Origin of the sequence: Actinomadura sp. 7K507, from assembly GCF_004348425.1 — a bacterium.
Lineage (GTDB): Bacteria > Actinomycetota > Actinomycetes > Streptosporangiales > Streptosporangiaceae > Spirillospora.
The window spans coordinates 1-49,838 of sequence record NZ_SMKK01000030.1; the positions used below are offsets into that span (position 1 = coordinate 1).

The 49,838-nt window shown below is 71.7% G+C and carries 41 protein-coding genes, 3 tRNA genes and 1 pseudogene; 20 read left to right on the forward strand and 25 right to left on the reverse strand.

Annotated features, from left to right (window positions below):
- The first annotated feature begins 263 nt into the window (after positions 1-263).
- Positions 264-917 carry a nicotinamide riboside transporter PnuC gene (gene pnuC / locus E1285_RS09590; protein WP_132150265.1) on the forward strand — a complete coding sequence of 218 codons (654 nt, stop codon included), beginning with the start codon at positions 264-266 and terminating at the stop codon, positions 915-917.
- The gene (locus E1285_RS09595) at positions 914-2,023 is read left to right on the forward strand and encodes an AAA family ATPase (RefSeq protein WP_132150267.1); all 1,110 of its coding nucleotides are present in this window, start codon (positions 914-916) and stop codon (positions 2,021-2,023) included. Before pnuC ends, E1285_RS09595 begins: the two co-directional genes overlap by 4 nt.
- Before the next feature lie 13 nt (positions 2,024-2,036).
- On the opposite strand, the gene E1285_RS09600 is transcribed toward E1285_RS09595, so the two are convergent.
- The 4 genes from E1285_RS09600 to E1285_RS09615 form a co-directional block, all read right to left on the reverse strand.
- Positions 2,037-2,321: a hypothetical protein gene (locus tag E1285_RS09600; protein ID WP_132150269.1), complete on the reverse strand. Its 285-nt coding sequence runs from the start codon at positions 2,319-2,321 to the stop codon at positions 2,037-2,039.
- Positions 2,318-2,626, reverse strand: coding sequence for a hypothetical protein (locus E1285_RS09605; RefSeq protein ID WP_132150271.1), 309 nt, complete (start codon positions 2,624-2,626; stop codon positions 2,318-2,320). Before E1285_RS09605 ends, E1285_RS09600 begins: the two co-directional genes overlap by 4 nt.
- Positions 2,627-2,705: 79 nt before the next feature.
- Positions 2,706-6,482: a glycoside hydrolase family 2 TIM barrel-domain containing protein gene (locus E1285_RS09610; protein ID WP_132150273.1), complete on the reverse strand. Its 3,777-nt coding sequence runs from the start codon at positions 6,480-6,482 to the stop codon at positions 2,706-2,708.
- A 146-nt stretch (positions 6,483-6,628) separates the two neighbouring features.
- Complete coding sequence (locus E1285_RS09615; RefSeq protein WP_243722677.1) at positions 6,629-7,822, reverse strand: ROK family transcriptional regulator; 1,194 nt, start codon at positions 7,820-7,822, stop codon at positions 6,629-6,631.
- A 125-nt stretch (positions 7,823-7,947) separates the two neighbouring features.
- On the opposite strand from E1285_RS09615, the gene E1285_RS09620 reads away from it, so the two are divergent.
- Together E1285_RS09620 and E1285_RS09625 are read left to right on the forward strand one after the other, a co-directional pair.
- Positions 7,948-9,246 carry a Gfo/Idh/MocA family oxidoreductase gene (locus tag E1285_RS09620; protein WP_132150277.1) on the forward strand — a complete coding sequence of 433 codons (1,299 nt, stop codon included), beginning with the start codon at positions 7,948-7,950 and terminating at the stop codon, positions 9,244-9,246.
- Complete coding sequence (locus tag E1285_RS09625; RefSeq protein ID WP_132150279.1) at positions 9,243-10,529, forward strand: ABC transporter substrate-binding protein; 1,287 nt, start codon at positions 9,243-9,245, stop codon at positions 10,527-10,529. Before E1285_RS09620 ends, E1285_RS09625 begins: the two co-directional genes overlap by 4 nt.
- On the opposite strand, the gene E1285_RS09630 is transcribed toward E1285_RS09625, so the two are convergent.
- The 7 genes from E1285_RS09630 to E1285_RS09655 form a co-directional block, all read right to left on the reverse strand.
- Complete coding sequence (locus E1285_RS09630; protein WP_243722678.1) at positions 10,520-12,352, reverse strand: glycoside hydrolase family 3 N-terminal domain-containing protein; 1,833 nt, start codon at positions 12,350-12,352, stop codon at positions 10,520-10,522. The two genes, E1285_RS09625 and E1285_RS09630, sit on opposite strands and share 10 nt — an antisense overlap.
- A 94-nt stretch (positions 12,353-12,446) precedes the next feature.
- Positions 12,447-12,518: transfer RNA gene (locus E1285_RS09635), tRNA-His, on the reverse strand.
- Positions 12,519-12,540: 22 nt separating this feature from the next.
- A tRNA-Met gene (locus tag E1285_RS45445) sits at positions 12,541-12,613 on the reverse strand.
- A 1-nt stretch (position 12,614) separates the two neighbouring features.
- Positions 12,615-12,699 (reverse strand) — tRNA-Ser (locus tag E1285_RS09640).
- Between the two features lie 266 nt (positions 12,700-12,965).
- Entirely contained in the window at positions 12,966-13,217 is a 252-nt protein-coding gene (locus E1285_RS09645) for a sigma factor-like helix-turn-helix DNA-binding protein (protein WP_132150281.1), read from the reverse strand.
- Between the two features lie 209 nt (positions 13,218-13,426).
- Positions 13,427-14,581: a mannose-6-phosphate isomerase, class I gene (gene manA, locus E1285_RS09650; protein WP_243722679.1), complete on the reverse strand. Its 1,155-nt coding sequence runs from the start codon at positions 14,579-14,581 to the stop codon at positions 13,427-13,429.
- 275 nt (positions 14,582-14,856) lie between these two features.
- Positions 14,857-16,077 (reverse strand): MFS transporter, encoded by a 1,221-nt coding sequence (locus E1285_RS09655; RefSeq protein ID WP_132150283.1) that lies wholly within the window; start codon positions 16,075-16,077, stop codon positions 14,857-14,859.
- A gap of 105 nt (positions 16,078-16,182) precedes the next feature.
- Here E1285_RS09655 and E1285_RS09660 point away from each other — a divergent pair, with 105 nt between their 5' ends.
- From E1285_RS09660 to E1285_RS09675, 4 genes are all read left to right on the forward strand, one after another.
- Positions 16,183-16,674 (forward strand): Lrp/AsnC family transcriptional regulator, encoded by a 492-nt coding sequence (locus tag E1285_RS09660; protein WP_132150285.1) that lies wholly within the window; start codon positions 16,183-16,185, stop codon positions 16,672-16,674.
- A 171-nt stretch (positions 16,675-16,845) separates the two neighbouring features.
- Entirely contained in the window at positions 16,846-18,552 is a 1,707-nt protein-coding gene (locus tag E1285_RS09665; protein WP_132150288.1) for an AMP-binding protein, read from the forward strand.
- A 43-nt stretch (positions 18,553-18,595) separates the two neighbouring features.
- Complete coding sequence (locus tag E1285_RS09670; protein ID WP_132150290.1) at positions 18,596-19,513, forward strand: phosphotransferase; 918 nt, start codon at positions 18,596-18,598, stop codon at positions 19,511-19,513.
- 67 nt (positions 19,514-19,580) lie between these two features.
- Positions 19,581-19,868 (forward strand): zf-TFIIB domain-containing protein, encoded by a 288-nt coding sequence (locus tag E1285_RS09675; protein WP_132150292.1) that lies wholly within the window; start codon positions 19,581-19,583, stop codon positions 19,866-19,868.
- Between the two features lie 80 nt (positions 19,869-19,948).
- On the opposite strand, the gene E1285_RS09680 is transcribed toward E1285_RS09675, so the two are convergent.
- Positions 19,949-22,504 carry a polynucleotide kinase-phosphatase gene (locus E1285_RS09680; protein ID WP_132150294.1) on the reverse strand — a complete coding sequence of 852 codons (2,556 nt, stop codon included), beginning with the start codon at positions 22,502-22,504 and terminating at the stop codon, positions 19,949-19,951.
- Complete coding sequence (locus E1285_RS09685) at positions 22,501-23,913, reverse strand: 3' terminal RNA ribose 2'-O-methyltransferase Hen1 (protein ID WP_132150296.1); 1,413 nt, start codon at positions 23,911-23,913, stop codon at positions 22,501-22,503. The genes E1285_RS09680 and E1285_RS09685 overlap by 4 nt, the downstream gene beginning before the upstream one ends.
- A 106-nt stretch (positions 23,914-24,019) precedes the next feature.
- Here E1285_RS09685 and E1285_RS09690 point away from each other — a divergent pair, with 106 nt between their 5' ends.
- A complete protein-coding gene (locus E1285_RS09690; protein ID WP_132150298.1) occupies positions 24,020-24,850 on the forward strand; it encodes a TIGR02452 family protein in 831 nt (276 codons plus the stop codon).
- A 70-nt stretch (positions 24,851-24,920) separates the two neighbouring features.
- On the opposite strand, the gene E1285_RS09695 is transcribed toward E1285_RS09690, so the two are convergent.
- Together E1285_RS09695 and E1285_RS09700 are read right to left on the reverse strand one after the other, a co-directional pair.
- The gene (locus E1285_RS09695; RefSeq protein WP_132150300.1) at positions 24,921-25,847 is read right to left on the reverse strand and encodes an LLM class F420-dependent oxidoreductase; all 927 of its coding nucleotides are present in this window, start codon (positions 25,845-25,847) and stop codon (positions 24,921-24,923) included.
- A 42-nt stretch (positions 25,848-25,889) separates the two neighbouring features.
- Positions 25,890-26,414, reverse strand: a complete 525-nt coding sequence (locus E1285_RS09700; RefSeq protein ID WP_165966533.1) for a DUF11 domain-containing protein — start codon at positions 26,412-26,414, stop codon at positions 25,890-25,892.
- A gap of 215 nt (positions 26,415-26,629) precedes the next feature.
- On the opposite strand from E1285_RS09700, the gene E1285_RS09705 reads away from it, so the two are divergent.
- Positions 26,630-27,652, forward strand: coding sequence for a DUF1906 domain-containing protein (locus E1285_RS09705; protein WP_132150304.1), 1,023 nt, complete (start codon positions 26,630-26,632; stop codon positions 27,650-27,652).
- Between the two features lie 19 nt (positions 27,653-27,671).
- On the opposite strand, the gene E1285_RS09710 is transcribed toward E1285_RS09705, so the two are convergent.
- Complete coding sequence (locus E1285_RS09710; RefSeq protein ID WP_207946506.1) at positions 27,672-29,009, reverse strand: class I SAM-dependent RNA methyltransferase; 1,338 nt, start codon at positions 29,007-29,009, stop codon at positions 27,672-27,674.
- A complete protein-coding gene (locus E1285_RS09715) occupies positions 29,002-31,035 on the reverse strand; it encodes an APC family permease (RefSeq protein ID WP_132150306.1) in 2,034 nt (677 codons plus the stop codon). The genes E1285_RS09710 and E1285_RS09715 overlap by 8 nt, the downstream gene beginning before the upstream one ends.
- Before the next feature lie 224 nt (positions 31,036-31,259).
- Here E1285_RS09715 and E1285_RS09720 point away from each other — a divergent pair, with 224 nt between their 5' ends.
- Positions 31,260-31,925, forward strand: coding sequence for a TrkA family potassium uptake protein (locus tag E1285_RS09720; RefSeq protein WP_132150308.1), 666 nt, complete (start codon positions 31,260-31,262; stop codon positions 31,923-31,925).
- Positions 31,925-32,581: a TrkA family potassium uptake protein gene (locus E1285_RS09725; protein ID WP_132150309.1), complete on the forward strand. Its 657-nt coding sequence runs from the start codon at positions 31,925-31,927 to the stop codon at positions 32,579-32,581. The genes E1285_RS09720 and E1285_RS09725 overlap by 1 nt, the downstream gene beginning before the upstream one ends.
- On the opposite strand, the gene E1285_RS09730 is transcribed toward E1285_RS09725, so the two are convergent.
- From E1285_RS09730 to E1285_RS09750, 5 genes are all read right to left on the reverse strand, one after another.
- A complete protein-coding gene (locus E1285_RS09730; protein WP_243722683.1) occupies positions 32,582-33,184 on the reverse strand; it encodes a DUF3159 domain-containing protein in 603 nt (200 codons plus the stop codon).
- Between the two features lie 199 nt (positions 33,185-33,383).
- Positions 33,384-33,716 carry an OB-fold nucleic acid binding domain-containing protein gene (locus tag E1285_RS09735; RefSeq protein WP_243722684.1) on the reverse strand — a complete coding sequence of 111 codons (333 nt, stop codon included), beginning with the start codon at positions 33,714-33,716 and terminating at the stop codon, positions 33,384-33,386.
- A gap of 234 nt (positions 33,717-33,950) precedes the next feature.
- The gene (locus E1285_RS09740) at positions 33,951-35,309 is read right to left on the reverse strand and encodes an FtsX-like permease family protein (protein ID WP_132150310.1); all 1,359 of its coding nucleotides are present in this window, start codon (positions 35,307-35,309) and stop codon (positions 33,951-33,953) included.
- 2 nt (positions 35,310-35,311) lie between these two features.
- Positions 35,312-36,109: an ABC transporter ATP-binding protein gene (locus tag E1285_RS09745; RefSeq protein WP_132150312.1), complete on the reverse strand. Its 798-nt coding sequence runs from the start codon at positions 36,107-36,109 to the stop codon at positions 35,312-35,314.
- 134 nt (positions 36,110-36,243) lie between these two features.
- Positions 36,244-40,209: a HEAT repeat domain-containing protein gene (locus tag E1285_RS09750; RefSeq protein WP_132150314.1), complete on the reverse strand. Its 3,966-nt coding sequence runs from the start codon at positions 40,207-40,209 to the stop codon at positions 36,244-36,246.
- 48 nt (positions 40,210-40,257) lie between these two features.
- Between E1285_RS09750 and E1285_RS09755 the strand changes: the two genes are divergently transcribed.
- The gene (locus E1285_RS09755) at positions 40,258-40,959 is read left to right on the forward strand and encodes a PIG-L deacetylase family protein (protein ID WP_132150316.1); all 702 of its coding nucleotides are present in this window, start codon (positions 40,258-40,260) and stop codon (positions 40,957-40,959) included.
- Positions 40,960-41,255: 296 nt separating this feature from the next.
- Here the strand turns inward: E1285_RS09755 and E1285_RS09760 are convergent, their stop codons facing one another.
- The gene (locus tag E1285_RS09760; RefSeq protein WP_132150318.1) at positions 41,256-42,074 is read right to left on the reverse strand and encodes a DUF3710 domain-containing protein; all 819 of its coding nucleotides are present in this window, start codon (positions 42,072-42,074) and stop codon (positions 41,256-41,258) included.
- A 123-nt stretch (positions 42,075-42,197) separates the two neighbouring features.
- Positions 42,198-42,638: pseudogene (gene dut / locus E1285_RS09765) on the reverse strand (dUTP diphosphatase); the annotation flags it as partial.
- 234 nt (positions 42,639-42,872) lie between these two features.
- On the opposite strand from dut, the gene E1285_RS45450 reads away from it, so the two are divergent.
- From E1285_RS45450 to E1285_RS09790, 7 genes are all read left to right on the forward strand, one after another.
- Positions 42,873-43,568, forward strand: a complete 696-nt coding sequence (locus E1285_RS45450; RefSeq protein ID WP_165966534.1) for a hypothetical protein — start codon at positions 42,873-42,875, stop codon at positions 43,566-43,568.
- Entirely contained in the window at positions 43,565-44,095 is a 531-nt protein-coding gene (locus E1285_RS45455) for a MauE/DoxX family redox-associated membrane protein (protein ID WP_243722682.1), read from the forward strand. The genes E1285_RS45450 and E1285_RS45455 overlap by 4 nt, the downstream gene beginning before the upstream one ends.
- On the forward strand, positions 44,092-44,586 hold the full coding sequence (locus E1285_RS09775) for a hypothetical protein (protein ID WP_132150322.1): 495 nt from the start codon (positions 44,092-44,094) through the stop codon (positions 44,584-44,586). Before E1285_RS45455 ends, E1285_RS09775 begins: the two co-directional genes overlap by 4 nt.
- Complete coding sequence (locus E1285_RS09780; RefSeq protein WP_132150324.1) at positions 44,583-45,137, forward strand: hypothetical protein; 555 nt, start codon at positions 44,583-44,585, stop codon at positions 45,135-45,137. Before E1285_RS09775 ends, E1285_RS09780 begins: the two co-directional genes overlap by 4 nt.
- Positions 45,125-45,292, forward strand: coding sequence for a hypothetical protein (locus E1285_RS45460; RefSeq protein ID WP_165966535.1), 168 nt, complete (start codon positions 45,125-45,127; stop codon positions 45,290-45,292). Before E1285_RS09780 ends, E1285_RS45460 begins: the two co-directional genes overlap by 13 nt.
- An 18-nt stretch (positions 45,293-45,310) precedes the next feature.
- Positions 45,311-45,865: a hypothetical protein gene (locus E1285_RS09785; RefSeq protein WP_132150326.1), complete on the forward strand. Its 555-nt coding sequence runs from the start codon at positions 45,311-45,313 to the stop codon at positions 45,863-45,865.
- Between the two features lie 124 nt (positions 45,866-45,989).
- Positions 45,990-47,276: a cytochrome P450 gene (locus E1285_RS09790; RefSeq protein ID WP_132150328.1), complete on the forward strand. Its 1,287-nt coding sequence runs from the start codon at positions 45,990-45,992 to the stop codon at positions 47,274-47,276.
- Between the two features lie 30 nt (positions 47,277-47,306).
- Here E1285_RS09790 and valS read toward each other — a convergent pair whose 3' ends face one another.
- Positions 47,307-49,814 carry a valine--tRNA ligase gene (valS, locus tag E1285_RS09795; RefSeq protein ID WP_132150330.1) on the reverse strand — a complete coding sequence of 836 codons (2,508 nt, stop codon included), beginning with the start codon at positions 49,812-49,814 and terminating at the stop codon, positions 47,307-47,309.
- Between the last annotated feature and the right edge of the window lie 24 nt (positions 49,815-49,838).

A 49,838-nucleotide genomic window follows, 5' to 3' on the forward strand; every position in this document is an offset into this window, starting at 1 on the left:
GGTGTGGGACGCGGGGGTGTGCGCCGGGCGGGCGCAGGCGTAACGGGCGGCGGCCGAGCAGGTGGAGGAGGTGCTGATCGAGTCGCTTGACCTGTGGGACGAGTACGAGCGGCGGACCGGCGAAGGTTGTCGGTGATCCTTCTAGGTTCGGCGTCGGGTGTGGCGATCACGTATCGCTTGTCATGCGGAACCAGCTGTCCCGCGCGGACGTCGCCCTCCATAAGTCTTTGTCGTCTCATTGACGATATGTGATCATTGCGGGCATGTCGGTGAACGTTCCGCTGGGCCCGCTGCTCGACCCCGCCTTCCATGTCGGATCGGTGCCCACCACGTGGGCGGAGCTGCTCGGCTTCGCGACCGGCGCGGTCAACGTGTGGCTCGTCGTCCGGCAGAACATCCTGAACTGGCCGATCGGGATCGCGAACGTCATCCTGCTCGGCCTGGTGTTCCTGGACGGCGGCCTCTACGCCGACTCCGGCCTCCAGGTCTTCTACGTCGCGCTCCAGCTGTACGGATGGTGGGTGTGGCTGCACGGCGGCGAAGGCCGCGACAACCTCCCGGTCAGGCGCACGCGGCGCAACGAGTGGGCGGCCCTGATCGTGGCGGGCGCGGCGGCCACGACTTTCCTGACCTGGGCGTTGTCCGTCTGGACGGACTCGACCGTGGCCTTCTGGGACGCCCTCACCACCTCGATCTCCCTCATGGCCGTCTACGGGCAGTCGCGCAAGCTGCTGGAGTCGTGGTGGCTGTGGATCACCGCCGACCTCGTCTACATCCCGCTCTACTTCCATAAGGATCTGAAGCTGACGAGCGTCCTGTACATCGTCTTCCTGACGCTTTGCGTGTTCGGACTGCTGGCCTGGCGACGCGACCTGCGCTCCCAGCCGGCAGGCGACCCCGCTCCGGTGGCCGCATGACGTACGCGCACGGGCTGGTGATCGGCAAGTTCTACCCGCCGCACGCCGGCCACCACCATCTGATCGACGTCGCGGCCGCGTCCTGCGCCCGGGTGAGCGTGGTCGTCGCCGCGTCCAGCGTCGAGAGCATCCCGCTCGCGCTGCGGACGGCGTGGCTCCGCGAGACGCACGAGCAGCCGCACGTGGAGATCGTCCCGGTGGTGGACGACGTGGAGATCGACTACGAGTCGGACGAGATCTGGTCGGCGCACGTCGCCGCGTTCCGGGCGGGCCTGGCGATGCGGTCGGGCCTCGGCGTGCCCGTCCCGCCGGTGGACGCGGTGTTCAGCTCCGAGGCGTACGGGCCCGAGTTGGCGGAGCGCTTCTCCGCCGTCCACGTGCCCGTGGATCCGCCGCGTGACCGCTTCCCCGTCAGCGGCACGGCCATCCGGGACGATCCCGTGCAGAACTGGGAGTTCCTGGCGCCCGCCGTCCGGGCGTATCTGGCGCGGCGGGTCGTGCTGGTCGGCGCCGAGTCGACCGGGACGACGACGCTGGCGCGGGCACTCGCCGCGCACTATGCCGAGCGGGGCGGTGTGTGGGCGGCGACCCGGTGGGTGCCGGAGTACGGGCGCACGTTCACCGAGGAGAAGCTCGCCGCCGCCCGCCGCGCCTCCGGCGACCCGTCGCTGTGGTTGGACGACCTGGTGTGGGAGTCCGCCGACTTCACCCGGATCGCCGAGCATCATGCCGCCTTGGAGGACGCCGCCGCGCGGTCGGGTTCACCGCTGCTGGTCTGCGACACCGACGCGTTCGCCACCGCCGTCTGGCACGAGCGTTATCTCGGTGCACCGGGGCCCGAGGTGGAGGCCGTTCACGAACGCACCCCGCACCATCTGTGGATCCTCACGTCGCCGGAGGGCATCCCGTTCGAGCAGGACGGCTGGCGCGACGGAGAGTCGATCAGATCATGGATGTCGGGGCGGTTCGAGGAAGAACTTCAGAAACGGGGCCTGCCGCACATCACCGTGACGGGCCCCCACGAGCACCGTCTGGCCGCCGCCGTCGCGGCGACCGACGACCTGCTGACCAAGGGCTGGACCTTCAACACCCCGTTGACGCCCTAACCTTTGGCGTTCCTCACGAGCGAAGGAGCATTCTCGTGACGTAGAACTCCTTGATCTCCATCATCACCACGTACTCGATGAATATCCCGGAGCTCTCGACGAGGAGGCTGTACGCAACATCCTGTCGCTTTGCGCGTACTCCTGGTGGGGCATGGCCCATGTCGACCGCCGTGCCCGCCTTCAAAGCGAAGTCACAGAAGAACTCGACGAAGAACTTCTCCATCGATGGCATCGAGTCCATGACATCGCATACCGGTTCCGAGCAGAAGACGGTCCATCCGCCCTTCGCGGGGATCACGTCGCGTCGTCGACGCGGACCTGCCAGCGGGCACGGAGCTCCTCGATGGAGACCTTCTTGCCCTCGTTCATCTCCTTGATCGTTCGAGCTCGACGCTCCTCGCGGTAGGGGTCCTGGTCCAGGTGCGCCTCGGCCCACCAGCCGTCCATGACCTGCTTGTAGTCGTCCTCTTCTTTGGCGGCCATGACCTCTTCGAGGAACCTGGTCCGCTTCTCCTCGGTCAGCCAGTCGCTGATGCCCTTGATCGTCCGCGGGACCCGGTGAACCTGGCCCGGGAGGAGGGGCTCTACCGGTTGTGCGCTCATGTCACTCCTGACTGTCTCGTTCGGTCCCCGCTCACCCGTACACCGGGACCCTACAGCCTCCCTCCGACAGGACGGAGGGTCATTTCGAGGGACGGAGCGTATTGGCCTCCTTGCCCGTAAGAGGGCGCAAAAGCGTTTTGTAGGAATAGGTGCGATCTGGTCGGGTTTGATATTCCGGGCGGACTGGATTCGGCGTGTCGCCGACGCCGGTCACGGAGTGGTCGATATGGAGGGTGTTCCAGCCCGGATTGCGGACGCGGGCGAACGGATAAAGCGCGCGGTCCAGGTCGTCGTACGGAGTGACGCTCGCCTCGATGGTCCCGTCGACGCCCGCGGCCAGGAGGCCCGAGCGGCCGTCGGTCAGCAGCGTCCAGCGGACGTCGTCGTGGTTGCCGTGAGCCTGCGGCCGGTAGTAGGAGACGTACTGCTCGTCGACCGTGGACGAATAGACGCCCATGGGCGTGCCGTCCTTGCGGTCGTTGTAGTTGCCGACCGGGCCGCGCCCGTACCAGGCGAACTCCTCGTAGCGGCCGGGCACCTTGAGCGTGTATCCGACGCGGGCCAGATAGGGCAGGCTTCTGACCTGGCCCTGCGGGACGACCTGGTGGGTCAGCTCGATCTGCCCGGCGCCGTCGACGACGTACGTGGCGGTCTGGTCGAACCACGCTTCGGGACGGTCGGGAGCGGCGGTCCTCGCGGTGATGCCGACGGTGACCCTCCCGCCGTCCGCCACCGTCACGCTGGTCGGGGTGGTGGCGAGGCGGTCGAGGCCGAGACGGCGCCAGTCCTCGCCTTCGGCGCGTCCCCAGGTGTAGGTCTCGTTGCTGATCGGCGGCCGCCACACGTCGAGTTCCGGTCCGGTGCGGAGCAGTTCCCGTCCGCGGGCGCGCATGGACGTCATGGTGCCCTTGGACTTGTCGAAGACGTACCGGAACCCCTTGCCGGTGACGACGATTTCCTTGCCGTTCTCCTTCGCATCGACGTCTCCGGTCGCAGGTTCACGAATTCCGGGTACCTCGGTTCCCCCGGCGGAGAATTGGCCGAAGCCCACCACGCGGCCGTCCTCGACGACCTCCACCGTCAACCAGCGTTCCGCATTGGACGGATTGGCGGGCGGGGGCGGAATGCGCACATCAGCGGTCCCTCCCGGCGGCAGTTTCGCTCGCGACTTCCCGGACGAAAGGGTTCGGGAACCTTCCGTGTATCTCCAGCGCAGTTGCGGAGAGCCGGTGGCGAAGGACCGCTCGCTGGAGACCGACACCTTCCCGTCCGCGCGCGTGACGCGGAACGGCGACTGCACCCACGACAGCTGGGCCGTCTCCGGCTGGACGTACCGGTCGGAGCCGACCAGCCCGTCGTCCCCGGACAGGCTCGGCCCGTTCGACAGGAACGTGCCCTTGGCGTCGAAGTCGTCGAAGTCCAGGGCGAGGATGGCGTCCTTCTTCGGGTCCTTGCCTCCGTCCAGCTCAGAGGACGTGAGGGCGCGGCCGTAGATGCGGACGTCGTCGATGGTGCCGTGCGCCATCCGGCCCTCGTAGGCGTCCTGCATGGTCTCGGAGTTGCGGGCGACGTTGACGTCCCACGACGACCGGTCGATGGCCCCGGTGAAGGGGACGGACGCGGCCTCACGCCCGTCGACGTACAGCCGCAGGGCCGTCCCGTCGTAGGTGCCCGTGACCCGGTGCCACGTGTCGTACCAGTTCGCCGGGACGGGCGCGCGGACCGTCCGCCACGTGCCGCTGTGGACGAAGAACTCCAGAGTGGTCTCGTTCGACATCTTCAGCGCGTACGAGTGGTCGCCCTTCCCCACGATGGTGAAGTCGCCCGTCCACGGGCGGACGGGTTTCACCCACGCGTCCAGCGTGACGGACGTCCCGGTGAGGTCGAAGCGCCGGTCCCGGTAGACCTCGACGTAGTCGTCCAGGCCGGAGAAGTACAACGCCTTCCCCCGATGGCCGTCCACCACCTTCGGTAAGCCCTGCTGCCAGGCGGGGATGTCGTTGCCGGAGCTGTCGGGCGTGGTGATGCGCGGATGCCGCAGGTTCGCCTCGGCCCAGTCCCAGATGAACCCGCCCTGCGTCTGCGGATGCCGCCGGATCACCTCCCAGAACTCGCGGAAGTTGCCGAGGCTGTTGCCCATCGCGTGGGCGTACTCCCCCATGATGATCGGTTTCGTGGTGGCGGCGGCCTGCGCCTCCAGCCGGGCCGGCGTCGGGTAGCGCGGCCCCCAGATGTCGGCGAAGGGGGCGTCGCCGTCCGGGTGGTTCGACTGGTGGTACAGCGGACGTGTGGGGTCGGTGGCGCCGGCGTAGTCGGCCATCTTGTAGTGGGCCGCGCCGAGCCCGGCCTCGTTCCCGGTGTCCCACATCAGGACGCTCGGATGGTTCTTGTCGCGCGCCATCATGGCCTTGAACCGGTCGAGGAACGCCTTCTGCCATTCGGGGCGGTCGGCGAGGCAGTCCTGGTCGCCTGTCTTGCCGCAGTCCTCCCAGTTGTGGGTCTCGATGTCGACCTCGTCGTCGATCCACAGGCCGCGCCGGTCGGCGAGGTCGTACAGGTACGGGTCGGACGGGTAGTGCGCGGTCCGGACGGCGTTGATGTTCAGCCGTTTCATCAGCGCCACGTCCGACTCCATACGGCCGCGGGTCTGGTGGCGTCCCGTGTCGGGGTCGGTCTCGGCACGGTTGACGCCCTTGATGAGGATGCGTCTCCCGTTGACGAGGAGCTGCCTGTCCTTCACCTCGATCTCGCGGAACCCGAGGGTCTCGGCCGTGGTGTGGACGACGCGTCCCCGCGAGTCGGCCAGTTCGAGGACGAGCGTGTACAGGTTCGGTGTCTCGTCCGTCCACTTCTCCGGGTTCCGCACCGGTGCCGTGAGCCGCAGCGACGCGCCGCCGTCCTCGACGTTCGTCTTGCCTGAGATGCGCTGCACGTTCCGTCCATCGGGGTCGACCAGGGTGGCGCGGACGGTGTGCTCGCCCTGCGGCCCGTCCTTGCTGCCGACGACGAGGCCGACGTTCAACGTGGCGTCGCGGTAGGCGTCGTCAAGGTCTGTGGTGATGGTGGCGTCACGCAGGTACGTCTTCGGTGTGGAGTACGCCCAGACGGAACGGAAGATGCCGCTGTACCGCCACTGGTCGACGTCTTCCATGTAGGAGGCGGAGCTCCACCTGTGCACCTGAACGGCGACTTTGTTCTCACCTGCGTGCACGAAGTCGGTGATGTCGAATTCGGCGGGGGTGTAGCCGCCCTGGTCGTAGCCGGCGTACTTTCCGTTCACCCACACGAAGTAGGAGCTGACGACCCCTTCGAAGCGCAGGAAGGTCCGGCGGCCGTCCCAGTCGTCCGGCACGTCGAGCCTCTTCACGTACGCGCCGGTGGGGTTGATGTCGCGGGGCGTCTTGGGCGGGTCGTCCGGCCACACCTCGGTCGGGATGTTGCGGAACATCGGGTGGTCCAGCCGGTCGCTCTGCCAGGTGTGCGGCACCTTGACCTCGCGCCAGCGCGACGTGTCGTATCCCGGCTCGTGAAAGCCCCCGGGCACCTCGTCCGGACGGTCGGCGATCGCGAAACGCCAGTCGCCGTCCAGCGATCTCGACCAGCGGGAGCCCTTCCCCTGCCGCGCCTGACCGGCGTCCTCATAGGGGCGGAGCACCGCGTGCGGGGTTTCCTGGCCCTCCCCCACCATTTCGGGGTCGTCCAGGTACGTGTAGACGTCGGGCGGCGGCGCGGAGGCCGCGGCCGGGGCGGGCAGCGCCGGCGCGATCAGCGCCGTCGCCGCGAGCAGGACCACCAGCAGGCGATGCACAGGACGATCATCGTGGCGGCGGGCGCGGGAGCGGGGGAACGAGGTCATCGGCGTGGCGCCTCCTCGCGGGCAGGCCCCCTGACGACACCCGGTACTCGATCTCTACATCCTGTACTTGATCACTACACCGGACGCTAGGCGCGGCTCGCGCCGCGGTCAACGCGTCACGGCGGGTTCGCCGCACGACTGGCGCTTCATGACAGCCGGGACGGCCGCGCTTGGCGCACTTCGCCGCTTTCGGGCAGACCGGACGCAGCCGGACCGGCCGGGCGGTCGACGCGGAAGAGGTCCTCGTCGATCCGGTCCAGCGCCAGCCGGACCGCGCCGAGCGCCACCGACTCGTCCCCCAGCTCGGACGCCTCGATGCGGACCGGGCTCAGGCACAGCGGCTCGACCTGCCGCCGCAGCGCCGAGACCAGCGGGTCCCCGGCCCTGACCAGCGGCCCGCCGACCACGATCACCTCCGGATCGAGGGCGAGCGCCATCGCCGCGACCCCCCGCGCCATCCGCGCCGCGAGCCGCTCCACGACCGCCGCCCTGGAGGCCGAGGTCAGCTCCGCCAGTGCCGCGCTCGCCTCCTGCGGGCTGATGTTCGTGCCGGTGATGAGGGCGGCGGTGGTGTCGCGCAGGCCCATCTCGGGGAGCATTCCTATCTCGCCCGCGGCTCCCCGGCGGCCCCGGTGCAGGCGTCCGCCGATGAGCGCCCCGGTGCCGGTGTGCAGGCCCGCGTGGACGCACACGACGTCGTCGACGTCGCGTGCGGCGCCGCGCCAGCGTTCCGCCATCGCGGCCAGGTTGGCGTCGTTCTCCACGAGGACGGGGCAGGGGAACGAGCGGCCGAGTTCGCGGGCCAGGTGGACGCCCTCCCAGCCGGGGACGACCGTGCAGGACGTGACCGTCCCGTCCGGCGCGACGACGCCCGGCGTCCCGGCCGCCACGGCCCACAGGGAGCGCCGTTCGACGCCCGTGACCGTGAGGCACGCCTTGACCGCGGCGCGCACGGCCGCGATCCGCTCGGCGGGCGGCGCCTGGACGTCCAGGCCGGCGTGGTGCCCGCCGGTGACCTGGCCGGTGAGGTCGGTGACGACGATGCGCACCCGGTGCGCGTCAATGTCGATGCCGAGCGCGTAGCCGGCCTCCGCACGGAACCGGTAGCGGCGGGCGGGACGGCCCAGCCCGGCGCCGGGACGCGGCGCGTCCTCCGCGGCGAGGCCCCGGTCGGTCAGCTCTCCGAGTACGCCCTCGGTGGTGGGCCGGGACAGCCCGACCCGCCCGGCCAGCTCGGACAGCGTGCACTCGCCGCCGTCGCGCAGCGCCCGCAGGACCGCGGCCGCGTTGAGGCGGCGGAGCACCGAGGGGTCGCCCCCGTGCAGGGAGTGTTGTGTCACGGCACCTCTTGACAGCGATCGGCGGACGGACGACATTATTGCCAAACTACTTATAAAAGGTAGTTACGTAATGCGCCCCAGGGGCTGGTGGCGCCAAGGATACAGAGGTCAGGAGGCCCTACCCGATGGAGCGCAGGCCCGCGATCGCCGTGGCCGGAGCCGGTCTTCGCGGCGCCGCCTATGCCGCGCGGATCGCGGGGACCGGGGCCGGCCGGATCGTCGCGGTCGCCGAGCCCGATCCGGGGCGCCGCGCCAGGTTCGCCGCCGACCACGGGATCCCGCCCGAGCGGGCGTTCCCCGGCTGGCGCGAGATGGCCGCCGCCGGACGCCTCGCCGACGGCGTCGTCATCGCCACGCAGGACGCCGAGCACGCCGGGCCCGCGATCCGGTTCGCGGGGCTGGGCTGCCACATCCTGCTGGAGAAGCCGATGGCGACGTCCGAGGCCGACGCGCTGCGGATCGCGGACGCGGTCGAGAGCGCCGGCGTGATGCTCGCCGTCTGCCACGTCCTGCGCTACACCGGGTACACGCGCACCGTCCGGGACCTGATCGCGGGCGGGCGGATCGGCACGCCCGTCAGCGTCCAGCATCTGGAGCCGGTCGGCTGGTGGCATCACGCCCACTCCTACGTGCGCGGCAACTGGCGGCGCGAGGACGAGTCCGGGCCGATGCTGATGACCAAGTCGTGCCACGACGTCGACTGGCTCATCCACGTGCTGGGCGAGGTTCCGAGCCGGGTGTCGTCGTTCGGGCGGCTGTCGCACTTCCGTCCGGAGAACCGCCCGGCCGGTGCCGCCGGCCGCTGCGTCGACTGCGGGGTCGAGGAGCGCTGCCCGTACTCCGCCGCCCGGCTGTACCTGTCGTGCCTCGGCGACCCGGGCCGTGAGGCGTGGCCGCTCGGGGCCGTCACCGGCGACCGCACCGAGGCGGGGGTGCTGCGGGCACTGCGCGAGGGCCCGTACGGACGCTGCGTCTACGACTGCGACAACGACGTGGTCGACCACCAGGTCGTCAACATGGAGTTCCCGTCCGGCGCGACCGGCGTGTTCACGATGACGGCCTTCACCCCCGCCGCGCAGCGGCAGACCCGGGTCTTCGGCACGTCCGGCTGCGTCGAGGGCGACGGCGTCCGCGTCTCGGTCCACGACTTCGTCACCGGGGAGCGGGAGACCATCGAGCCCGGCGCGCCGTCCGACGCCGCGGAGAACGGCCGCCACGACCACGCCGACGACGCCCTCGCCGACGCCTTCGCCGCCGCCCTGGCCACCGGCGATCCCGGACCGCTCAGCTCCGGCGTCCGGGAGAGCCTCGCCTCGCATCGCGTCGTCTGGGCCGCCGAACGCGCCCGGCTGGACGGCACGGTCATCACCCTCGCCCCGGACACACCCGCCACTCCCCCCGCGAAAGGCCCGGTGCCCCCATGACGATCAGATCTCTGCGGGGCGGCGCCGCGGCGCTGTCCCTGGCTCTGGCGATGAGCGGCTGCGGCGACTCCTCCGGCTCCGGGGCGCCCGAGAGCAACGACGGCCGGGGCCCCATCACCGTCGCCACCGGCAAGGACCTCACCCAGACCGTCCCGAAGCTCGTCGCCGACTGGAACGCCGGGCACCCCGAGGAGAAGGTCCGGCTCGTCGAGCTGCCCGAGGACGGCGACCAGGCGCGGCAGCAGCTCGTCCAGAACATGCAGATCGAGTCGGACGCCTACGACGTGGTCCGGCTCGACGCGGTGTGGACGGCGGAGTTCGCCGCACGCCGCTGGATCATGCCGCTGCCGGACGGCCTGGTGGACACCGGCTCGTTCGTCCCCCCGGCCCTGGAGACCGGCAAGTACCGGGGCAGGCTGTACGCGGCGCCGTGGCTGACCGGCACCGGCGTCCTCTACTACCGCGAGGACCTCCTCTCCAAGGCCGGCGTGAACGGCCCGCCGAAGACGTGGGACGAGATGCGCGACGCGTGCGCCAAGGTCCAGCGGATTCCCGAGGGTGAGGGGATCGGCTGCTACGCCGGCCAGTACGGCAAGTACGAAGGCCTCATGGTCAACTACTCGGAGGCCGTCCAGTCCGCGGGCGGCGAGGTCTTCGACTCCTCGGGCAGGCCGCAGGTGACCACCCCGCAGGCCAAGGCCGGGCTCCGGTTCCTCGTGGACGCCTTCAAGGACGGCACCATCCCGGAGAAGGCCATCACGTTCAAGGAAGAAGAGGGCCGCCGCGCCTTCCAGGAGGGCGACCTCGTCTTCCACCGCAACTGGGCCTACGTCTACGCGCTCGCGTCCGCCGAGGACGGCTCGGAGGTCGCCGGCAGGTTCGGTGTCGCGCCGATCCCCGGCGAGGACGGCCTCGGCTCCGGCACCCTCGGCGGCAACAACCTGGCCGTGTCGGCGTTCTCCGAGCACCAGGCCACCGCCCGCGACTTCATCGCCCACATCGTCAGCCCGGAGATCCAGCGCGAGTACGGCCGCGCGCAGTCGTTCCCGCTGTCCCTCGCCGCCCTCTACGACGACCCTGCGATGATCAAGCGGTATCCGTACCTGCCGGCGCTCAAGAAGGGCATGGACAACGCGAGGCCCCGCCCGGTCGTCGTCCGGTACAGCGAGGTCAGCGTCGCCGTCCAGGAGCACGTCACCGCCGCCATCACCGGCGGCAGGCCCGTCGACCGGGCCGCCGGAGACCTCCAGAAGGCGCTCGCCGCCCTCACCGATCAGCCGTAGGTGAGGCCGTAGCCGAACGGGAACAGCGGCCTCTTGCCGTCGCCCCTGTTGACGGGCTGCTGGGAAACGTCGCGCATCCAGGTGACCGGGAGCCGCCCGGTGGGTTCGGTGGCGCCGAACAGGACGTCGGCCACGCCCGCGCCCTCGGTGCCCGGGAGCCAGGACGCGACCAGCGCGTCCCATCCGGGCAGCTGCGAGGCGATGTCCAGCGGGCGCCCCGAGACCAGCACCACGATCACCGGGACGCCGGCGGCGCGCAGGCGGTCGACGGTCTTCAGGTCGTCGGCGTCGAGTCCCAGGTCACCGGTCCGGTCGCCGTGGTACTCGGCGTACGGCTTCTCTCCCACGACGGCGATCGCGGCATCGTAGGACCCGTCCGCGCCGGTGCCGTCCGCGCTGTAGGAGACGTTCGTGTCCGCCGCGCCGCGGATGCCCTCCAGGATCGTCGTGCCCGGCGTGATCGGGCCCGGCTTTCCCTGCCAGGTGATCGTCCAGCCGCCGGACTGGATGCCGATGTCGTCCGCGCTGCCGCCGGCCACGAAGATCTTGTCGTCGTCGTCCAGCGGGAGGACGCCGTCGTTCTTCAGCAGCACCTGCGACTCGGCGACCGCGCGCCTCGCCAGCTCGCGGTGCGCGGCGCCGCCGACCGTCTTCAGGTACGACCGGTCCGCCATGGGGTCCTCGAACAGGCCCAGCTCGAACTTCTTGGCCAGGATCCGGCGGTTCGCGTCGTTGACGCGGGACATCGGGACGTCGCCGTCGTTCACCGCGTCCCGCAGGTACTCGATGAACCTGCGCCACTCGGTCGGCACCATCACCATGTCGATGCCGGCGTTGATCGCGGCGGTGACCTCGTCCCTGGTGAACCCGGACTCCCCGTCGATCTCGTCGATGCCGTTGTAGTCCGACACGACGAATCCGGTGAAGCCCAGCTCGCGCTTCAGCACGTCCGTGATCAGATACCGGTTCTGGTGCATCTTCAGCCCGTTCCACGAGCTGTAGGAGACCATCACCGAGCCGACGCCGCGTTTCACGGCCGCACGGAACGGCGGCAGGTGAATCTGGCGCAGTTCCTTCTCCGAGACCTTCGCGTCGCCCCGGTCGTCGCCGCCCTCGGTGGCGCCGTCCCCGATGTAGTGCTTCGCCGTCGCCAGGACGGACGCGGGACCGCCCAGCTCGTCGCCCTGCAGCCCGTCGATGGCGGTCGTCATCATCGAGGGCAGTTCGGGCACCTCGCCGAACGACTCGTAGGTCCGGCCCCACCGGTCGTCGCGAGCGACGCACAGGCAGGGCGCGAAGTTCCAGTCCACGCCCGTCCCGGCCATCTCGCGGGCGGTCGCGGCGCCGATCTCGCGCACCAGGGCCGGGTCGCGGGACGCGCCGAGCCCGATGTTGTGCGGGAAGATCGTCGCGCCGACGACGGTGTTGTGGCCGTGGACCGCGTCCACCCCGTACATCAGCGGGACGCGCAGCGGCCCGGCGAGCGCGGCCCGCTGGAACCCGTCGTACATGTCCGCCCAGCTCTCCGGGGTGTTCGGGGCGGGCGCCGACCCGCCGCTGGACAGCACCGACCCGATCCCGTACCGGGTGACCTCCTCCGGAGTGACGTACTTGCGCTCGGGTTGGGTCATCTGGCCGAGCTTCTCGTCCAGGCTCATCCGGTGGAGCAGGTCGTCCACCCGGTCCTCGACGGACAGCCGCTGGTCGAGGTAGGGGGCGGGCAGCGGATCCGCCCGGACGGGGACGCCTTGGGCTGCGAGCACGAGCGCGGCCAGCACGCCGAACGCCAGGAGGCCGGACCGCATCGCGGAGGAACTGTGCATACCGAGACCTTTTCCAGTGCCGATCAAATGCAACGCAAGCCGGAATCAGCACCTCGGCAATATCTGACGGCCATCACCGTCCATTTTCCGCAAGGGCCCCCGACCGGGATCGAACCGGTACCTCCAGGATCACAACCTGGCATGCAGACCACCACACCACGAAGGCCATGTATCCGATTTCTCGGACGTGCCGAGTGCAGGAATCGAACCTGCCTGCCGCGGCTTATGAGACCGCTGGACGCACCAGCGTCCCTACTCGGCGCGGAGGGTGCGAGATTCGAACTCGCGCAGGGATGACCCTGACCACGGCTTAGCACGCCGCTGCCTTTCCACTCGGCCAACCCTCCGGGAAAAACAAAAGACCGCCCACGGCCTGCGGGGCGGTCTGCTTCAGAACGTGCGGGTCACGTCCTTCGGCGGCTCCCGAGACCGGAGAGGCTGCTGCTATGCATTCGATGACTGCGCATCTTCCCTCTCCTCCCGGTCTCGTTCTTACGGTGTCCATAGTGCCGGGGCGGTCCCCGCCCCGGCAACCCATTTAACGGCTCCGATCCATCGGCTCCGATTCACCGGCTCCGATTCACCGGCTCCGATTCACCGGCTCCGGTGAACGTCACACGGTCGGACGTGGAGCGTCCAATGCCGTGCTCAACGCGCGGAGGGCGTGGTAAACGCGGACTTTCACCACGTCCACCGGCACCCCCAGCGTGGCGGCGGCCTCGTTCACCGAGCGTTCTCTGAAGACCGTCTCGGTGAGGATCTCGCGGTGCACGGACGGCAGGGTCTGGAAGGCCCGGGCGACCACCGCGGGGCGCATCCGCTCCCCCGGCAGGCCGGGGGCGAACGAACCGGTGTTCTTGCCCATTCGCAATCCTTTACGTCCAGCGTGTGGCCCTCCACCCCGCTCGGGGGGCGGCGGGCTCCGTTGCCACGCAACGAACTTCGCACCGGATGGCCCCCGGGGCGCCCCACTTATGGCCGTTTTAAGGAAGCGTTGAGTCTCAGATCCGGGGGGCGGTCACGTGGTCCGGCGGAGCGGCTCGCCGGACGTGACGAGGGCCAGGGCGAGGACGGTCATGGGAGCGCGGGGACCACGCGGTAGAGGGTGCCCTTTCCGGTGAGCCGGGTGGCCGGGGCGCCGGCGGGGACGAAGGCGGCTTCGCCTCGAGCGAGCGTCAAGGTGCGGTCCGCCGTGAGCCGGGCTTCGCCTTCCAGGCACAGAAGTGTCTGAGGAAGGCCGCTGGGCAGGTCATCGGGGTCCCCGGTCAGATCATGCCGGATGAGGATGAATTCATCCGCATTCGGACGGTAGCGGACCTCCGCCACGGGTTCGACCCAGGCGGGATCGGATGGGGCGAACTTCACCACGCGCATCAGTGCCGGGACATCGACGTGCTTCCCGGTGAGACCGCAGCGCAGGACGTTGTCGGAATTGGCCATGACCTCGATCGCGAGGCCGCTCAGATAGGAATGCGGGACACCGGCGTCCAGGAAGAGGGCCTCGCCGGGCTTGAGTTCGACATGGTTGAGCAGCAGCGCCGCGAGGACGCCCGGGTCGCCCGGGTGCGCGCGGGCGATATCGGCGTAGACGCGGGGCAGCGCCGGTTCGACGGCGGCCCGGATGTGCCGGGAGCCCTCGTCCAGCATTTGCGTGAGGACGGTGCGCAGTGCCTGCTCAGGCGGTTCGTTTCGCAGCACCGCGATCCAGGGGGCCAGTTCGGGAACGGCCAGGCCGTCGAGGAGGCCGGCGGTTTCGGCGGGGTCGCGGAAACCGCAGAGCCCGTGGAAATCGGTGAGGGCGCAGACCATCTCCGGCTTGTGGTACGGGTCCTTGTAGGTGCGGGTGAAATGGCCGGGCGGGACGCCCCGGGCCTCCTCGTCGGCGAATCCCGCTCCGGCCTGCGCCATCGTGGGATGCACCTGGAGGGACAGCGGCTTGTCGACGGCGAGGATCTTGAGCAGGTAGGGGAGCGCCGGCCCGAAGCGTTCCACGCAGGCCCGGCCCAGCATCCCGGCCGGGTCGGCGTCGATGAGGGCGTCGAGCGGCGTGCCGTCCACCGACGACGGCGCGGCCGGATGCGCGCCCGCCCACAGCTCGGCCTGCGGCCGCCCGGTCGGCTCGGTGCCGAGCAGCTCGGGCAGCGCGGTCGCCGACCCCCAGTCGTACGGGCGTATCGGGGTGGTGAGCGGCATCGCGCGCAACGACGGGGTCCGTCCCTTCTCGATCAAATGAGATCAGGGTACGGGCCGCGACGGCCCCGGACTCAACGCCTCCGGGCCGTTCGACCGGGATCGCGGCGTCCGGTCCTCGGCCGGGGCGCCCGGCGGGCGGAACCCCTAGGATGAGTCGCCGGGGGTGGTGGTCCGTGGGCAAGCACAACAAGCCGGCGACACGCTCCTGCCCCGGCTGCAACGGGACCGGCACGAGCACCGCCACCGGCGAGACGTGCAACGTCTGCCGCGGCACGGGCCGCATCTGAGCTCCCCGCCCCCGGCGCCGCCCGTCAGCGCCGCCCGGTCTCCGCGGATCGCGCCACCGGGTCTTCGACCCTGGCGGCGGGCCGCTCGCCGCGGCGGGCCAGGCCCAGCGTGACCAGCAGGGTCACGGCGCAGGACGCCCACGCTAGCAAGGCGTAGCCGCCGGCCGACAGGACGACGGTCGACACCAGGCTCGCCGCCGCCGCGAGCGTCCAGACCGCGGCGTCGACGGCCCCCTCGACATGCGGGCGCTCGGCCTCCGGAAGGTCCCGGGCGAGGCGGGCGCTGCCGCCGACGAAGCACAGGTTCCACCCGTATCCGAGCAGGAACAGCGCCACGGGACGTCCGAGGGAACCGGTCGCGACCGCCGCGAGCGCCGTGGAGAAGGCCAGCGTGACCAGCCCGCCGAAGATCACCGGACCCGTGCCGAACCGGTCGGCCAGCCGCCCGGTCACGGGTGACAGGGCGAACATCCCCAGGGTGTGCGCCGAGAGCGCCATGCCGACGGCCCCGAGGCCGTCGCCGTGCAGGTGCATGTCCAGCGGCGCGGCGGTCATCACGGCGACCATCACGACCTGCGCCGTCACCATCACCGCCAGCGCGGAACGCGCGACCGGGGTCGTGACGACCCTGCGCAGCGGCACCGGCGAACCGCGCGTCCCCGTCCTGGATCGCGGGGTGGCGGTCGCGACCACGGCGGCGGCCGCGCAGGTCAGCACGGCCAGGAGGAACGGGCCGGTGAGCGCCGGGAGGCCGAGGCCGCCGGCCATCGCGCCGGACGGGTCGAGCAGCAGCGGGCCGCCGACCGCGCCGGCGGCCGCGGCCCACACCACGAGGCCGATGGCGGAGCCGCGCCGTCCCGCCGGACGCAGGTCGGCCGCCGCGTAGCGGGACAGCTGGGCGCCCGCGTTGCCGAGGCCCAGCAGCAGCATCCCGAGGCACAGGCCCGCGACGTCGCCGTGCGCGACCGCGACGGCGGCCAGGCAGGCGCCCGCGGCCGCCGAGAGGTACCCGAGAACGAAGGCGCCGCGGCGGCTCGTCCTGGCCATCAGCCGGGTCAGGGCCAGGGCGCCCAGGCCCGTCCCGACGATGCCGGCCGTGTTCGGGACGCCGCCCCACCCGGCGCCGAGCCGGTCCGCGGCCACGAGGGTGCCGGTGGCGCTCGTGACCGCCATGGACGCGTTCATCAGGGCGGTACCCGAGCACAGGGCCGCCATCGGACGTGACCGCTTCGCGTGGAGGAGCATGCTTCAACGCTAGAAAAGTTGATCGGCGGAAGACATGGACGCTTCCTGGCGTCAGGCGCCGTCGGCCTCTAGTTTGGAAGGCATTTCGGACGAGGAGCCTTACAGATGGATCGAGAGCTGGACAGGACCGACTGGCGCATCATCGCCGAGCTTCAGCGGGACGGGCGCCTGTCGTTCAACGGGCTGGCGCGCCGGGTCAACCTGTCGTCCCCGGCCGTCGCCGAACGGGTGCGCCGCCTGGAGGAGTCCGGTGTGATCACCGGCTACCAGGCGCGGGTGGACCCGGCGCGGGTCGGGCAGCCGCTCGCCGCGTTCGTGCAGATGCGCTGCGCCCTGGGCCGCTGCCTGCTGAAGACGACCGCGGCCGAGGACCTGCCCGAGGTCACCGAGGTCCACAAGCTGAGCGGCAACTGGTGCTCGATGCTCAAGGTGCGGGTCGCGTCGATGCCGCACCTGGAAGGACTGCTGGAACGGCTCGGCGAGCACGGCGAGATGAACTCGCACATCGTCCTGTCGACCGCGTACGAGGGCCGTCCCGTCGAGCCGCCCGCGCCCCGCTCCCGGACCGTCACCGCCTCGGAGGGCTGGACCCGCTAGCCCGCCGCCGTGCGCGCGGACGCCCGATTGGTCCGGCATCCGCCGGGGTGTTGAAGTATGTTGAGCAGACCGGTTTCACTCCGGACGCCCGCGCGCCCGCGCCGGGCGCGCGGCAGCGGAAGATCTTGAACGGGCGGCACGGACGTCCGATTGATGATTGAATCGGGTTCTATGTGGCACTCGTCACAACGATCTTCTCCGTGGCGGCGGTCGTATCCGCAAGGCGTACCCGGCGATCTCAGCATCCCGGACATCCCCGTCACACAGCTGCTGGACGACGCGGCGCGGCGGTACCCGCGCAGGCCCGCGCTGATCTTCTTCGGGCGGGAGATCTCCTACCGCGATCTGCGCGATGCCGTGGACCGGTTCGCCGACGGCCTCCACCGCCTCGGGGTGCAGCCCGGCGACCGGGTGGCGCTGGTCCTGCCGAACTGCCCGCAGCTGGTCATCGCGTTCTTCGGGGTCCTGCGCAGAGGGGCCATCGCGGTGCAGCACAACCCGCTGTACACCGAGGAGGAGATGCTCCACCAGCTCGCGGACTGCGGCGCCCGCGTCGCCGTGGTCATGGATCGTTCCTTCGCGACGGTGCAGGCCGTCCGGTCCAAGCTGCGGCTGGAGCACATCGTGGTGACGTCGCTCGTCGACTTCCTGCCCGCGTCACGGAAGCTCGCCCTGCGCCTCCCGCTGGTGCAGATGCAGCGGCGGCGCGCGGCCATCACCGCGGACGTGCCGGACGACCCGGGCGTCGTCCCGTTCAAGGAACTGCAGCGGGTACCGCGGCAGCGCGTGAGCCAGCTCCCGATAGAGCCGTCGCGGCACCTGGCGGCCATCCAGTACACCGGCGGGACGGAGGGGCGCCCCAAGGGCGCAATGCTGACCCACCGGAACCTCATCGCGAACGCCTGCCAGCAGCACGCGTGGGACCTCGCCGGGCGGCCGGGCGGGGACGTGACGCTCGCGGTCCTGCCGCTGTTCCACTCGTTCGGGCTGATGAGCTGTCTCGTCGCGCCGGTGATGACGGCCGGGGCCGTGGTGCTGCTCCCCCGCTACGACGGCGCGCGGGTGCTCAGGGCGATCCGCAAGTACCGGCCGACCATCTTCCCGGGGGTGCCGACGCTGTACGAGAAGGTGCTGGACAGCCCCGGGTTCCAGCCGTCCGACCTCGGCTCGCTGCGCATCTACATCTCGGGGGCGATGGGGCTCGGGCCGGGCACCATCGACCGGCTCGGGCGGATGGGAGCCCGCGGCCTGATCAACTGCTACGGGCTCACCGAGGCGGCCCCGGCGGTCGCCGCCAACCCGCTGGACGGCCGGGCCCGGAACCTGACCGTCGGCCTGCCGCTGCCGATGACCGACGTCGTCATCGTCGACCAGGACGAGCCGACGAAGGTCCTGCCGCCGGGCGAGCCCGGCGAGCTGGTCGTGCGCGGCCCGCAGGTGTTCGTCGGCTACTGGAACGCGCCGCTCGCCACCGCGCAGGCCCTCTCGAAGGGCTGGCTCCGCACGGGTGACATCGCGGTGATGGACGAGGACGGTTTCGTCACCATCCTGGAGCGCCTCCGGGACATGATCAAGACCAGCGGGTTCACCGTCTCCCCGACCGCGGTGGAGAAGGTGCTGCGCCGCCATCCCGCCGTCCACGACTGCGCCGTGGTCGGCGTCCCGGACGCGCGGCGCGGGGAGCGCATCATCGCGCACGTGGTCGAACACCCCGCCTACCCCTTCTCGGCGGACGAGCTGCGGCGGCACTGCGAACGCTACCTGTCGCACTACAAGGTCCCGGACGAGTTCCGCCCCCGCACCGACCTGCCCCGCAACATCATCGGCAAGGTCGTCCGGCAGCGGCTTCGCGACGAGGCCGTCAACTCGCCCGCCTAGGCGTCCGGTGCCGGTGTTCCACCACCGGTGTTTTACTAGGCGGGTGCAGATCGAGACCGTCCAGCCGGGTCTTCTCGCCCGGCTCGTGGAGATCGGGCGTGACTCGGCCCGCATCGCTCCGTCGTCCCCGGCGTCCGCGGAGCCGGAGACGTTGTACGACAGGCACGGTGTGCTGGTGGTGCGTGTCGGCGACGTGGTGGTGAAAGCGCACCAGGCCGACCGTGACCACGGCCCACGGTTCCTTGAACGGATACGCCTGGCCGGCGCCCTCCCGGACGTCGTGATCGGGCCGCTGGGGCAGCCGCTCACCGTGGAAGGGCGAACGGTCACGGTCTCCGTGTTCGGTGAGCCGGTGGATCCGCATCAGGACCTGCCCTGGGAAGAAGGCGCACGGCTTCTGGCGGAGCTTCACTCGACGACGGTTCCCGCCGACGCGCCGTCCTGGGGACGTCCTACCCGTGTGGCACGGCTGGTCTCGCGCCTGGCGGACGGCCCCGCAGAGGACGAAGTACGGCGCGCATTCACCACACTCCCCTCCTGGATACGCGGAGAGGGCGAGGAACCACCCGCACCGGCGGCAAACCTCATCCACGGGGACTGGCACCTCGGCCAGATGGTTCGCTCCCAGAGCGGACAATGGCGGCTCATCGACATCGAGGACCTCGGCAGAGGCGACCCCGCGTGGGACCTCGCCCGCCCCGCCGCGATCTACTCGGCGGGAGTCCTGCACCCCGACGAGTGGGGCCGGTTCCTGGGCGCGTACCAGGCGGCGGGCGGCCCGGCCGTCCCCGACGGAGGCGACCCCTGGACGACCCTGGACATTCCCGCACGAAGTCTTGCGATCCAGATCGCCGCCACGTGCGTCATATCCGCCAGAAGGGATGATCGACCGCTCGACGAGCCGGAGCAGGCGATGGTCGACGCCTGCGCGAGAATATCCGCGGCGGGGGACGCGGCATGACGTGGCGCGAAACCTGCCCTACATTTAGCCTCTACCTGGGGATCCATACCGGAAGGATGACAAGGCGATGCACTGCCCTAAGTGTCGTGGCGTGATGCGGACCTACACCCGCAGCGGCGTCCACATCGAGCAATGTGACAGCTGCCGGGGCATCTTCCTCGACTACGGCGAGCTTGAGGCCCTGAGCAACATGGAGTCGCAGTACCGGGCGACGGCGGCCCCGGCCCCTCCGCCCGCGGCGGCGCCGGGTTGGGGAGCCGCCCCCACACCGGCGGTGCACCACCATCACCACGGGGGGCACCACCGTGGCTACCACCGCCCTCCGGGCGTGTTCCACATGCTCTTCACGACCTGAGCGGCTCTTCTGGAGCCGGCCGGATGACGGCATTCGGCGCGGCCCGCCCCTAGGGAGGTCCCCGGAGGCGGGCCGCGCGGTCACAGACGCGGGTCCACGGGCTCGGATTCGAGCGCCAGCACGGCGAACACGGCCTGGTGGACCCGCCACACCGGTTCCCCGCCGGTCAGCCGGTCGAGCGCCTCGACGCCGAGCGCGTGCTCCCGCATCGCCAGCGAGCGCTTGCGGCCGAGCGACCTGCCGCGCAGCCGGTCGAGGTTCTCCGGCTCGGCGTAGTCCGGACCGTAGATGATGCGCAGATACTCCGGCCCCCTGCACTTGACCCCGGGCTGGATCCGGTTGTCCTCAGGGAACGGCCCCAGCGGCTTGACCACCATGCCTTCGCCACCGGCGGCGGTGAGCTTCTCCCACCACTCGGTGGCGGCGGCCTCCGACTCCGCCGAGTTCAGGTCGACGGCCACCGAACCGGTCCGCTGGACGAGCCCGCTGGGGTCGCTCTCCGCCAGCCTTTCGGCCACGGCCATGTGCCAGTCGTGGTCGCGAGCGGTCGCCCAGGCGCGGCCCTCTCCCGCGAGGATCTGGAACGGCGCGAGCCGTAGCCCGCTCAGGCCGTCCACCGTCCAGCAGTACCGCGCATAGGCGTCGCGGAAGCGCGACGCGTTCGCGGCGCGCCGGTCGATGCGTTCGCGGAGCCCCCCGAGGTCGAGGCCGCGTTCGTCTGCGCGCGCGAGAACGCCGGACGCCATCGGCAGGGCCGCGCCGGCGGCCGCGCCGGTCGCGGCGTACTGCGTGCGGATGAGGTCCATGGCCTTGGCCGACCACGGCATCAGCTCGGTGTCGATGACGAGCCATCCGGTGTCCAGCTCGTCCCAGAGCCCAGCGGCGCCGATCGCGGCACGGAGCCGTTCCAGCACCTCTGTGGTGTGGGCCTGGTCCCGGAAGAAGGAACGTCCCGTGCGGGTGTAGACGGCACCGGCCGTCCCGTCGGCCACGCCGAAGCGCTCGGCGGCGACGGACGCGTCGCGGCACACGACCGCCACGGCCCGCGACCCCATGTGCTTCTCCTCGCACACGGCGCGGACGACGCCCTTGTCCCGGTACGCGGCGAGGGCCTCGGCCGGGTGCTCCAGGTATCCGGGCAGCCGTGACGTCTCCGCCGGGGCCATGGTGGGCGGCAGGTAGACGAGCCAGCGCGGGTCCACGGCGAAGCGGCTCATCACCTCCAGCGCGGCCAGCGCGTTCTCCTCACGGACGGTGACGCGGCCCATCAGGCGGGTATCGACGCCCTGGTTGCCGAGCACGTCCTCGATTTTGAGGACCTCGCTCTCCCGGTGCCCACCCACGACGGAATCCGCCGACGCCTCCAGCGGACGCGTCGGCTCATACCAGACCTTCCGCGCCGGGACGGACGCCAGTTCCCGCTCCGGGTAGCGCAGCGCGGTCAGCTTCCCGCCGAACACGACCCCGGTGTCCAGGCAGATCGTGTTGTTGATCCATTCCGCCTGGGGCACGGGCGTGTGCCCGTACACGACCATGGCCTTGCCCCGGTAGTCGCGCGCCCACGGGTACCGGACGGGCAGCCCGTACTCGTCGGTCTCCCCTGTGGTGTCGCCGTAGAGCGCGAACGACCGGACCCGTCCGGACGCGCGGCCGTGGTAGGCCTCCTTCAGGCCGGCGTGGGCCACCACGAGACGGCCGCCGTCCAGGACGTAGTGGCTGATGAGGCCGTCCATGAAGCGCAGCGCCTCGTCGCGGAAGTCATCGGTCACGGCGGCGAGCTGCTCCATCGACTCGGCGAGCCCGTGCGTGAGGCGCACCTTGCGTCCGCGGAGAGCGCGCACGAGCTTGGCCTCGTGGTTGCCCGAGACGCACAGCGCGTTGCCGGCGGCCACCATGCCCATGACCAGACGCAGCACGCCCGGCGAGTCGGGTCCGCGGTCGACGAGGTCTCCGACGAACACGGCGGTGCGGCCGCCGGGGTGGTTCGCCCCCGCGGCGAGGCCCTGCGCGTCACGGTCGATCTCGTAGCCGAGCTCGGCGAGGAGGTCCTCCAGCTCCGCGCGGCAGCCGTGCACGTCGCCGATGACGTCGAACGGCCCGGCCAGCTCGCGCCTGTCGTTCCACGACTTCTCGTAGGTGATCGTCGCGGCGTCGATCTCCTCGACGCCGTTCAGCACGTGGACGCGGCGGAACTCGCGCGCCAGGGTCCGCATGCCGCGCCGCAGTTCGCGCCGCTGGCGCGGGATCACATGGCCCGGCAGATCCCGGTCCGGGCGGCCGGCGTTGCGTCCGGCGGCGACGCTCTCAGGGACGTCCAGGACGATCGCGGCCGACCGCACGTCATGGTCCTTGGCGATCTGGAGCAGCGACTGCCGTGCCTTGCTCTGCACGTTGGTCGCGTCCACCACGGTGAGGAGGCCGCGCCGCAGCCGCGTGGCCACGATGTAGTGGAGCAGGTCGAACGCGTCGCCGGTCGCGGACTGGTCGTTCTCGTCGTCCGACACGACCCCGCGGCAGTAGTCCGAGGACACCACCTGCGTCGGCTTGAAGTGCTTGCGCGCGAAGTGCGACTTGCCCGAGCCGGTCACGCCGACCAGCACGACGAGCCCCATGTCCGGCAGCCGGATCTCGGTCATCGTGTGAACACCCCCATCTGCGTCGGCGCGCCGACCTCCGGGTCGTCGCCGCCGACGGGAACGTGCCGGACGCGGTAGCCGTGCGCGGACGCGACCCGGCCGGCCCATGCGCGGAACTCGGCGCGCGTCCATTCGAAACGGTGGTCGGGGTGGCGCATCGCACCCGGCGCCAGCCCCTCGTAGCGGACGTTGTGCTCCGCGTTCGGGGTCGTCACGACCACCACGCGGGGTGCGGCGTCCCCGAACACGACCCGCTCCACGGCCGCGAGGCGCGGCGGGTCGACGTGCTCGACGACCTCCATCAGCACCGCCGCCTCATAGCCGCGGAACCGCTCGTCGGCGTAGGTGAGCGCTCCCTGGAAGACGTCTTTGACGCGGTCGTTCTCCCGGCGCGGCTCCTTGTCCCAGCGGAGCCGCCGCCACGCGTGGCTCAGCGCACGGTGCGAGACGTCCGTACCGGAGATCTCGCTGAAGAAGGCGTCCTTGGCGAGCCGCGAGAGCAGTTTTCCCGAACCGCAGCCAAGGTCGATGACGCGCCGGGCGTTCTCGTCACGCAGCGCCTGCACGACCGACTGAAGACGATGCTCGGCGAGCGATACGGACTTCTCTTCCGTCTCCTCCGCCGCCGGCTCCTCCTCGACTTCCGCGGGGTCCAGTGCCTCGTCGGGCGCGTCCTCGGCATCAGCGAGACGGCCCAGCGCGGTACGTACGAGACCACGCCGGTTGGCGAGGTACCGGCGGGTGATGGCTCCGCGGTCGGGGTGCGCGCCCAGCCAGCCCTCCCCCGCCCGGATGAGCTTGTCCACCTCGTCCGGGGCCAGCCAGTAGTGCTTGGAGTCGTCCAGGACGGGCAGCAGCACGTACAGCTGGTTGAGCGCCTCGGCGAGCCGCAGCCTCCCGGTCAGCGTGAGCGTCACGTACCGGGAGTCGCCCCACTCGCCGAACTCCGGGTCGAGCGGGACGGGCACCGCCGACACGTCCCAGCCGAGCGGCTCGAAGAACCGCTCGGCCTGGCGTGCCCCGCCACGGCACGGAAGGGCGGGCAGGACGATCTCCAGCGGGATCGGCGTCTCCGCCAGCTCGGGGCGCGGGTCGCACCGTCCGCGCATGGCGGTACGGAACACGTTGGCCATCGCGGACGCGAGCAGCGAGGAAGCGGCGTAGGGGCGGTCGTTCACGTACTGGCCCAGGGAGAAATCGGGGGTGTTCCTGCCGCGCGTGCGCACGAGCTTGACCGGATCGACGTCCAGCAGCAGCGCCGCGGTGCAATGCCCCTCGCCGGCGTCGGGATAGAAGACGTGCGCCGTGCCGAAGGACTGCTCGAACCGCTGTACCCGGTCGGGGTGCTTGTGCAGCAGGAAGCCCAGGTCGGTCGCCTGGTCCATGTGGGTGGTGATCGTCAGAAGCACGTCCCAAGTCTGGCGGACCACACCAAACGCCCCCATTCATTTTCCGCATGGTGATCACGAAAAGCGTTTGCAGCACGTTCCGGGGCTCGACAGAATCCCAGACGTTATGAGCAGACATCCCCGCCGGAACACCGCCCAGCAGACCGTGGAGATCCTCGGACGCGGCGACTACCCGGCGCCCTCCGGACGCACCGTCTCGATCGCCGGGAGCCTGGCCCGAGCCGTCGAGGGCACCGTCTTGTACCGTCCAGACGAACTGGACGAGCTTCTCCAGCGCCTCCCTGCGGCCGGGCCCGGCACGGAGACACGCATAGAAGTCACCGACGAGACGACCCTCGCCGCCGCGCACCGGCTGTGCAGCCCCGGTCAGGTCCCGTTCGCGCTCAACTTCGCCTCCGCGAAGAACCCGGGCGGCGGGTTCCTCAACGGGGCGCATGCCCAGGAGGAAGGGCTGGCCCGATCATCCGGCCTGTACGAGTCGCTGCGCTCGGCCAGGGAGTACTACGACTTCCACCGCGAACAGCGCGACCTCCTCTACAGCGACCACATGATCTACTCGCCGGACGTGCCGGTGTTCCGGGACGACGCGGGACGGCTGCTGGAAGAGCCCTACGAGATCGCCTTCCTGACCTCCCCGGCCCCCAACCGCGGCGCCATCCGCGACGCCGAGAAGGCCGCGCGGATACGAGACGTGCTCCGTCAGCGCACCCGCAAACTTCTCGCCGTGGCGGTGGCCAACGGGCACCGGCGGCTGGTCCTCGGCGCCTGGGGCTGCGGTGTCTTCCGCAACGACCCGGCAGAGGTGGCCGAGGTGTTCGCCGAGCAGTTCCGCCCGGACGGCCCGTTCGCCGGGCACTTCGAGCACGTCGTCTTCGCGGTCTGGGACACCGCCAAGGGCTCCCCCAGGCACACCGCCTTCCAGGACACCTTCGCCTGAGCAGGCGAAAGACCCACGGCGGGACACGTCCACCGCAGGTCTTCGCCGTCGTCAGACCCTGAAGAGCACCTCAGACCTTGGACAGGACCTCGGAGGCCAGCAGCTCCAGGTGGTCCAGGTCGTGCATATCGAGGAGCTGCAGGTAGACGCGCTCGGCGCCCAGCTCGCCGAACCGGCCGATCTTGTCGACCAGTTCGCCGGGCGTCCCGGTCAGGCCGTTCTCGCGCAGTTCCGGCACCTGCCGCCCGATGGCGTCGGCGCGGCGCTTCACCTCGGCCTCGTCGCGGCCGCAGCAGACCACCTGCGCGGCGGAGAGGACCGGCGGCTCGTCCCGGCCCGCCTCGGCGCACGCCGCACGGACCCGGTCGAACGCCCCGCCGGTGTCCTCCACCTGGTGGAACGGGACGTTGTACTCGTCGGCGTACTGCGCGGCCAGCCGCGGGGTCCGCTTCGGCCCGAACCCGCCGATGATGATCGGCGGACCGCCCAGCTGGGCGGGCTTGGGCAGCGCGGGCGACTCGGCGAGGGTGTAGTGCTCGCCGCTGAACGCGAACGTCTCACCGGCGGGCGTCCCCCACAGTCCCGTGAGGATCTTGAGCTGCTCCTCCATCCGCGCGAACCGCTCCCCCAGGCTCGGGAACGGGATGCCGTAGGCGGTGTGCTCCTGCTCGAACCAGCCCGTACCGAGGCCGAGGTCGACCCGTCCGCCGCTCATCTGGTCGACCTGCGCGACCGAGATCGCCAGCGGCCCCGGGTGCCGGAACGTGGCGGCCGTGACCAGCGTGCCGAGCCTGATCCGGCTGGTCTCCCGGGCGATCGCGCCCAGGGTGATCCAGGAGTCGGTCGGGCCCGGCTCGCCCGTCACGTCGCCCATCTTGACGAAGTGGTCGGAGCGGAAGAACGCGTCGAACCCGAGGTCCTCCGTCGCCTTGGCGACCGCCAGCTGTGTCTCGTAGCTCGCCCCCTGCTGGGGCTCAGTGAAAATCCGAAGTCGCATGATCCCATCTTGCTACCCGCACCGGCCCGTCCAAGCCACCTGTCAGTTCGCGCCGGCCCGGGACGTCGCCGGTTCCCGCTCGGAGACGGCGAGGCCGGCGGTCTTGGCGACGCGCACGGACGGGAACCCGCGGGTGGCGCTCACCTCGCCCCACGTCGCCTTCCCGCGCACGGTGATCTTCTGCCCGGCCTCCGCCCGCCTGGACACCTTGGCCCTGATCGACCCCTTGGCCTTCTGGCCCTTCTTCAGGGTGCCGAGGCGGCAGACGACCTTCCGGTCCTTGGACTTGCAGTGCTTCTCGCCGGACACGAACGCCAGCGACTTCGGCAGCGTCGTCCGGAACACCGCCTTGCCGGACTTCGCCCCGCCCTTGGCGGTCACCGTGAACTTCCATTCGTAGACGCGTCCCGGCAGCACGTCCTTTTTGGGAGCGGCCGTGCGAAGCACGACGCCCTCGGCGGCGGGCGCCTCGGACGCCATCGCCTCGGACGCCATCGGCACGACCCCCAGCAGCGGCGCGGCCGCCAGCAGGACGAGACCGCGCTCCTTCCATGTCCGGATCACCATGAGACCCCCCGTGGCCTGCGCTTCTCTTACGGACATGTCCGTTGTAGCGACACTCGGGCCGTCCACCTAACGCCAGGCCGGTGTGTCGTCACAGACAGTGACTTCGGACCAGGCGGCTACATCGGGCCGCCTTCCTCCCGAATCTTCTGCACCGTCACGGGCACAGGCGGTTGAATCGGCGAAGAGCCCCGTCCCCCCGACCATGGAGTTCACCTATGGCAGTCTTCGGCGTTGACTACTCGTGGGGCCGCCCTGGCGTGGCCGCGCTGAAACGCGCCGGGGCGAAGTTCGCGTGCCGCTACGTGTCGCACGACACGTCCGGCAAGAACCTGACCCGCGCGGAGGCCGAGGAGCTCTCCGACGCTGGCATCTGGGTCGTGGTCGTCTGGCAGAACACCAAGGACGGGCCGCTCGGCGGTCGGTCCGCCGGGGAGGCCGACGCCAGGGACGCCGACCGCCAAGCCAGGGCCTGCGGCATGCCGGCCGGCCGCCCCATCTACTTCGCCGCCGACTGGGACGCCTCCCCGGGCCAGCAGGACGAGATCAACGCCTACCTCGACGGCGCGGCGAGCGTCCTCGGCCGCGGAAGGGTCGGCCTCTACGCCGGCCACGGGCCGATGAAACGCGCGTTCGACGCCGGGAAGACGAACTACGGCTGGCAGACCTACGCCTGGTCCGGCGGCCGGTGGGACTCCCGCGCCCAGCTCCAGCAGTACCTCAACGAACAGACGATCAACGGCGCGGCCGTCGACTACAACCGCGCCGTCGCGGACGACTACGGGCAGTGGCGCGTCGGCGTCTCGCCCGTGGACGACACACCCGGCTACGTGTCGGTCGGCACCGCCACCGAGCAGCGGCTCGCCCCCGGCCAGTGGACGGACATCAGCTGGGAGACCGAGTACTCCGACCAGGAGCACCAGCACTGGGACGAGGGCGGCCCGAGCGTGCTGACCGGCGCCGCCCGCTACAGCCTCTCGGTGGGCGTGACGGTGACCGGCGTCCCCGCCGGAACGCGCATCCAGGCCCGCGTGGTCGAGGTCCAGATCGAGGACACCGGCAGATACGAGGCTGGTCCCATCCAGGACTCCTTCTCCACCGGCGACGGCACCGACCTGGTCTACGGACTCGCCGCCGACACCGTCCGCGAAGGCCACCGCGTGCGCTTCCAGCTGCTCCAGCACGGCACGGCCGACGCCACCCTCACCGGCGGCAGCGCCAAGGTCTTCTTCTGGCGTTGACCCCGGCTCCGGCGACCGGTCAGCCGCGGACCAGGGTGGCCAGGCACTCCACGTGGCGCGTCATCGGGAAGGCGTCGAAGGCGCGGAGGGTTTCCAGGGTCCAGCCGCGCTCGCTGAAGTAGGCCAGGTCGCGGGCGAGGGTCGCGGGGTCGCAGGACACGTAGGCGATCTTGCGGCCGGCGAGGCGGGTGATCTGCTCGACGGTGTCGCGTCCGGCGCCGGTGCGGGGCGGGTCGAGGACGACCACGTCGGCGCGGCGTACCCGCTCGCCGCCCTGATGGCCGCCGCCGCGCTTGTTCTGCGCGCCGGACCCGCCGGACGCGCGGCCGAACTCCAGCTCGGCGAGGACCTCCTCGACGGGGCCGCGCTCGATGGAGACGTTCGGCAGGTCGCGCAGGTTGAAGCGCGCGTCCCGGGCGGCCTGCCCGTCGGACTCGACGCCGACGACGAGCCCGTCCGGCCCGATGCGGTCGGCGAGGACGCCGGCGAACATGCCGACGCCGCAGTACAGGTCGAGGGCGATCTCGCCGGGCTTCGGTTCGAGGGCGTCGAGGACGGCGTCGGCGAGGAGCTGCGCGGCGCCGGGGTGGACCTGCCAGAAGCCGCTTCCGCTGACCTGGTACAGCCGCCCCGAGACCTCCTCGCGGACGTAGGGCAGGGAGGCGCCGGGCTCGGGCTTGCCCCGGACGAGCCGGACCGGCACGTCCAGCCGCGGCACCCGGATCTTGCGTCGGTCACGGCCGCGCAGGACGACCAGCCGGTCGCCGGTGGCCGCCGACACGATGCCCTCGACGCCGGTCGCGCCCGGCCAGCGCTTGCGCTCGATGCCCATCAGCTCCACGCCGGGGTGGGCGATCAGGCATTCGTCGATGGGCTCGATGCTGTGCGAGCGGTGCCGGCGCAGGCCGACGGCGCCGGACGAGACGGCGAACTGGACGCGGGTGCGCCAGCCGAGGCCGGGCGGCGGCGCCATCTCGGAGTCGACCGGGTAGGGGACCTCCTCGACGGTCACCGCGCGGGTGATCCCGGCCAGCCGCTGGAGCTGCTCCTCGACCACCGCGGCCTTGAGGGCGCGCTGCGCGGGCAGCGAGGCGTGCTGCCAGTCGCAGCCGCCGCAGCGTCCGGGGCCGGCGAACGGGCAGGGCGCCTCGACGCGGTCCGGGGACGCCTCGATGATCTCCACGGCGTCGGCGCGGAGGAAGTTCTTGGTGCGCTCGGTCACGCGTGCCCGCACCCGTTCGCCGGGCAGGGCGTGCCGGACGAAGACCACGCGCCCCTCATGCCGGGCGACGCAGAAACCGCCGTTGGCGACGTTGCCGACCTCCAGTTCCAGGACGTCGGGCTCCAGTTCAGTCACGGTCCGAAACACTACCGCCACCGGGGCGTGCCCCGGTCCGCGGCGGGCGCCGGGAGGACCCGGCCCCGGGCGGCTCGACCCGCCCCTTGAGCCGGTCGGACGAGGCGAGCTGCCACGGGACGCTCGTCACCATCACGCCGGGCTGGAACAGCAGCCGGCCCTTCAGCCGCAGCGCGCTCTGGTTGTGCAGGAGCTGCTCCCACCAGTGGCCGACGACGTACTCGGGGATGAACACGGTCACGACGTCGCGGGGGCTCCGGCGCCGGACGTTCTTGACGTAGGCGAGGACGGGCCGGGTGATCTCCCGGTACGGGGAGTCGAGGATCTTCAGCGGGACGGGGACGTCGAGCGCCTCCCACTCGTCCTGGAGCCGCTGGGACTCCGCGGCGTCCACCGCCACCGTCACCGCCTCCAGCGTGGAGGGTCGCGTGGCGCGGGCGTAGGCGAGGGCCCGCAGCGTCGGCTTGTGGATCTTGGAGACGAGCACGATGCCGTGGTTGCGCGCGGGCAGCGCGACGTCCTCGCCGGAGGGCTCCAGCTCGGCGGCGATCCGGTCGTAGTGCCGCCGGATCCCCTTCATAATCAGGAACAGGGCCGGCATCGCGATGCAGACGATGTAGGCGCCGAGCGTGAACTTGGTGAGCAGGACGACGGCCAGCACGATTCCGGTGAGGGTCGCGCCGAACGCGTTGATGCCCCGCGAGGTCTTCATCCGGCGGCGCTTCGACTGGTCGCTCTCGCGGGCCAGCAGCCGGTTCCAGTGCCGGACCATGCCGATCTGGCTGACGGTGAAGGAGACGAACACGCCGACGGTGTAGAGCGGGATCAGCCGGCTGACGGACGCGTCGAAGGCGTAGATCAGCAACCCGGCCATGACGGCCAGGATGATGATGCCGTTGCTCAGGGCCAGCCGGTCGCCGCGGGTGTGCAGCTGGCGCGGGAGGTAGCGGTTCTGCGCGAGGACGGAGCCGAGCACGGGGAAGCCGTTGTAGGCGGTGTTGGCCGCGAGGAACAGGATCAGCGCGGTCATGATCGCGACGAGCGCGAACCCGGGGCTGAAGTTGCTGAACACAGTGTGCGCGACCTGCGCGATCACCGGCTCGGAGTGGACGACCTCCGCGCCGGTGGCCGGGTCGTACAGGTGGCTGCCCTGCGTGTGCTCGGAGAACTTGGCGCCGGTGACGTAGGCGAAGGCGGTCACCCCGCCGAACATCGTCATCGCCACGAGCCCGAGGAGCAGCAGCGTCGTGGCGGCGTTGTGCCCCTTGGGCTTGCGGAACGCCGGGACGCCGTTGCTGATCGCCTCGATGCCGGTGAGCGCGGCGCAGCCGGAGGAGAACGCCCGGAGCAGCAGGAACACCAGGGCGAATCCGGCGATGTCGGCCTCGTCCCCGCGCAACTCGTAGTCCGCGCTCTCGGCCCTCAGTTCGGTACCGGACAGCAGCCGCACCGCGCCCCACGCGAGCATGCCCAGGATGGAGATCATGAACAGGTAGGTGGGGACCGCGAACGTGAAACCCGCTTCCCTGATCCCCCGCAGGTTGGCGACGGTGAGCACGGCGAGGACGCAGATCGCGGCGAGGACCTCGCGCGGCTGGATGAACGTCAGCAGCGCCCCGAGGTTCTCCACGCCGGCCGACACCGACACCGCCACGACCAGCGTGTAGTCGACGATCAGCGCGCTGGCGACGACGATGCCCCAGTTGCCGCCGAGGTTCGCGGTGGCGACCTCGAAGTCGCCGCCGCCGCCCTGGTAGGCGCGGACGTTCTGCCGGTACGAGGCGACCACCGTCAGCAGGACCACCACCACGGCCGCGGCCACCCACGGCGAGTACTGGTACATCACCAGGCCGCCCGCGGCCAGGGCGATGAGGATCTCCTGCGGGGCGTAGGCCACCGAGGACAGTGCGTCGCTGGCGAAGACCGGAAGCGCGATTCGCTTGGGCAGGAGCTGCTCGTGCTGCTGTGAACTGCTCAGAGCGCGGCCAAGAAGCAACCGCTTCGTCAGGTCCGGAAGCTTGGACACGGAAGGAGACTCTAGCCCTCGGCCGGGAACGCGCCTCGCAGGCGCCGCTGGAAGCTGGTTGGGTAGTACACGCCTGGGCGGATGTGTAGTTTTGCAGCCCGGCAGGGATCATTCACAGGAAGCGATCCTCGGGTGCGGCACGGCGTCGGAGGCGCAGCGACGAGGCCGGGCCCGGCGCGGGGGGTACAGGGGGAACGTCCCTCTGGACGGAAGAAGGAACGGCCGTGCATATCGTGATCATGGGGTGCGGGCGGGTCGGATCGACCCTCGCCCACATCCTTGAGGACAAGGGCCACTCGGTGTCCATCATCGACCAGAACCCGGAGGCGTTCCGCCGGCTGCGCAGCGGGTTCCGGGGCCGCCGCATCACCGGGTTCGGATTCGACCGCGACGTGATCGCCGAGGCGGGCATCGAGCGGGCGTCGGCGTTCGTGGCCGTCAGCAGCGGCGACAACTCCAACATCATCTCCGCCCGGGTGGCGCGCGAGACGTTCGGCGTCGACAACGTGGTGGCCCGCATCTACGATCCCCGCCGCGCGGAGGTCTACCAGCGCCTCGGCATCCCCACGGTCGCGACCGTCCGGTGGACCGCCGACCAGATCCTGCGCCGGCTGCTGCCCGAGGGCGCCGAGCCGCTGTGGCGCGACCCGACCGGCGCGGTCGTCCTCGCCGAGCTGGACTCCGGGAACCTGTGGGTGGGCGAGAAGGTCGGCGCGCTGGAGGAGCACGCCAGGGCGCGGGTGGCGTTCCTGACGCGGATGGGCGAGGCCCTCGTCCCCGAGCGGGACACGGTGATCCAGGACGGCGACGTCGTGCACATCATGGTGGGCGCCGATGATCTGGAACGCGTGAACGCCGCCGTCGCGGCGCGAGACGAGGAGGACGCCTGATGCGGGTCGCGATCGCCGGGGCGGGCGCGGTGGGCCGCTCCATCGCCCAGGAGCTGCTGGTGAACGGGCACGAGGTCCTCCTGATCGACAAGAGCCCCAAGGCCATCAAGGTCGAGATGGTGCCGCGGGCCGAGTGGCTGCTCGCCGACGCGTGCGAGATCTCCGCGCTGGACGACGCGGCGCTGGAGCGCTGCCAGGTCGTGGTCGCCTCGTCCGGCGACGACAAGGTCAACCTGGTGGTGTCGCTGCTGGCCAAGACCGAGTACGGGGTGCCGCGCGTGGTGGCCCGGATCAACCACCCGAACAACGAGTGGCTGTTCAACGAGTCGTGGGGCGTGGACGTTGCCGTGTCCACCCCGCGGCTGCTGTCGGCGCTGGTGGAGGAGGCGGTCAGCGTCGGCGACCTGGTCCGGCTGATGACGTTCCGGCAGGGCGAGGCGAACCTGGTCGAGCTGACGCTGCCGGACGACGCTCCGCTCGGCGGCCAGCGCGTCGGATCGGTGGACTGGCCGCGCGACACCGCCCTGGTGGCGATCCTGCGCGAGGGCCGGGTGCTGGTGCCGACGCCCGACGACACCCTGGAGCCGGGCGACGAGCTGATGTTCGTAGCCAGCCAAGACGTAGAAGACGACCTGGCCGAACTCCTCGGCGGGTGATTACGCGGCTTTTCCGCGTTCGAGGGGCGTGCGTCCGCGGGCGAGGAGCCAGACCATGGCGGCCAGGGCGGCGACCTGCAGCGGCCAGCCCATCGCGATCTTGGCTGCGCCGAGCAGGGCGCTCTGGTCGCCGTCGGCGATGTAGATCGGGTACTGGACGACCACCCGTGCGATGCAGGGCGTCACCAGCAGCCAGGTCAGCCGGGAGCAGAGCTTGACGATGCCGGGGTCGCGGCGCCACGCGGTCGGGTCGCCGGTGACCGAGCCGATGATGAAGCCGACGATCGGCCAGCGGACGGCGATGGAGAAGATCATCGCGGCGGCGTAGCCGGCGTTCAGCATGATGCCGGGCAGGAACGCGTCCTCGGCGTCGCCGGAGCGCAGCGCGAAGATCGCGGCGACCGTGATGCCGACGAGGCTGTTCAGGACGAACTGCGGGCTGGAGCGCTGCATGAGCCGGACGCCGAGCAGCATCACCGCGGCGCCGATGCCTACGGTGACGGCGAGCTGGACGTCCTCGGTCACGACGAAGGTCCCGGTGAAGCCGATCACGGGCACGGCGGCCTCGATCATGCCGCGGACGCCGCCGAGCGCCTTGCTCAGCTGGGCGCGGACGGCCGCCTCGACGGTGTCGTGCGCGGTCGTCTCCTTGCCGGCGGCAGGGGAGGCCCCGGGCCCGCCGGTGGTCTTCGCGGTCTCCCCGGCCTCGCGGCCGCCGGACCCCGCCGTCTCCGGTCCCGGGCCGGGCCCTCCGCTGGTTCCCAACTCGCTCACGTCACACTCCCGGCCGCCCGCGGCGGCCTCACGAACCGCCGCGCAGCTCGTATCGCGGATTGAAGATGACCTTGCGTCCGTCCTGCACGCTCACCAGCCCCTCGGCGCGCAGCTTGCGGCCCGGGTCGATGCCGGCGATCCGGCGGCGGCCGAGCCAGACGAGGCTGACCACGTCGGTGCCGTCGTAGAGTTCGGCCTCCAGGGCGGGGGCGCCGCCCCGCGGGCGGAGCGTCACCGTACGTAGCGTACCCGCCACGCGGTGCCGCTTGCGTTCGGCGCATTCGGTGATCGGCGTCGCGCCCTCTCCCCCGGCTCTTTTCTTCAGCTCCTCGGCCTCGAGTTCGGCCTTGCTCGACGCCATGCGCCGGAAGAAGCGCCGCAGGCCGCTCCCGCCGCGCTCGCGCGGGCGCGGCCCGGCGCCCGGCGGTGTGCCGGGCGAAACCTCGTCCATAACCCCGAGCGTATGGCATCCCCGGACGAACCGGACCCCCTGACCTCCCTCCCCCGCAAGGCGCCGATCACCGCGACGGGAAGAGCGGGTGCTCACCCGGATGGATGAGCACCCGCTCGGGGCGACCGGCCGCCCGCCGGCCCGTCAGTTGAGCGCCGCCTCGACCGCGGGGACGCGGATGGTGCGGCGGGTCGCGCCGTAGGCCGTCACCCCGGTGAGGACGGCGGCGAGCGCGACGACCGCGAGGTAGGTCCACACGTCGCCGTCCGGGGTCAGGGAGTCCCGGCGGGCCAGGCCGAACGGCACGATCGTGAAGACCGCGGCGACCGTCCCGAAGAGCACGCCGGTGACGGTCAGGACCACCGACTCCAGCGCCACCGTGGCCAGCACCTGCCGGGGCGTGGCGCCCGCGAGCCGCGTCTGGCCGAACTCGCGCCGCCGGTGCGCGGTCGCCGCGATCAGCGTGTTGACCAGCATGATCGCGGTGAACAGCACCACCATTCCGATGACGACGAAGTTCAGCGTCTCGACGTTCTTCTGCTCGGCCGTCTTGGTGAGCCCGGCGGCCTCCGTGGCCGCGTTCTCGGTGGCCTGGAGGAACAGCGTGCCGACGGCGGTCCCGACGAACAGGATGATCGGCGTGACGGCGGAGGCCATGGCGCCCGTCCGGCGCCGCATGACGCTCGCCGCGAGATCGCCGGTCGCGCCGCCCAGCAGCCGGATCGGCCCGGAGACCAGCGCCGTCACCCGGCGCATGATCGCCGGCGCCAGCAGCGCCAGCCCGATCGCGGCGAAGATGTCGGCCTGCCCGGACGTCATCATCGCGTCGCTGCCCTTGCCGTCCATCACGGTGACGGTGACGACCGCCTCGGTGAGCGCCAGCAGGAGGAACAGCACCGCGAACACGATGCGCTTCTTGCTCATCTTCCCGGTGTCGGTGGCCGCCTCCATCATCGACTCGGTCACCCGGACGCGGGTGGCGCGGCGCGCGCTGATCAGCGCGGCGGCGGTCGCGGACACGAACATGATCCCGATGCCCATCGTCAGCGCGATCGGCCCGAAGCTGTGGCCGACGTCCGCCGGGACCTGGCCGGTGTCGTGCAGCAACCCGAGCAGTCCCCGGCCGATCAGCATCGCCGGGACGATCCCGAGCAGCGCCGCCACCAGGGCCAGGCCCGCGGCCTCGCCGACGATCATCCGGCCGAGCTGGGCCGGGGTCGCGCCGACGCTCTTCAGCAGCGCCATCTCCGCGGCCCGCTGCCGTACCGACAGGGTCATGGTGGAGGCGACCGCGAAGACCACCAGCAGCAGGCCCCAGCCGCCGACCACGTTCGCCATGACCGTGAGGGTCTCCCTGGCCGGCCCGGTCACGCCGCTCGCCTCCGCCGTGTCCTGCATCGACGCGAACGCCATGATGATCGCCGAGCCGAGGAACATCGCGAGGAAGCTCGCCGCGAACGCGCCGGTCCGCTTGCGCAGGGATCGAATCGCCAGTCCGAACATGATCAGGCTCCCGCCATCGTCCGCTGACGCTCGACCTCTTCGGCCAGGTGCGTCATCCGCTCGGCGACGGCCTCGGCGGTCGGCGCGGTCTGGTGGCCGACGATCCGCCCGTCCGTCAGGTACACCACCGAGTGCGCGAAGGACGCCGCGACCGGGTCGTGGGTGACCATGACCACGGTCTGCCCGAACATCTGCACCGACTCCTGGAGCAGGCCCAGCACGTCGCGTGCGCTGCGCGTGTCCAGCGCACCGGTCGGCTCGTCCGCGAACACCACCCGCGGCTGGGTGACCAGGGCCCGCGCGATCGCCACCCGCTGCTGCTGGCCGCCCGACAGCTCCGCCGGCAGATGGCCGAGCCGGTCACCGAGGCCGACGCGCCCGAGGACGGCCCGCGCCCGGTCCCGGTCCACCTTGCGTCCCGCCAGCTTCAGCGGCAGCACCGTGTTCTGCAGGACGTCCAGCGTCGGCAGCAGGTTGAACTGCTGGAACACGAACCCGATCCGCTTGCGCCGGAACTTGGTCAGCGCGGCCTCGCCGTCTCCGGTCAGCTCGGCGCCGTCCACGAAGACCCGGCCCTCGGTGGGCCGGTCGAGGCCCGCCGCGCAGTGGAGCAGCGTGCTCTTGCCCGACCCGGACGGGCCCATCACCGCGGTGAACGACCCGGCCGGCAGCGACAGCGACACACCGTCCAGCGCGGCCACCTGGTTGTCCTCGGTGCCGTAGATCTTGCGGACGCCCTCCAGGCGGAGCGCCTCGCCCGACACCTGGTCCCTCGGGTCCGGCCCCTTGCGTCCGAACATTGTCTTAACCTCCCGCCCGGCGCCCTGCCTGGGCGCCTACAGGAGAGAAGCTACGGACGCCGGAAGCCGCAAAGGATGGGTCCAGCACGCCGATGGGGGTAGGCAAAACCCCACTATTCAGCGGCGCCGAAGGGTCACTCGATCTCCTCCAGCACGGTCGTGTAGCGGTGCCGCCGGTCCGGCCTCGCACGGCCCTCGGCGTGGCGCAGCGCGGGAACGGCGGGTGCGCCGATCGTCACGAGCGCCGCCGCCGCGGCCGCGCGGACGGGCTCGCGGGAATGGGCGAGCAGGGCGACGAGCCCGGGGATCGCGGGCTCCCAGGGAGCGTGGCCGAGCGTCCTGATCGCGGCGCGGACGACGTCGGGCTCGGGATCGTCGAGGAGGCGGGCCGTCTGCTCCAGGTAGCCGGGCCGGTCGAGCACGCGCCGGGAGAGGCGGTGCGCGTGCAGCCGCACCTTCGTCTCACGGTGGGCGATCAGCTCCGCGAGCAGCTCCGCCAGCTCCGGGTCGGGGTCCGCGCGAGCCTCCTCGTGACGTTCGGCGAGCGTGGTGAGCGCGCGGCGGATCTGCTTGGGGCCACCGTCACGAGCCTGCCGGAACAACTCCGCGCGTGACGGTTCGCCGAGGGAGCCGGTCCTGCGTTCGCGGAGGCTCTTCAGCGTGTCCTCGTCCTGGACGGCCGCTCCAGGGTCCCGCAGAGGGCCGGTTTCCAGGATGAGCGTGTCGGCGAGGTCGTCGCGTCCCTCGCCGTGGAGGCGCTGGAGCACCCCGTCCAGTTCGGGGGTGCGCAGCAACGGCCGCCTGGCGACGAGGTCGAGGAACCCCCAGGCGCCGGACGCGAGCCGCCCGGAGATCGCACCGGCCACGACATCGGGCGACGCTCCGCGGAGCGCCTGGGCGGACGCGTCTCGCGCGGCGGCGCCGCCGCGCTCCCAGGCGGCCAGCAGGGTGGGAACGAACCGGTCGAGGGCGGCCGGTTCCAGGTGGACGGCCAGGCGCGCGAACCTCTCGATGGTCTCGTCGTCCCCGTCCAGGTCGGCCGGGGCCGCATCGTCCAGTGCCCGCGCGAGGGCCCTGGTGACGGTCAGGTCCGCGCGGCCGTGCAGGTAGGCCCCGAGGACCGCGAGCCTGGTCCGCGGTTCGGGCCAGCCGAGCAGGGTTCGGGCCGCGGTGTCCCGCCGCTCCGCCTGCGCGTCGCCCAGCATCTCCAGGAGGCGCCGCCGCTGGGCGTCGGAGCGGGGCTGGTCCAGGTCGCCGGGACGCGGCGTCCGGGCATCCGGGACGCGGCGGCGGGACCGCTCGGCGAGAGTCCAGGGCGGGGCGCCGAGGGGCTGCAGCTCCACCATCCAGTCGAGGAGGACGTCGCGCGCGTCGGCCGGAGCCTGCGGGAAAACGCTGATCAGCGCGTCGAGCACGTCCCGCGACGGCGCGTCCGTCCGGGTGCGCGCCCGCCGCAGGGAGTCAGCGTCGCGCACCTCGCGGCCGAGTTCCTCCCGGAGCGGGGCGGAGCCTTCGACGGGCTCCTGCCCGAACGCCTCCCGCAGGACGGATTCGACCTCCCGCGCGGGGGGTTCCGCGCGCCCGGCGACGGCCAGCACCCGGTCGAGGTCGTCGCGCGTCGGGGTGGCGCCGCAGAGGTGCAGCAGGACGAGCGCCGGCCGGCCGAGCTCCAGCCGGCGCACCCGCTCGGCGACCTCCAGCCGCCCGGCGGGCCCGGCGCGCGGGACCACCTCCAGCAGCAGCCGGAGCAGCCACTCCCGAACGCCGGGAAATGCCAGCCCGCCGGTCAGGACCCCGGCGGACCGTGCGAACACCTCCAGTTCCGCGTCCGTCCACGGCGGCGGGCAGATCCCGGTGATCAGCTTGAAGGCGCGGGGGTCGAACGCCGCCATGTCCAGCCAGCGCACGAGCATCGGGCGCAGCGGCGCGTACGGGGGCGTCCGGGGCTCGCGCTCGTAGGCGTCCACGACCCGGCGCGCGACTCCGGAGTCCCAGCCGTGATCGAGCAGCACGTCCACCTCGGGGACCGGCGAGGGCTCCTTCGCCCGGACCGTGATGCCGCGCCGGGCCAGGACGGCGGCCTGTCGCGCGCCGAGCACGCCGTCGAGGCTCCGCAGCAGCAGGGCCGGGTCGGCGGCGTGGTCGGCCGCCGCGAGGACGGTCGCGGCGAAGGCGTCGCCGAGGATGGCTCGCAGCGCCCCGGTGAGCGCCTCCCGCAGACCCGGGTTGTCGTGCGCGCCGAGCCACTCCAGCAGCTTCGGGACGGCCTCCGGCGCGCCTGCCTGGGCCAGGGCCACCGCCGCCGTCTTCTTGACGTTCATGTTGGGGTGGTCGAGGCAGGCCGCGATCGCGGGCGCGGCCCAGGCCGCACGGGCCTCCGCCAGCGCGAGGAGCGCCTGCCTGACCGTCTGCGCGTCACCGGCGGCGGTGAGCGGGATCAGGCTCGCCGACAGCGCGCGCGCGTCGCCGCCGTCCCCGGCGAGGACGGCGATCACCCGCCCGCGGACATGCCGGTCGCGGTGCCGCAGCAGCGGATGCACGCGTGCCCTCGTCCGGCGGTAGGGGGCGCGGCGCAGCACGTCCAGCAGGGCGGTCAGCTCCGCCGGGCCGAGGCCCGGACGGTCCAGCAGGCCGAGGACCAGGTCGGCGAGCACGGCGTCACCGGCCTCCGCCTCGTCGGCGGCGTCCAGCAGGCAGCGCGGCCGGAGCGCGCCGCGCCGGAAGAGGCGGCCGCCCAGTTCGCGGACGGCGGTGAGGGCCTCGTCCAGGTCGGGTGTCTCCTCGTCCGACACGACCCGCAGCAGCAGGTCGGCGATGGCGGGCAGCGTGGTCGCGTCACCGTTGCGGGCCAGCCTGCGGAGGGCTCCGGCGGGATCCTCCGGATCCAGGTTCGCGCGGAGCAGGGCCAGTTCGCGGGGGTCCGGCCCGCCGAGGTCGTCCGCGATGCGCGGGGGCACGTCGCGCGGGTCGAGCCGGTCCAGGACGGCTCGCCGCGCTTCGGCGTCGCCGGTGAGGTGCCAGAGCAGTTCCAGGGCCTGATGCCTGAACGGCCGGAGATGCGGGGCGATGCCGCCGCCGTCCAGTCCCAGCCCGTCGCGCAGGACGGTGACCGTCCGGGCGCCTCCGACGGCTTCGAGGGCGCCGAGGGCCTCCCGCGGCGAGCGCGGCAGCAGCCGGAGGACGGTCTCCTCGGCCGCCGTGTGCCTGAGCCGGCGGATCGTCCGCAGGAACGGCGCGGGGTCGGCGGAGCGGCACGCCGCCTCGGCGACGGCGTCGCCGATCTCCAGGCCCGGCACTCCCTGCTCGTCGAGCGCGGCCAGCAGATCCAGGCGCCGGGGCCAGTCCCCCTCCCCCGCGGTCAGCTCCCGCAGCGTCTCGTGCCTGCGCGAGTACAGGACGGTGGCGAGGTCCCCGGCGGGGACGCGGTGATCGGCCAGGGCCAGGCCCACGATCGCCGGGACGTCCCGTCCGGCCGGGAAATGGCCGCGCCGGTGCATGCCGGCCAGGCACGCGACGGCGGGGCCCGCGAGCAGCAGCGGATCCCGGGCCGCGACGGCCACGAGTTCGCCGACGTCCTCGCGGGTCGCCAGGCCGCCGAGCAGCTCCAGGGCCCGCCGCCGCAGCACGGGCGGCCGCCCGGGGTCGGCGGCGACGCCGGTGAGGATGTCCCGGTGGCCGTGCCGGGCGGCGACCTCGATCGCGGCGGCGGGCCCGGCTTCGAGGAGGCGGCGGGTCCGCTGCGGCGGGAGCGGGTCGAGCGCCGCCCACGGCTCGGCCAGCTCCCCCAGCGCCTCCGGGACGTCACGCACCAGCCTCTCGAAGATCGTCCGCGCACGGGCCGGTGCCAGGAGGGCCGAGTGGAGCGCCTCGCGCGCGATGCGGAAGGCTTCGGCCCGGAGAACGGAGTCGGCGCGTCCCGCGAGCTCGGCGACGAGCGGTTCCGGGTCGTCCACGTCCAGCGCGCCGATCCCGTGCACGGCCTGGTAGAGCAGCTCACCGGGGGGCTCCTCCCGGAGGCGTCCCGGACGGCCGGCGATCCCGCTCCGCAGCCGTCCGATCTGTACGGGGATGGACGACTCCTGGGATTCTGCGACGGGCATGGCGCCGATCTTAGGCTTCGAGCGGCCCGCAGCGGAGAGGATGAACGGATGGAAGCGGTACCTGAGGACTGGGAGCGGGCGCTGACGATCGTCGCGCACCCCGACGATCTGGAGTACGGGACGTCCGCGGCGATCGCCAAGTGGACCGCTCAGGGCAAGACGGTGACGGAGGTGCTGGCCACCCGCGGTGAGGCCGGCATCGACTCGATGGACCCCGCCGAGGTCCGCCGGATCCGCAGCGCCGAGCAGGTCGAGGCGGCCCGCCGCGTCGGCGTCGGCAACGTCGAGTTCCTCGATCTGGCCGACGGCATGCTGGAGTACGGGCTGCCGCTGCGGCGGGCGCTCGCGGGAGCGATCCGGTGGCACCGGCCCGAGGTGGTGCTGTCGATCAACTTCCGGGAGAGCTTCGACGGCGGCGGCTTCAACATGGCCGACCACCGGGTCCTCGGGCTGGCGGTCGCGGACGCGATCAGGGATGCGGCCAACCGCTGGGTGTTCCGCGACCTCGACCTCGAACCGTGGCAGGGCGTCCGGTTCGCGTTGTTCGGCGGATCGCCGCGGGCCACGCACTACGTGGACGTCACCGGCCACCTGCGGGCAGGGATCGACTCGCTGCTCGCGCACCGCGTGTACTTCTCGAATCTCGGCGCCGAGTTCGACGCGGCGGCGTTCCTCACCGGAATCGCGGAGCAGGGCGGGCAGGCCGCGGGCGTCGAGCACGCGATGACCTTCGAGATGATCGAGTCCTAGGCTGTGACCAAGGGGCTGTGACCACAGCCCCTTGGTCACAGGCCCGTGGTCACAGGCCCGTGGTCATAGCTCCGTGAGTGCTAGCGGCGGGCGTTGGGCCGCTTGCCCTTGTTGCTCTTGCTGCGCTTGCGGGCACGGCGTTTGCGCGTCTTCTTCGACATGTCCCGATTGACCACCCGGCGGGCGTCCAAGGCAAGGGTTCCGCCGCCGGGCGCATGACAGAAACCCGCCCGGCCACACGACCGTAAAGGCGTGCGGCCCGGCGGGCGGGCGCCTACCGGCGGGCGGACTCCGGGTCAGCGGACCTCGGTGATCTCGGGACCGCGCTCGAAGGGGTTGAAGGTCTCCTCGCCTTCCTCGCCCTCCTCGGCGTCCTGTCCGGCCTCGCTGAACTCCTTGGGGATCTGCAGCTCCAGCAGCTCGCGCGGGGGCATCGGGGCGTCACCGCGGTGGACGACGACGCCGCGCAGCACGTCCTCCAGGACCTGCCACTGCTCCTCGTCCTCGATCGCAGCGCCCTGCACCACGGCCTGGAGGAACCAGCGGGGGCCGTCCACGCCGAGGAAGCGGATGATCTGCGGCGCCCACCCCTGCTCGACGAACTCGGCCGGGATCTGCTCGCGGACCTCCGGCGCCATGTCCGCGAGGACCTCCTCGGTCAGCGCGGCCGGGACCATCGCCAGCAGCTCGGGACCGAACGGGCCCTCGCCCTCCTGGATCTGGCCCTTGGCCTCCTCCTGGATGTCCTTGGCGGTCTCACGGCGAACGTCTTCCCAGATACCGCTGCGCTTGGGCGCCGCGAACACCTGGAGCTGCATGGCGCTCTCCTCGTACTGCACGAGGACCGCGACGGGCCGCCCGTCGAGGGGGTTGCCCTCCTCGTCGACCTGGGTGGCCTCGAAGTTCACCTGAAAACCCAGTCCGGGCGCGATCGGCACCTCGAGGGAACCGAAATCGAGCCGCTGCATCTCGGGGACGGAGTCCTCGGAGTCCCACGGACCGCCCTCGGCGGACTCCGCCTTGGCGGGAGCCTCCTCGGCGGCCTCCGCCGGCTCCTCGGTCGCCTCGGGCACCTTCTCGGGCTCCTCGGCCTGCCGGCGACGTCCAAAAGCCACGACTCACGCTCCTTCTCGACTGTGCTCATTCTCGCTGCCGCCCGCGCCCTCGGGCCCTCGGCCCGCCCGCGTGCCGCCTTCGCCTGCCGGACCGCCCGCGTCCCCGCCGTCGCGCGTGGGGGCGAATCCGCCGGTGGAACCGAAGCCGCCGGCTCCGCGCGCCGAACCGGGAAGCTCGGTGACCTCGTGGAACACGGCCTGCTCCACCCGCTGCACGACCATCTGCGCAATGCGGTCTCCGCGCCGCAGCCTCGCTGTGACGCGGGGGTCGGTGTTCAGCAGGGTCACCTTGATCTCACCCCGATAGCCGGCGTCGACCGTACCGGGTGCATTGACTATGGTCACCCCCAACCTAGCGCCCAAACCGGACCTGGGGTGAATGAAAGCGGCGTAGCCATCGGGCAGCGCGATCGCGATGCCGGTCGGGACGACGGCGCGCTCCCCCGGCGGCAGTTCGACGTCCGCGGCCGCGACGAGATCGGCGCCCGCGTCGCCCGCGTGGGCGTACTGCGGCAGGGGCAGCTCGGCATCGAGCCGCCGGATCAGCACATCGACCTTGCTCACGGGTTCACCTCACGCGCGTTACCTGCCGGAAAACCCCACGACCCTATCCAGGCCGCCGTGCACGGCCTGCGCTGAAACGCCGCTGCCGCGCGAGCCCGGCAATTGACCTTACCCGCTTCCGGCGATGACCACTTCCGGAAGGTTTGCCGCCAAAGGGAGGGATTACGCGTAGCGTTACCCCTGTTACCCGGGGTTGTTCTGCGGGAAATGCGTTCCCGCAGAAAGGGGACGGACATGAGCGGACCGGAGACCATCACCCACCGGTCGCTGGACGGCGTGCGGGTCCGGCTCTCCGGCGCCCACGATCTCGGGCGGCCGTGCACGTCGGTGGCGCGGATCGCCGACCGCGGGCGCCTCCACGAGATCTCCAGCGGTACCCGCACGGACGCGCTGGGCTGGGCCGAGGACATCGGGCTCGACCGCTTCGAGCAGGAGTTCCGCATCCAGGGCGGACGGCTCCGGGTCGGCCGGACCGCGACCCGCGACGCCGACACCGGGCTGAGCGACCCCGTCCTCGCGGCCGTGTGGGAGGGACGCCGCCACGCGGTCTTCACGCACCTGTACCACGCGCGCCCGGCCGACGCGGTGGCGTTCTTCGGCACGATGCGGCTGACCGAGCACGCCGACGGGGTCACCGCCGTCCCGCGCGGGCGGGCCCGCCGTCCCGAACCCGCCGAGATGGTCAAGGAGGTCCCGGGGCTCGGGCTCATGGAGATCACCGCGCTGACCGGGCAGACGCGCAAACGGCTCCCGTCGTGGCGCGGCGCCTCCGTCGCGGGCGGGGAGCTGTTCCAGGACACGGTGGAGGGCCAGGGCCCCTACTTCCTCCTCGCGCTGAAGTCGCTGCTGGTGACCGTCCTGCCCGAAGAGGACCGGGTGCGGGAGGTCCCGCGGCGCCTCGCGGGGCTGGCCGTCAGGGCGATCCGGTGACCGGGCTCCTGGCGGGGATCGCGGTGACGGCGGTTCCGCTCGTCCTGCTTGTCTCGGTGTTCGCGCAGGTCAGGCACCCTCGGATGCTCGCCGCGGCGCTGCGGGCGCACCGGACGCTGCCTCCCGCCCTCACCGGTCCCGTGGCGGCCGCCGCGATCGCCGTGGAGGCGCTGGCCGGTGCGGGCGGCGCGCTGGCGCTGCTCTTCCGGCTGGACGGGCCGGTGCGCGCGGCGTCCGGGGCCGCGGCCGTCCTGCTCGCCTCGTACGCGCTCTACGCGACCTACGTCTCCCGGACCCGGCGCGGTGTCCCGTGCGGCTGCGCGGGCGGGGACGCCCCGATGACCGGCTGGGTCGCGGGACGGGCCGCCGCCCTCTCCGCCCTGGCCCTCTTCGGCGCCGCGCACGGGCCGCCCACCGGCCGGACCGCGTACGAGCTGACCGTCGCCGCCGCGGCGGGGCTGGCGTTCGGGGTGCTCCTCTGGACGCTCCCGAACGCCATGATCGAAGAGAGGAGGCCCGCCGGATGAGCTTCCAGAACAGCGCGCTGCTGCTGTCGTGGGTGGCGATCCTGCTGCTCTCACTGGTGGTCGCCGGTCTCGTCCGCCGGGTGCACGCGCTGAGCCGTGGAGCACCGGCCCGGACCGGTCTGGGGCCCGCGCCCGGCACCGCCGCGCCCGCGTTCGACCGGCTCGGTCCCGGCCTGCTGCTCTTCCTGGACCGCGACTGCGGCGTCTGCACCGACGTGCTGGCCGCCGCCGGCTCGCTGGACGGCCCGCTGCACGCGATCTTCGCGGGACCGCCGCCCGGCGACGCGCCGCCGCCCGGCCCGTCCCGGCACGGCCCGTCCCGGCACGGTCCGACCGTGCTCGCCGACGAGCAGGACGGCCTGTTCGCCGACTACGGCGTCCCCGCCACCCCGTTCGCCGTGCTCGTCGGAGCGGACGGGCGGGTGCGGGCCGCCGAGCCCGTCGGCTCCCCCGAGGCGCTGCGCGAGCTCACCCTGGAGGCGAGCCGATGATCGAGCTGGATGACGTCCCGCCGCTGCGCGGCCCGCGTCCGCAGGGGGCGCGGCGCATCCGGCGCCGGCCCGTCCCGCCGGACGCGCCGAAGCTCAGGCCGGCGCGCCGCAGCATCCTCACGGGCCTCTTCGCGGCCGGCGCCACGGCCGGCCTGAAGGCCCTCGGCGTCTTCCCGCCCGCGCGGGACGCGCTCTCGTCCGGGTTCGAGCTGGTCGGCTACTACGACATCTATCCGCGGTGCCCGTCGTACGCCGCCGGCCACAACTGCTCCCCCGGCTGCGGGCCGAGCTACGCGTGCAGCTGGTGCTGCCGGACGAGCGGCAAGTACAAGGGATTCCACAAGTCGGGCGTGTCGCATCCGGGCTGGTACAAGCTGCGTCCCAGCCAGTGCTACGGCGGCGGCTACGACGGCTGGCTCTGGGCGTACTCCAAGAGCTGCGGCTACTGCAAGAAGGGCGTCACCTGGCGCTGCCACGACGGCTGGAAGAAGTCCAAGCAGGGCAACTGGTACAAGACCATCTGCCGCAAAGTGGTCTCGTGCAAGAACTGAGTGCCGGGCGGCTGCGGCGGGGCCTGACCGACCCTCTCCTGCCCGTCGCCGCCCTGGCGCTTCTCGCCGTCGCCGCGGCGGCCCTCGGCGCCGCCGTCCTGTGCTGGGCCTCGATCGGCGTCCTCGCCGGGTTCTCGCTGTCCGGCAGCGTTTGAACGCGCAACAGCGAATCGGTGCTGTTCTCGCCAGGTTGGCGGGCCCCGGTACGGCAGGGCGAGGTCCTGGCCGTCTTCACCCTCGGGCTCCTGCTCGGGGGCACGCTCAGCGCGGCGGCCGTCTGGCTGCTGTCGGGCCTGGCCACGCCGCTGCCGCCGCCGGTCCGCACGTCCGCGATCGTGGCGGTGGCGGCCCTCGGCGCGGCCCGCGAGCTCGGGCTGGTCCGGATTCCCCTGCCGCAGAACGCACGGCAGATCCCGCCGGAAGTCCTCCAGACGCGTCTGCGCCGCGGTTCCCTGCAGTTCGGCTTCGAGCTCGGTACCGGCGTCCGGACCTACGTCCCGGCGGCAAGCCCCTACGTCCTGGCCCTCGCGCTCCTCCTCAGCGTGCCGGCTCTGTCCGTCGCCCTCCTCACGGGCGCGACCTTCGGTGCCGGGCGCGCCCTGAGCGCCGTCCTCACGTACCTGGCCCGGGACGATCGCCGTCCCGCCCTCCTGGCCGTCCGGATGCCCCGCCTGAAGGCCGCCGCGGCCCTCACGGTCCTCGTCGCCCTGACCCTCCTGCTCGTGTGACATTCTGTAACGAATGCTGCCTTGATAGCGCGACATCGCCCGTTTCGCCTTGACGTCTTCATTGGACCTCGATTCGATAGAAACCGAACGAGATTCTGAAATCGGCTCGAGGATGGTGCGCGGCATGACGACCACGGCGCGGGCGAAGGTCGACGGCAACCTGTCGAACCTGGAGTTCTGGGCGCTGCCGCCGGACCGGCGCATGGCGGCGTTCGCCGAGCTGCGGCAGCGCGAGCACCCGGCGTTCTTCCCGGAGCTGAAGCTGCCGTTCGTCAAGACCGGCCCCGGTTTCTACGCGCTCGCCAGGCACGCCGACGTCGTCGAGGCCAGCCGCACGCCGCAGGTCTTCAGCAGCGAGCCGTGCTCCAACAGCATCGCCGACCTGCCCGGCTACCTGGCGCGCTACTTCGGCTCGATGATCAACATGGACGATCCCCGGCACGCCAAGATCCGGCGGATCGTGTCGCGGGCGTTCACCCCGCGCATCTTGGAGAAGATGGAGACCGACCTTCAGGCGAGCGCGACCCGGATCGTGGACGACCTGATCGACAAGGGGTCGGCGGACTTCGTCACCGACGTCGCGGCGCGGCTGCCCCTCCAGGTCATCTGCGACATGATGGGCATCCCCGAGCGCGTGCGCCCCATGGTGTACGACCGGACGAACACCATCCTCGGCCTGGGCGACCCCGAGTACACCGGCGGCAGGGACTACACCCGCGACGGCATCACCCGCCTCGGCGCGCTGTACGGGCTCCTCAAGGTCATGGTCGCCGGGTACGAACTGAACCACCTGGCGATGAAGCTGTCCCGGAAGCGGCGCAGGAACCCCGGCGACGACCTGGTCTCCGCGCTGATCTCGGCCGAGGTGGACGGGGAGCGGCTGACCGACCAGGAGATCGGCTCGTTCTTCATCCTGCTCGTGGTGGCCGGGAACGAGACGACGCGGAACGCCATGTCGCACGGCCTGAAGCTGCTCACCGACAACCCGGAGCAGCGCGCCCTGCTGCTGGAGGACTTCGACGCCCACGCGCCCGGGGCCGTGGAGGAGATCGTCCGGCTGTCCACGCCGGTCATCCAGTTCCGCAGGACGCTGACCCGCGACTACGAGATGAACGGCCACCAGTACAAGACCGGCGACAAGGTCCTGCTGTTCTACAACTCGGCCAACCGGGACGAGACCGTCTTCGAGAACCCCGACGCCTTCGACATCACGCGCTCGCCCAACCCGCATGTGGGGTTCGGCGGCCCAGGCCCGCACTTCTGCCTCGGCGCCAACCTGGCCCGGCGGGAGATCACGGTGATGTTCCGCGAGCTGTTCACCCGCGTCCCCGAGATCCGCGCCACCGGGGAGCCCGACCGGCTGTTCTCCAGCTTCATCAACGGCATCAAGCACCTGCCCTGCGAGGTCTGAAGGGCGGCCGGGCTCCGAGCGGCGGGCCGGTCAGGTCGCTGGTGCCAGGACGACGTCGACGGTCAGGCCGACGGGGGCGTCCTCCAGCGTCAGGTCGGCGATGCGGCCGGCCGCGGCCAGATCCGGCCGCGAGATCCGCAGCACCTCGGCGCCGCGGACGACCGCGCGGGACACGTCGGCGCGCATCGACGCCTTCGCCTCGGACTTGGCCTTGCGGACCTGCCGCAGCGCCTCACCGGTCGCGGCGAGGACGGCCGGGTCGCCGCCCGGCGGCAGCTCGGCCGCGGACGGCCAGGACGCCGCGTGCACCGACCCGTCCCGCCACCACGACCAGACCTCCTCGGTCACGAACGGCAGGACGGGCGCGAACAGGCGCAGCAGAACCGACAGCGCGGTGCGCAGCGCCGCCCGCGCCGACTGCGCCTCCGGTCCGTTCCCATAGGCGCGCGTCTTGACCAGCTCCAGGTAGTCGTCGCAGAACTCCCAGAAGAACCGCTCCGTGTGCTCCACGGCCCGCGTGTAGTCGTAGCTCTCGAACGCTTCCGTCGCCTCCCCGACGACACCCGACAGCGCCGCCAGCATCGCCTTGTCCAGCGGCTCGGTGATGGACGCGTCCGCCTCGACCTCGCCCAGGCCCAGCACGAACTTGGACGCGTTGAGGATCTTGATGGCGAGGCGCCGGCCGACCTTGATCTGGCCGGTGTCGAACGCGGTGTCGGTCCCCGGGCGCCCGCTGGCCGCCCAGTAGCGGACGGCGTCGGAGCCGTACTCGCGCAGCAGGTCGATCGGCGTGACGACGTTCCCCTTCGACTTCGACATCTTCTTGCGGTCCGGGTCGAGGATCCACCCGGACAGCGCCGTGCCCTTCCACGGCAGCGAGCCGTGCTCCAGATGCGCGCGGACGACCGTGGAGAACAGCCACGTCCGGATGATGTCGTGCCCCTGGGGACGCAGGTCGTAGGGGAACACGCGGCCGAACAGGTCGGCGTCGCGCTCCCAGCCGCCCGCGATCTGCGGGGTCAGCGACGAGGTCGCCCAGGTGTCCATCACGTCGGGGTCGCCGACGAAGCCGTTGGGCTTGCCGCGCTGATCCTCGGTGAAACCCGGCGGGACGTCGGACGACGGGTCGACGGGCAGCACGTCCTCGGACGGCGTGACCGGATCGTCGTAGAGCGGCTCCCCGGAGTCGTCCAGCCGGTACCAGACGGGGATCGGGACACCGAAGAACCGCTGCCGCGAGATCAGCCAGTCGCCGTTCAGCCCCTCGACCCAGTTCTCGTAGCGGGCGCGCATGTAGCCGGGGTGCCACTCCAGCTCGCGGCCGCGCGCGATCATCTCGGCGCGCAGGCCCGCGTCGCGCCCGCCGTTGCGGATGTACCACTGCCGGGTCGTGACGATCTCCAGGGGCTTGCTGCCCCGCTCGTAGAACTTCACCGGGCGGGTGATCTTCCGGGGCTCGCCGTCCAGGTCCCCGGACTCGCGGAGCAGCTCGACGACGCGCTCCTTGGCGGAGAACACCGTCTTGCCGGCCAGCTCGCCGTAGGGGTGCGCGGGGACGCCCTGCGGCGGGTCGGCGGCCAGCCGCCCGTCCCAGCCGACGATCGCGCGGGTCGGAAGGTCAAGCTCGCGCCACCACGTGACGTCCGTGACGTCGCCGAACGTGCAGATCATCGCGATGCCGGAGCCCTTGTCGGGCTCGGCCAGCCGGTGGGCGACGACCGGGACGTCCACGCCGAACAGCGGCGTGCGGACGGTCGTCCCGAACAGCTCCCGGTACCGCTCGTCGTCGGGGTGGGCGACCAGCGCGACGCACGCGGGCAGCAGCTCGGGACGCGTCGTCTCGATGTAGACCGGACGTTCCTGCTTGTGGAACCGGATCCGGTAGAAGGCGCCGGGCTGGTCGCGGTCCTCCAGCTCGGCCTGGGCGACGGCGGTGCGGAACGTCACGTCCCAAAGCGTCGGCGCCTCCGAGACGTACGCCTCGCCACGTGCCAGGTTGCGCAGGAACGCGCGCTGGGACGCCATGCGGGAGCCGTCCCCGATCGTCGTGTACAGCAGCCCCCAGTCGACCGACAGGCCGACACGGCGCCACGTCTCCTCGAACGCCTTCTCGTCGACCTCGGTGAGCCGCTCGCACAGCTCGATGAAGTTGCGCCGCGAGACTGGGAGCTGGCGCTTGGGGTCGGGCTTGGCCGGAGGCTCGAACTCCGGGTCGTAGGGAAGCGACGGGTCGCACCGGACACCGAAGTGGTTCTGGACGCGGCGTTCGGTCGGCAGGCCGTTATCGTCCCAGCCCATGGGGTAGAAGACCGCCCGACCGCGCATGCGGTGGAACCGCGCGACGGCGTCGGTGTGGGTGTAGGAGAAGACGTGGCCGACATGGAGGGAACCGCTCACGGTGGGCGGCGGGGTGTCGATCGAGTAGACCTCGCCGCGCGGCCGGGTCCGGTCGAAGCGGTAGACGCCCTCGTCCTCCCAGGCGCGTACCCACTTGTCCTCCAGGCCGTCCAGGGTGGGCTTGGGCTGTCTTTTATACACATCTCCACGCCCACGAGACGCTCA

Bases quoted from the DNA above. Each gene is read 5' to 3' on its own strand.
- E1285_RS09660 (WP_132150285.1), top strand. From the start codon at position 16,183: ATGGATCGAGAGCTGGACAGGACCGACTGGCGCATCATCGCCGAGCTT.
- E1285_RS09705 (WP_132150304.1), top strand. From the start codon at position 26,630: ATGGCAGTCTTCGGCGTTGACTACTCGTGGGGCCGCCCTGGCGTGGCC.
- E1285_RS09790 (WP_132150328.1), top strand. From the start codon at position 45,990: ATGACGACCACGGCGCGGGCGAAGGTCGACGGCAACCTGTCGAACCTG.
- E1285_RS09695 (WP_132150300.1), bottom strand. From the start codon at position 25,847: ATGCGACTTCGGATTTTCACTGAGCCCCAGCAGGGGGCGAGCTACGAG.
- E1285_RS09740 (WP_132150310.1), bottom strand. From the start codon at position 35,309: ATGTTCGGACTGGCGATTCGATCCCTGCGCAAGCGGACCGGCGCGTTC.
- E1285_RS09725 (WP_132150309.1), top strand. From the start codon at position 31,925: ATGCGGGTCGCGATCGCCGGGGCGGGCGCGGTGGGCCGCTCCATCGCC.
- E1285_RS09620 (WP_132150277.1), top strand. From the start codon at position 7,948: ATGGAGCGCAGGCCCGCGATCGCCGTGGCCGGAGCCGGTCTTCGCGGC.
- E1285_RS09655 (WP_132150283.1), bottom strand. From the start codon at position 16,077: ATGCTCCTCCACGCGAAGCGGTCACGTCCGATGGCGGCCCTGTGCTCG.
- E1285_RS09745 (WP_132150312.1), bottom strand. From the start codon at position 36,109: ATGTTCGGACGCAAGGGGCCGGACCCGAGGGACCAGGTGTCGGGCGAG.
- E1285_RS09775 (WP_132150322.1), top strand. From the start codon at position 44,092: ATGAGCTTCCAGAACAGCGCGCTGCTGCTGTCGTGGGTGGCGATCCTG.
- E1285_RS09780 (WP_132150324.1), top strand. From the start codon at position 44,583: ATGATCGAGCTGGATGACGTCCCGCCGCTGCGCGGCCCGCGTCCGCAG.
- E1285_RS09690 (WP_132150298.1), top strand. From the start codon at position 24,020: ATGAGCAGACATCCCCGCCGGAACACCGCCCAGCAGACCGTGGAGATC.
- E1285_RS09645 (WP_132150281.1), bottom strand. From the start codon at position 13,217: ATGGGCAAGAACACCGGTTCGTTCGCCCCCGGCCTGCCGGGGGAGCGG.
- E1285_RS09700 (WP_165966533.1), bottom strand. From the start codon at position 26,414: ATGGTGATCCGGACATGGAAGGAGCGCGGTCTCGTCCTGCTGGCGGCC.
- E1285_RS09735 (WP_243722684.1), bottom strand. From the start codon at position 33,716: ATGGCGTCGAGCAAGGCCGAACTCGAGGCCGAGGAGCTGAAGAAAAGA.
- E1285_RS45450 (WP_165966534.1), top strand. From the start codon at position 42,873: ATGAGCGGACCGGAGACCATCACCCACCGGTCGCTGGACGGCGTGCGG.
- E1285_RS09665 (WP_132150288.1), top strand. From the start codon at position 16,846: ATGTGGCACTCGTCACAACGATCTTCTCCGTGGCGGCGGTCGTATCCG.
- E1285_RS09755 (WP_132150316.1), top strand. From the start codon at position 40,258: ATGGAAGCGGTACCTGAGGACTGGGAGCGGGCGCTGACGATCGTCGCG.
- E1285_RS09680 (WP_132150294.1), bottom strand. From the start codon at position 22,504: ATGACCGAGATCCGGCTGCCGGACATGGGGCTCGTCGTGCTGGTCGGC.
- E1285_RS09595 (WP_132150267.1), top strand. From the start codon at position 914: ATGACGTACGCGCACGGGCTGGTGATCGGCAAGTTCTACCCGCCGCAC.
- E1285_RS09610 (WP_132150273.1), bottom strand. From the start codon at position 6,482: ATGACCTCGTTCCCCCGCTCCCGCGCCCGCCGCCACGATGATCGTCCT.
- E1285_RS09605 (WP_132150271.1), bottom strand. From the start codon at position 2,626: ATGAGCGCACAACCGGTAGAGCCCCTCCTCCCGGGCCAGGTTCACCGG.
- E1285_RS09625 (WP_132150279.1), top strand. From the start codon at position 9,243: ATGACGATCAGATCTCTGCGGGGCGGCGCCGCGGCGCTGTCCCTGGCT.
- pnuC (WP_132150265.1), top strand. From the start codon at position 264: ATGTCGGTGAACGTTCCGCTGGGCCCGCTGCTCGACCCCGCCTTCCAT.
- E1285_RS09675 (WP_132150292.1), top strand. From the start codon at position 19,581: ATGCACTGCCCTAAGTGTCGTGGCGTGATGCGGACCTACACCCGCAGC.
- E1285_RS09750 (WP_132150314.1), bottom strand. From the start codon at position 40,209: ATGCCCGTCGCAGAATCCCAGGAGTCGTCCATCCCCGTACAGATCGGA.
- E1285_RS09630 (WP_243722678.1), bottom strand. From the start codon at position 12,352: ATGCACAGTTCCTCCGCGATGCGGTCCGGCCTCCTGGCGTTCGGCGTG.